Origin of the sequence: Celeribacter sp. (genome assembly GCF_048270365.1) — a bacterium.
Lineage (GTDB): Bacteria > Pseudomonadota > Alphaproteobacteria > Rhodobacterales > Rhodobacteraceae > Celeribacter.
The window spans coordinates 1-57,100 of sequence record NZ_JBLWTA010000005.1 but is presented as its reverse complement, the minus strand read 5'-3'; the positions used below and the strand labels follow the sequence as shown (position 1 = coordinate 57,100).

Annotated in this window: 53 protein-coding genes and 1 tRNA gene; 33 read left to right on the top strand and 21 right to left on the bottom strand. The window is 59.1% G+C overall.

Annotated elements, in window-relative coordinates; genetic code table 11:
- Window positions 1-271: 271 nt before the first annotated feature.
- Entirely contained in the window at window positions 272-988 is a 717-nt protein-coding gene (locus ACN0X0_RS08585) for a response regulator transcription factor (RefSeq protein WP_417278813.1), read from the top strand.
- 57 nt (window positions 989-1,045) lie between these two features.
- On the opposite strand, the gene ACN0X0_RS08580 is transcribed toward ACN0X0_RS08585, so the two are convergent.
- The 4 genes from ACN0X0_RS08580 to ACN0X0_RS08565 all read right to left on the bottom strand — a co-directional run bounded on the left by ACN0X0_RS08580 (window position 1,046) and on the right by ACN0X0_RS08565 (window position 6,443).
- Entirely contained in the window at window positions 1,046-2,272 is a 1,227-nt protein-coding gene (locus ACN0X0_RS08580) for an amidohydrolase family protein (RefSeq protein WP_417278812.1), read from the bottom strand.
- A 23-nt stretch (window positions 2,273-2,295) separates the two neighbouring features.
- Complete coding sequence (locus ACN0X0_RS08575) at window positions 2,296-3,309, bottom strand: ABC transporter permease (RefSeq protein WP_417278811.1); 1,014 nt, start codon at window positions 3,307-3,309, stop codon at window positions 2,296-2,298.
- Between the two features lie 27 nt (window positions 3,310-3,336).
- A complete protein-coding gene (locus ACN0X0_RS08570; RefSeq protein ID WP_417278810.1) occupies window positions 3,337-4,632 on the bottom strand; it encodes an NtaA/DmoA family FMN-dependent monooxygenase in 1,296 nt (431 codons plus the stop codon).
- Window positions 4,633-4,823: 191 nt separating this feature from the next.
- Window positions 4,824-6,443, bottom strand: coding sequence for an ABC transporter substrate-binding protein (locus ACN0X0_RS08565; protein WP_417278809.1), 1,620 nt, complete (start codon window positions 6,441-6,443; stop codon window positions 4,824-4,826).
- 569 nt (window positions 6,444-7,012) lie between these two features.
- Between ACN0X0_RS08565 and ACN0X0_RS08560 the strand changes: the two genes are divergently transcribed.
- From ACN0X0_RS08560 to ACN0X0_RS08535, 6 genes are all read left to right on the top strand, one after another.
- A complete protein-coding gene (locus tag ACN0X0_RS08560; protein WP_417278808.1) occupies window positions 7,013-7,831 on the top strand; it encodes an ABC transporter permease in 819 nt (272 codons plus the stop codon).
- Complete coding sequence (locus ACN0X0_RS08555) at window positions 7,828-8,634, top strand: ABC transporter ATP-binding protein (protein ID WP_417278807.1); 807 nt, start codon at window positions 7,828-7,830, stop codon at window positions 8,632-8,634. The genes ACN0X0_RS08560 and ACN0X0_RS08555 overlap by 4 nt, the downstream gene beginning before the upstream one ends.
- Window positions 8,631-9,623, top strand: coding sequence for an ABC transporter ATP-binding protein (locus ACN0X0_RS08550; protein ID WP_417278806.1), 993 nt, complete (start codon window positions 8,631-8,633; stop codon window positions 9,621-9,623). Before ACN0X0_RS08555 ends, ACN0X0_RS08550 begins: the two co-directional genes overlap by 4 nt.
- A gap of 95 nt (window positions 9,624-9,718) precedes the next feature.
- Window positions 9,719-10,246, top strand: a complete 528-nt coding sequence (locus ACN0X0_RS08545) for a flavin reductase family protein (protein WP_417278805.1) — start codon at window positions 9,719-9,721, stop codon at window positions 10,244-10,246.
- Window positions 10,243-11,328, top strand: a complete 1,086-nt coding sequence (locus ACN0X0_RS08540) for a 3,4-dihydroxy-2-butanone-4-phosphate synthase (RefSeq protein ID WP_417278804.1) — start codon at window positions 10,243-10,245, stop codon at window positions 11,326-11,328. Before ACN0X0_RS08545 ends, ACN0X0_RS08540 begins: the two co-directional genes overlap by 4 nt.
- The gene (locus ACN0X0_RS08535; protein ID WP_417278803.1) at window positions 11,325-12,770 is read left to right on the top strand and encodes an amidase; all 1,446 of its coding nucleotides are present in this window, start codon (window positions 11,325-11,327) and stop codon (window positions 12,768-12,770) included. The genes ACN0X0_RS08540 and ACN0X0_RS08535 overlap by 4 nt, the downstream gene beginning before the upstream one ends.
- Window positions 12,771-12,814: 44 nt before the next feature.
- Here the strand turns inward: ACN0X0_RS08535 and ACN0X0_RS08530 are convergent, their stop codons facing one another.
- Window positions 12,815-14,044: an MFS transporter gene (locus tag ACN0X0_RS08530; RefSeq protein WP_417278802.1), complete on the bottom strand. Its 1,230-nt coding sequence runs from the start codon at window positions 14,042-14,044 to the stop codon at window positions 12,815-12,817.
- A 403-nt stretch (window positions 14,045-14,447) separates the two neighbouring features.
- Here ACN0X0_RS08530 and ACN0X0_RS08525 point away from each other — a divergent pair, with 403 nt between their 5' ends.
- The 13 genes from ACN0X0_RS08525 to ACN0X0_RS08465 all read left to right on the top strand — a co-directional run bounded on the left by ACN0X0_RS08525 (window position 14,448) and on the right by ACN0X0_RS08465 (window position 26,724).
- Window positions 14,448-14,951: a flavin reductase family protein gene (locus ACN0X0_RS08525; protein ID WP_417278801.1), complete on the top strand. Its 504-nt coding sequence runs from the start codon at window positions 14,448-14,450 to the stop codon at window positions 14,949-14,951.
- A gap of 136 nt (window positions 14,952-15,087) precedes the next feature.
- Window positions 15,088-16,677 (top strand): gamma-glutamyltransferase family protein, encoded by a 1,590-nt coding sequence (locus ACN0X0_RS08520; RefSeq protein ID WP_417278800.1) that lies wholly within the window; start codon window positions 15,088-15,090, stop codon window positions 16,675-16,677.
- Between the two features lie 30 nt (window positions 16,678-16,707).
- Window positions 16,708-17,526, top strand: a complete 819-nt coding sequence (locus ACN0X0_RS08515; protein WP_417278976.1) for a sulfite exporter TauE/SafE family protein — start codon at window positions 16,708-16,710, stop codon at window positions 17,524-17,526.
- A gap of 256 nt (window positions 17,527-17,782) precedes the next feature.
- Window positions 17,783-18,649 carry an FAD binding domain-containing protein gene (locus ACN0X0_RS08510; RefSeq protein ID WP_417263337.1) on the top strand — a complete coding sequence of 289 codons (867 nt, stop codon included), beginning with the start codon at window positions 17,783-17,785 and terminating at the stop codon, window positions 18,647-18,649.
- Window positions 18,646-19,125 (top strand): (2Fe-2S)-binding protein, encoded by a 480-nt coding sequence (locus ACN0X0_RS08505; protein WP_417263331.1) that lies wholly within the window; start codon window positions 18,646-18,648, stop codon window positions 19,123-19,125. The genes ACN0X0_RS08510 and ACN0X0_RS08505 overlap by 4 nt, the downstream gene beginning before the upstream one ends.
- Entirely contained in the window at window positions 19,125-21,368 is a 2,244-nt protein-coding gene (locus tag ACN0X0_RS08500; RefSeq protein WP_417278799.1) for a xanthine dehydrogenase family protein molybdopterin-binding subunit, read from the top strand. The genes ACN0X0_RS08505 and ACN0X0_RS08500 overlap by 1 nt, the downstream gene beginning before the upstream one ends.
- The gene (locus tag ACN0X0_RS08495) at window positions 21,365-21,616 is read left to right on the top strand and encodes a MoaD/ThiS family protein (protein WP_417278798.1); all 252 of its coding nucleotides are present in this window, start codon (window positions 21,365-21,367) and stop codon (window positions 21,614-21,616) included. Before ACN0X0_RS08500 ends, ACN0X0_RS08495 begins: the two co-directional genes overlap by 4 nt.
- 167 nt (window positions 21,617-21,783) lie before the next feature.
- The gene (locus tag ACN0X0_RS08490) at window positions 21,784-22,068 is read left to right on the top strand and encodes a hypothetical protein (RefSeq protein ID WP_417278975.1); all 285 of its coding nucleotides are present in this window, start codon (window positions 21,784-21,786) and stop codon (window positions 22,066-22,068) included.
- A 343-nt stretch (window positions 22,069-22,411) separates the two neighbouring features.
- Window positions 22,412-23,599, top strand: coding sequence for an integrase arm-type DNA-binding domain-containing protein (locus ACN0X0_RS08485; RefSeq protein WP_417278797.1), 1,188 nt, complete (start codon window positions 22,412-22,414; stop codon window positions 23,597-23,599).
- Window positions 23,600-23,791: 192 nt separating this feature from the next.
- Window positions 23,792-24,604 (top strand): hypothetical protein, encoded by an 813-nt coding sequence (locus ACN0X0_RS08480; protein WP_417278796.1) that lies wholly within the window; start codon window positions 23,792-23,794, stop codon window positions 24,602-24,604.
- A 563-nt stretch (window positions 24,605-25,167) separates the two neighbouring features.
- Entirely contained in the window at window positions 25,168-25,389 is a 222-nt protein-coding gene (locus ACN0X0_RS08475) for a hypothetical protein (RefSeq protein WP_417278795.1), read from the top strand.
- A 190-nt stretch (window positions 25,390-25,579) separates the two neighbouring features.
- Window positions 25,580-26,509, top strand: coding sequence for a hypothetical protein (locus ACN0X0_RS08470; RefSeq protein WP_417278794.1), 930 nt, complete (start codon window positions 25,580-25,582; stop codon window positions 26,507-26,509).
- Window positions 26,506-26,724 (top strand): hypothetical protein, encoded by a 219-nt coding sequence (locus ACN0X0_RS08465; RefSeq protein WP_417278793.1) that lies wholly within the window; start codon window positions 26,506-26,508, stop codon window positions 26,722-26,724. The genes ACN0X0_RS08470 and ACN0X0_RS08465 overlap by 4 nt, the downstream gene beginning before the upstream one ends.
- Before the next feature lie 159 nt (window positions 26,725-26,883).
- On the opposite strand, the gene ACN0X0_RS08460 is transcribed toward ACN0X0_RS08465, so the two are convergent.
- Window positions 26,884-27,147, bottom strand: coding sequence for a DUF982 domain-containing protein (locus ACN0X0_RS08460; protein WP_417278792.1), 264 nt, complete (start codon window positions 27,145-27,147; stop codon window positions 26,884-26,886).
- A gap of 785 nt (window positions 27,148-27,932) precedes the next feature.
- Here ACN0X0_RS08460 and ACN0X0_RS08455 point away from each other — a divergent pair.
- The 5 genes from ACN0X0_RS08455 to ACN0X0_RS08435 all read left to right on the top strand — a co-directional run bounded on the left by ACN0X0_RS08455 (window position 27,933) and on the right by ACN0X0_RS08435 (window position 30,268).
- Window positions 27,933-28,121: a hypothetical protein gene (locus ACN0X0_RS08455; protein ID WP_417278791.1), complete on the top strand. Its 189-nt coding sequence runs from the start codon at window positions 27,933-27,935 to the stop codon at window positions 28,119-28,121.
- A gap of 55 nt (window positions 28,122-28,176) precedes the next feature.
- Window positions 28,177-28,998, top strand: a complete 822-nt coding sequence (locus ACN0X0_RS08450; protein ID WP_417278790.1) for a transglutaminase-like domain-containing protein — start codon at window positions 28,177-28,179, stop codon at window positions 28,996-28,998.
- Window positions 28,999-29,220: 222 nt separating this feature from the next.
- On the top strand, window positions 29,221-29,427 hold the full coding sequence (locus ACN0X0_RS08445) for a cold-shock protein (RefSeq protein WP_417278789.1): 207 nt from the start codon (window positions 29,221-29,223) through the stop codon (window positions 29,425-29,427).
- 55 nt (window positions 29,428-29,482) lie between these two features.
- A complete protein-coding gene (locus tag ACN0X0_RS08440; RefSeq protein ID WP_417278788.1) occupies window positions 29,483-29,701 on the top strand; it encodes a hypothetical protein in 219 nt (72 codons plus the stop codon).
- A 147-nt stretch (window positions 29,702-29,848) separates the two neighbouring features.
- Entirely contained in the window at window positions 29,849-30,268 is a 420-nt protein-coding gene (locus tag ACN0X0_RS08435; protein WP_417278787.1) for a hypothetical protein, read from the top strand.
- A gap of 54 nt (window positions 30,269-30,322) precedes the next feature.
- Here ACN0X0_RS08435 and ACN0X0_RS08430 read toward each other — a convergent pair.
- The 6 genes from ACN0X0_RS08430 to ACN0X0_RS08405 all read right to left on the bottom strand — a co-directional run bounded on the left by ACN0X0_RS08430 (window position 30,323) and on the right by ACN0X0_RS08405 (window position 38,025).
- A tRNA-Arg gene (locus ACN0X0_RS08430) sits at window positions 30,323-30,399 on the bottom strand.
- 613 nt (window positions 30,400-31,012) lie between these two features.
- Complete coding sequence (locus ACN0X0_RS08425; RefSeq protein WP_417278786.1) at window positions 31,013-35,245, bottom strand: hypothetical protein; 4,233 nt, start codon at window positions 35,243-35,245, stop codon at window positions 31,013-31,015.
- 39 nt (window positions 35,246-35,284) lie between these two features.
- Complete coding sequence (locus ACN0X0_RS08420) at window positions 35,285-35,764, bottom strand: type III secretion system chaperone (RefSeq protein ID WP_417278785.1); 480 nt, start codon at window positions 35,762-35,764, stop codon at window positions 35,285-35,287.
- Between the two features lie 190 nt (window positions 35,765-35,954).
- Window positions 35,955-36,587, bottom strand: a complete 633-nt coding sequence (locus tag ACN0X0_RS08415; RefSeq protein WP_417278784.1) for an alpha/beta family hydrolase — start codon at window positions 36,585-36,587, stop codon at window positions 35,955-35,957.
- A 16-nt stretch (window positions 36,588-36,603) separates the two neighbouring features.
- Window positions 36,604-37,539: an MYG1 family protein gene (locus tag ACN0X0_RS08410; protein WP_417278783.1), complete on the bottom strand. Its 936-nt coding sequence runs from the start codon at window positions 37,537-37,539 to the stop codon at window positions 36,604-36,606.
- 174 nt (window positions 37,540-37,713) lie between these two features.
- Entirely contained in the window at window positions 37,714-38,025 is a 312-nt protein-coding gene (locus ACN0X0_RS08405) for an ETC complex I subunit (protein WP_417278782.1), read from the bottom strand.
- A gap of 430 nt (window positions 38,026-38,455) precedes the next feature.
- On the opposite strand from ACN0X0_RS08405, the gene uvrB reads away from it, so the two are divergent.
- A complete protein-coding gene (gene uvrB / locus ACN0X0_RS08400) occupies window positions 38,456-40,636 on the top strand; it encodes an excinuclease ABC subunit UvrB (RefSeq protein ID WP_417278781.1) in 2,181 nt (726 codons plus the stop codon).
- Window positions 40,637-41,169: 533 nt separating this feature from the next.
- On the opposite strand, the gene ACN0X0_RS08395 is transcribed toward uvrB, so the two are convergent.
- The 3 genes from ACN0X0_RS08395 to ACN0X0_RS08385 form a co-directional block, all read right to left on the bottom strand.
- Window positions 41,170-42,297 (bottom strand): mechanosensitive ion channel family protein, encoded by a 1,128-nt coding sequence (locus ACN0X0_RS08395; RefSeq protein WP_417278780.1) that lies wholly within the window; start codon window positions 42,295-42,297, stop codon window positions 41,170-41,172.
- 84 nt (window positions 42,298-42,381) lie between these two features.
- Window positions 42,382-42,969: a rhodanese-like domain-containing protein gene (locus ACN0X0_RS08390; RefSeq protein WP_417278779.1), complete on the bottom strand. Its 588-nt coding sequence runs from the start codon at window positions 42,967-42,969 to the stop codon at window positions 42,382-42,384.
- Window positions 42,969-43,286, bottom strand: a complete 318-nt coding sequence (locus ACN0X0_RS08385; RefSeq protein ID WP_226552524.1) for an antibiotic biosynthesis monooxygenase family protein — start codon at window positions 43,284-43,286, stop codon at window positions 42,969-42,971. Before ACN0X0_RS08385 ends, ACN0X0_RS08390 begins: the two co-directional genes overlap by 1 nt.
- 437 nt (window positions 43,287-43,723) lie before the next feature.
- On the opposite strand from ACN0X0_RS08385, the gene ACN0X0_RS08380 reads away from it, so the two are divergent.
- The 3 genes from ACN0X0_RS08380 to ACN0X0_RS08370 all read left to right on the top strand — a co-directional run bounded on the left by ACN0X0_RS08380 (window position 43,724) and on the right by ACN0X0_RS08370 (window position 46,044).
- Complete coding sequence (locus ACN0X0_RS08380; protein ID WP_417278778.1) at window positions 43,724-44,416, top strand: response regulator transcription factor; 693 nt, start codon at window positions 43,724-43,726, stop codon at window positions 44,414-44,416.
- 100 nt (window positions 44,417-44,516) lie between these two features.
- Complete coding sequence (locus tag ACN0X0_RS08375; protein WP_417278777.1) at window positions 44,517-45,410, top strand: type IV pili methyl-accepting chemotaxis transducer N-terminal domain-containing protein; 894 nt, start codon at window positions 44,517-44,519, stop codon at window positions 45,408-45,410.
- A 133-nt stretch (window positions 45,411-45,543) separates the two neighbouring features.
- Window positions 45,544-46,044 (top strand): HugZ family protein, encoded by a 501-nt coding sequence (locus ACN0X0_RS08370; RefSeq protein ID WP_417278776.1) that lies wholly within the window; start codon window positions 45,544-45,546, stop codon window positions 46,042-46,044.
- A 55-nt stretch (window positions 46,045-46,099) separates the two neighbouring features.
- Here the strand turns inward: ACN0X0_RS08370 and ACN0X0_RS08365 are convergent, their stop codons facing one another.
- On the bottom strand, window positions 46,100-48,388 hold the full coding sequence (locus ACN0X0_RS08365) for a glycosyl hydrolase family 28-related protein (protein WP_417278775.1): 2,289 nt from the start codon (window positions 48,386-48,388) through the stop codon (window positions 46,100-46,102).
- A 265-nt stretch (window positions 48,389-48,653) separates the two neighbouring features.
- Between ACN0X0_RS08365 and ACN0X0_RS08360 the strand changes: the two genes are divergently transcribed.
- Window positions 48,654-49,538 carry a CHAD domain-containing protein gene (locus ACN0X0_RS08360; protein WP_417278774.1) on the top strand — a complete coding sequence of 295 codons (885 nt, stop codon included), beginning with the start codon at window positions 48,654-48,656 and terminating at the stop codon, window positions 49,536-49,538.
- A 48-nt stretch (window positions 49,539-49,586) separates the two neighbouring features.
- Here the strand turns inward: ACN0X0_RS08360 and ACN0X0_RS08355 are convergent, their stop codons facing one another.
- The gene (locus ACN0X0_RS08355; RefSeq protein ID WP_417278773.1) at window positions 49,587-51,230 is read right to left on the bottom strand and encodes a lysine--tRNA ligase; all 1,644 of its coding nucleotides are present in this window, start codon (window positions 51,228-51,230) and stop codon (window positions 49,587-49,589) included.
- Window positions 51,231-51,342: 112 nt separating this feature from the next.
- On the opposite strand from ACN0X0_RS08355, the gene ACN0X0_RS08350 reads away from it, so the two are divergent.
- Both ACN0X0_RS08350 and ACN0X0_RS08345 read left to right on the top strand, forming a co-directional pair.
- Entirely contained in the window at window positions 51,343-51,777 is a 435-nt protein-coding gene (locus ACN0X0_RS08350) for a tellurite resistance TerB family protein (RefSeq protein ID WP_417278772.1), read from the top strand.
- 48 nt (window positions 51,778-51,825) lie between these two features.
- Window positions 51,826-52,434, top strand: coding sequence for a DsbA family protein (locus ACN0X0_RS08345; RefSeq protein ID WP_417278771.1), 609 nt, complete (start codon window positions 51,826-51,828; stop codon window positions 52,432-52,434).
- Here ACN0X0_RS08345 and dacB read toward each other — a convergent pair whose 3' ends face one another.
- Both dacB and ACN0X0_RS08335 read right to left on the bottom strand, forming a co-directional pair.
- Window positions 52,435-53,961 (bottom strand): D-alanyl-D-alanine carboxypeptidase/D-alanyl-D-alanine-endopeptidase, encoded by a 1,527-nt coding sequence (dacB, locus tag ACN0X0_RS08340; protein WP_417278770.1) that lies wholly within the window; start codon window positions 53,959-53,961, stop codon window positions 52,435-52,437.
- Window positions 53,962-54,047: 86 nt separating this feature from the next.
- Window positions 54,048-54,653 (bottom strand): nicotinate-nucleotide adenylyltransferase, encoded by a 606-nt coding sequence (locus ACN0X0_RS08335; protein ID WP_417278769.1) that lies wholly within the window; start codon window positions 54,651-54,653, stop codon window positions 54,048-54,050.
- Window positions 54,654-54,759: 106 nt separating this feature from the next.
- On the opposite strand from ACN0X0_RS08335, the gene ACN0X0_RS08330 reads away from it, so the two are divergent.
- The gene (locus ACN0X0_RS08330; protein ID WP_417278768.1) at window positions 54,760-55,635 is read left to right on the top strand and encodes a GNAT family N-acetyltransferase; all 876 of its coding nucleotides are present in this window, start codon (window positions 54,760-54,762) and stop codon (window positions 55,633-55,635) included.
- 30 nt (window positions 55,636-55,665) lie between these two features.
- Here ACN0X0_RS08330 and ACN0X0_RS08325 read toward each other — a convergent pair whose 3' ends face one another.
- Window positions 55,666-56,781 (bottom strand): hypothetical protein, encoded by a 1,116-nt coding sequence (locus tag ACN0X0_RS08325; RefSeq protein ID WP_417278767.1) that lies wholly within the window; start codon window positions 56,779-56,781, stop codon window positions 55,666-55,668.
- Window positions 56,782-56,887: 106 nt separating this feature from the next.
- On the bottom strand, window positions 56,888-57,100 hold a 213-nt coding region (locus tag ACN0X0_RS08320; protein ID WP_417278766.1), incomplete at its 5' end, for an ATP-binding protein.

Genomic DNA, 57,100 nt, shown 5'->3' with positions numbered 1-57,100 from the left:
TGTCCCAATGACTCGTCATGCCCGTTTCGCCAGGCGCCTAGGTTTGATGCAATCTCCCCCATTCTGCGTCCGATTGGCAGGCCTCACTCGAATATCGACGGAAAATCGAAATATTTGGGTCTTAATATTTATACCGCCGCGCTCATTCTGGCAAATTGGAGTGAGGGAGGCGCAACACATAATTCCAGCGCCAATTCGGCAAAGACTGGGCCACAATAGACACCATCGAGTGGTGCATGCCCGAAATGCCCACACGCACACGAGATCGCACATGACGACAATGACCAACCAGGCATATGTAGATGACGGCCTTACCTCTGTTCTGGATTTTCTCAGCAAATCCCTGCGCGCCTCCGCAAGCGTCATTTACTGGATCGAATCCAGCAAGGGATCGCCCATCGCACATCAAGGCTACGAGAACGCCTATTTCGAGCAATATAACGAAGGCGCCGGACGAGACGACCCCATTGCGTTTCAGTCATTGGTGCGACGTGGCGGTCGGCTTGCCTATTTGAGCGAAACGATCAAACGGCCGGATCAAAGGCCCGTCGACGGTTTTATGAAATTCATGTCCAACTGCGGTTTCGCCGATGCGATGACCATTATCCTGCGTGAAGCGGGGCAACCGCTCATCGGCGTGGGGGTCATGAAAACCCACGAAGACCCCCCGATGAGCGAAGAGACCGAATGCGTCGCCGGAGCGATTCAAAGCTACCTTGAAGGCAGTTTGATCCATAACCCAAGCATCAAGCAGCACTACGTCGAACGCAAACTGCACACGAAGTTTGGCCTGTCGAAACGTGAGCGCGAAGTCGTTGGGCTGATTGCGGATGGCGCCTCAAACTACGACATCGCCGTTGTGCTCGGGATCAGTGAAGCAACTGTCAAAACCCATATTCAGCGGTCCTTCGACAAGCTGGGCGTGAGCAGCAGAACGGCCACGATGCGCCTGATGCTTCAACCTGACCAATGGATCACAGCACAATAAAAACCACAGTATAAATCACAATAAACACCACGGACCGCTTTGGCGGCCCTCAAGGCTTTATGGTTTGATCAGCCGCGCACGGGGGCGTTCGAACGTCTGCTTCCCCGCTTTCCAACCAGCCAGCACCGGCGCGATCTCGCGAACAGCCGATGCGGCATCGGGCCCGTCGATGAGAACAACATCCGCCACCCCGCCGATCTCGATCCCATAATCGGGCACGCGCATGAGGCGGGCCGCATCAGACGTCACCATCGCAAAGGCCGCCTCCAGATCGCTGTCCCTTGAAAGCTGTGCAACATTGGAGAACATGTTTGCCATCCGCGACAGCGACGCATCGCCGAAAGGTGTGAACGGATTGAGCACGTTGTTTGTCGCGACCGAGGTCACGACCCCCTGCTTTCTCAGAACATCTGCGGGCGCCATGCCTCTGGGCACCAATTTTGTCCTGTCCCGCCCCATCAGGAACAGATCGGTCGCGGGGAGAACGCTCAAAGCGACGCCGGCATCGGACATGTGCCTCGCGATGTTTTGCACGTCCTCCGGCACCATGGCAGAGAGCTTACTGACATGCCCGATGGAAACCCGCCCGCCATAGCCGTAGGTTTCGGTCGCACGCAAGACAGCGGGAATGGCCGACCCTGAGGGGTCCAGATCGAAATCCAAATGAAAATCGACATCCACATCGTGTTTTCGGGCCAACTCAAAGATCAACGAAATATGCTGACCGGGATCAGGGTCCGCGTAGGGGCATCCTCCAACAAGGGTTGCCCCCAAGTTCAAACTGGCATCGAGCATGGCGAAGGTGTCCATCTCTTGTGTCAGCCCCTCTTGAGCAAAGGCGCAAATCTCGAGATCGATGGCATGGCTGTAATCTGCGCGAAGCGCGGTGATGGCCTCAAGCGACCTGAAGCCTGCGCGCGGGTCGACCTCGACAAAGGTGCGCATACGGTTCGTGCCCTGCAAAATGGCCTTTTCCAAGACCCGCTTCGCCCGCGCGTAGACATCCTCCACCGTGAACTTTGCCTTGGCGGCCGCGGTTTGTTGAATGGCCTCGGTCAGCGTGCCCTCACAGATCGCGCATCTGTCGAGAATACAGGCTTTATCGAGATGCACATGGCTATCGACAAAACCCGGAAATGCCAGCGCCCCGCCCCCGTCCCAACGCGGAGCCTCCGCATTGAGAAATGGAGCGATGGCCGCAATGCGCCCGTTCTGGACCCCGAGATCGACAAGCTCTTCCCGACCGAGCAGACGCACATTTGAGAGGATCATATCCAGCGACATTGGCATCGTCCTTTCTGATCCGCTCAGGCCCGCACGCGGGGATCGATCAAAATATAAAGACAGTCCACGACGAGGAATGTCAGGATGTACAGGAGGGAGGCGTAGATGACGAACCCCTGAAGCGCCACGAAATCGGATTGCTGGATCGCCTGAAGTGCATATTGGCCGACACCGGGCCATCCGAAGATGGCTTCGATCAACACTGCACCTCCGAAGATAAAGCCGATGACACCGCCAAGCAGCGTGATGATGGGCATGAGCGCATTGCGCAGACAGTATTGGAACAGGACAATACGCTCGCCATGTCCCATGGCCCGGGCGGTCCGGACATAGTCGCTTTGCAACGCTTCGACCATGGCGGACCGGGTCACGCGGGCGATCGGAGCAAGCGTACAGAGACCCAGAGTGATCGTCGGCAAGACCAAGGCACGCAGCGCCTGCACCCACTTTTCCAGATCGCCATCAAGCAAGGTGTCAATCAACAGAAACCCCGTCACCACAGGCGGCGGATCGACCCAAAGCGGCAGCCGCCCCACAGGTCCAGGCAACCAATTGAGCTGGACGAAAAACACCATCAAAAGGATGAGCCCGATCCAGAATTGCGGAATGGCCATCCCGATCAGAGCGATGATCCGCATCAGAAAATCGGGCCACCGTTCACGGTTGACCGCCGCCATGACCCCCAGAGGGACACCACAGACGACCGCCACGATCAAACCAAGAATGCCAAGCTCCAAAGTCGCGGGAAGACGACTGGTCAAATCCGCCATCACCGGATTGCCGGTCGAAAAGGACGTCCCGAGATCGCCTTGCAGCAGGTCTCCCATGTAGCGGGCGAACTGCATCGACAAAGGCTCATCGAGCCCAAGATCGGCACGGAGCATCTCAAGGATCTCCGTGCTCGCTTCGGTCGGGGCATAAAGCTCGATCGGATCACCGTTGAACAGTCGCGTGGTGAAAAAGGTGATCGTGACCACCCCGAACGCGACCGGGATGATCCAGAAGATACGCTTTAGAAGAACGCGAAATAGAACCATTTGCATATCCTTACGCTAGGTCTGGGATCAGAATTCCATCAGGTTTTCGCGAAATTGCGTGCCGCTAAAGCCGGTGCGAACAAGACCGCGTTTTTGCAGTGCAGGCACCAGGCCATCGGTGATCTCGGCGATGTAGCGCCGGTTCAGATCGCCTGCGATCAAGAAGCCATCGCCACCGGCCTCTTCCATCATCTCCTGCATTTGCGCCGCCACCGTATCCGGCGAGCCCGCAACCTCATCGAGGGCAAAGTGGAAGCTGTTGGCGATCTCACGCAGCGTGTTGCCCATCGCCATGAACCGTTGGAACGTGCCTTGCTGGCCGTTTGTCGTCAGCTCGGACAAGGGTTCATCAAGGTCATAGACGGAAAAATCGATATCAAAGATGCTGCCCATGCCCGCAAGAATATCGGCGGGATCTTTCGCCGCACGACGCGCGGCCAGAATTTCCTGCGCCTGCGAGTCCGTCTCGGCCACAATCGGCAAGAACTGGTATACCACCTTGCAGCTGTCCGGGTCGCGTCCGTTGGCAATCGCACGCGCACGAATATCTTCGCGGAACTTCTTCATCTCCTCGACGGTGGACACGGCAGCCATCACCACATCCATGTGCTTGGAGGCAAAGGCGCGCCCTTGCGGCGACCCGCCGGCCTGGACCAGAACCGGATGCCCCTGCGCCGGACGTGCGGTGTTGAGCGGACCGCGCGACGAGAAGTATTTGCCCTCGAAATTGATCGGCCGCACCTTGGAGGGGTCGGCAAACATCTGGCCGGCTTCGTCGCCCACGACGGCATCGGCCTCCCAGGAGTCCCAAAGCTGTTTGACGACTTCGACAAATTCATCCGCCATTTCGTAGCGGGCGTGGTGCTCAATATGCTCCGTCAGGCCAAAGTTCTGAGCCGCGCGTTCTGCCGTCGAGGTGACAAAGTTACACCCGACGCGGCCTTCGGACATGAGGTCCAGTGTGGCCATGAGGCGGGCCAGAAGGAATGGCGGGTAAAACGACGTCGAGATCGTCGGAACGATGCCAACGTGTTTCGTCGCTTGCAGCATCAGCGGCACCAAGGGAAGAGGATCATTCTTGGGCGCCCGGCTCGCACGTTTCAGGTAGAAATCCATCGAGCTGCCGTAGTTGTCCGGCACGAAAGAGGAATCCTCCAGCAAGACAAAGTCGAAACAGGCGCGGTCGATGGCGCGTGCAAGGTCGATTTGCAGGCTGGGATCAGACCAGTTTTGGGCCGTTCTGCCCCCCCACTGATCGAGCCATCCATGGACACCGTAGCTGTTCCCAAGGAACCAGCCGAGATGAAATTGTGATTGTGCCATTTGTGAAGTGTACTCCTAGGTCGTTTCGGGCGTCTGCGAATGTGCCGCCCGGTCTTTGATGTCTTGTGTTGCGATCCGGCATGGGCGCGCGAGGAGGCGCAGCCGTTGCTTGACGGGAAAGGAACCCCATCGGGGAAATTGAGCGAAGAGCCAGCCAGGGGAAACCGGCTCTTCGCAGACGGCTCAGGCCGTCAGTCACGCAGTTTCAGATAGGTGTACCGCGCGTAGGGTTCTTGGCTGAAGGTGACGCCTTCGATACGTTTGGACGTCGCAACCGTGCGCCCCATCACCGCCAACGGCACTTGGTTCGCCGCTGCGTCGGCCAGTCGGTCCTGAATTTTGTGGTAGGCGTCGAGACGGGCCTCCGTATCCGCCGAGTGACGATAGGCGTAATGCCATTCGTCGATTTGCGGATCGTCAAAGCGCGACCAGTTCCAGCTGCCGCCACGGTCCGACCAGCTGGTCAGGCAGCAGTTGGTCTGCGTCACGGGGTCCGCCAGCCAGAAGGCACCGCCTTCAAAATACATGCCGCCCATGGTTTCGTTCTCGCGATAAATGCGATCGCGCACGGCGGATTTAATTTGCACTTCAGGGGTTCCCTTGAGATTGGCGGTCACGCCGATTTGGGCAAGCGAGCTCTTGATCAGAATGGCCACATCGTCGTTGTACGGCAGCGCGTTCGAGTACCAAAGATCAAAGGTCAGATCCTCGACGCCCGCCTCTTCGAGCAGCGAAGCCGCTTTGTCGAGATCGTAGTCGTAGCGGGCAAAGCTGTTGTTACAGGTGATGTCGAGCGGGTTGTAAACACAGGGCGACGCTGCCCCACGTCCACCGAGAGCAACGTCGATGATCTGCTGGATCGGCAGAGCATAAAGCATGGCTTGGCGCACGGTCTGGTTGGTAAAGGGCTCTTTGTCGACAGCCATGGACAACCGCAAGATGTCCGGGGTTTCGCCAAACAACACCGGGTAACCCGCATCTTCGAGCGCGGTATACTGACGGCCGGTCAGCCCTTCGCCTGCGTAGTCAACGACCCCGCCACGGACCAGAGAAACGATGTCGGCATCGCCGGTGACACGCAGGAGAATCTTGTTGAAGTTCGACTGAGGTCCCCAGGCCCGATCCGGCACGGCGGTCAGCTCGATCTCTTGGTTCGGCGTGTGCTTGGAAATGTAGTACGGGCCGGTCGATGCGACGTTCTTTTGCAACCAATCGCGCGACCATGGATCGTCCTCGGTGGCGTGGCTTTTGGCTTCGACAGAGTCGATGATCCCGAACTGAAGGAACTTCATCGATGTCAGGCGCACCGCAACCTCAGCCGGATTTCCTTCCGGGCCATCCATGTGGGTGATGCGCACGGTATAATCGTCAATCTTTTCGAACTGATCGGGCGTAAAAAGACCCGCGACCGAGGCTTGGTTCTTGCCATTGGTGGGCAAGGAGACCAGTCGGGTAAAACTGTAGATCACGTCATCCGCGGTCATCGGATTTCCGGTCGGATAGAACGTCACATCGTCACGCAGATGAAAGGTCACAACCGGACCATCCACATCCCAGGATTCCGCTAGATTGGGAATGACTTCAAAGGCATCGCCATTCAATGCGCCGTCGGGGCGCTCTTCGAATTTCACCTCGACCAGTTTGTCATAGAGGTTGAGCACCAGATCCTGGTCTTGCTCGGACCGCGTGTCCGCAGGGTCGATGCTGTTAAAGTCAGCAGCAATCGCGCGGACCAGAGGGCGGTCATCCTGCGCTTGGGCTGCCGTCAATGAAAACAGCATCGCAGCTGCTGTCAGCGCGCCCTGTATCATGGGTTTCGCCTTAAACCTTGACATCATTCTTTGATCCTATTCTCAGTTTCTCAGGGAAAAGTTGGCATTTCCTTAGGCACGATTGGATTGGCCGCTCATCGAGAAACGCGCTCGACCGACAATCGCGATAGTGAAGAGTTGCAAGCCAAGATCATTGAGCCTGCCGTTTAAAAAATGTCGGCAAGCGTCCAAAACTCTCAATCATACTTTCGGTGGATGACCGCCCGCCCCCTCAACGCAGCAAGGGGGATTCCCACGTTTCGAGCGGAAAACATTATTCTGCCGCATAAGTTTTAATCAGAACGAGGCAGTCAGGTCTTTTGGACCGCAGCTCTTGTCAACCTTTCGAATTACAAAGGCCCAAGTCGCTATTCCGACCCGCGAAATTGCTCCGCATAGTTTCAGCATCTCCGCCCGCCTCCCCAAGTTTTGGGTCCCTCAGAGTGGTCGCGGATTCTCGAGGTAAATGGAAAAAAGCGATGCCAACCACACAGACGGACATAAGCAGTCCCCCTCCCCTCTCAGTGCGCCGCCGACTGTTCGCAGTCATCCCCACGCGCACGGCCGCAATGCTTTCGCGTTTCTCACTCTCAATGTGGCTCGGCGCGGGGCTTTTGATCTTCTACGTGGGGATTGCCCTACTCTCATTGTTCTGGACGCCACATGATCCGGCCATGCCCGGCGTGGGACCAAGCTATGCGTCTCCCAGTTGGGCCTTTCCCCTTGGCACAGACCGTCTGGGCACCGATCTTTTGTCGCGCCTGATGGCGGGCACACGCTACGATCTTGGCATCTCGCTCGTCGCAGTGTTCCTGTCTTTCAGCATCGGCACCTTTCTCGGCACGATCTCGGGCTACTTCGGTGGCATGATCGACTCCGTCATCATGCGCATGGTCGAGATTTTTCAGGCCTTCCCCGCGCTCCTCTTTGCCATGTTGATCGTTCAGACCATCGGCGCCGGGGTGGTCAATGTCATTGCAGTTCTGGCCTTTGTCGGCATGCCCGATTACTTGCGGCTTGCGCGCGGAGAAGTGCGTGCGCGCCGCGATTGGCAATATGCGGAAGCCGCCCGACTGGTCGGCAACAACTCGTGGGGGATCGCGTTCAAGCACATCCTGCCCAACTGCCTTGGACCTCTTTTGGCTTTCACATCCATCAACGCCGCCTTCGCCGTTCTGGTGATCGCGAGCCTCGGTTTTCTCGGCATCGGGCTCAGCCCGGACACACCGGAATGGGGCAATATGATCGCCCGCGGCCAAGACGGCATCATGACCGGCCAGTGGTGGGTGTCCTTGTTTCCGGGCGTGGCCATCCTCGGCATGACGGGGGCCTTCTACCTGCTCGGCGACGCCCTCTCTGATCTCTTCGACCCCCGGAGGCGCACATGACCGATCCCATTCTCAAGATCAGCAGCTTCAGCGGCGGGTTTGCCAAAGAGACCGGCGACGTGACCCAGATTTTATACGATGTCAGCTACGCCTTGGAACGTGGCAAGCTCACGGCCGTTGTCGGCGAAACGGGCAGCGGCAAATCCGTCACCGCCCTTTCGGTGCTCGGACTGCACCCCCCGTCCTTCCGGCATATCTCCGGCAGCATCTGCTTTGACGGGATCGACCTGACGTCAGTCGACGCGCGCGAATTGCACAAATTGCGTGGCAGTCGGATCAGCATGGTTTTTCAAGACGCACGCGCCGCCTTGAACCCAGTCTTTACCATCGGACGTCAGCTTGCAGACACCTACAGACTCCATCACGGCGGAAGCCGCCGCGCGGCGATGGAACATGCCATCGAAGCCTTGCGCCGCGTCCATATCCCCGAACCCGAGAGACGCGCAAAGCAATATCCGCATGAGTTCTCCGGCGGCATGGCACAGCGCGCGATGATCGCCATGGCCGCTCTGATTTGCACGCCTGACCTGTTGATCCTCGACGAGCCGACCACAGGACTTGATGTTACCACACAGGCCGAAATCATGGATCTCGTGCTTGGTCTTGCGCGGGAGCGCGCCCTGACGGTCTGTCTGATCACCCATGACCTCGGCGTCGTGGCGGAGACATGTGATCATGTCGTGGTCATGAACCGGGGCCACGTCGTGGAGACAGGAAGCACCGAACAAATCTTCACCGCGCCGCAAAACGACTATACGCAGCGTCTCTTGGCGGCCAGCCAGCTTTCGGAGGCAGCCGAATGAAAACCTATCCCAAAAACTACCCCATCGTGCAGGTCCGCAACCTACAAAAGCACTTCCCGGTCGGGCGTGGTCAGAAATTGCATGCCATTGATGGCGTCGATTTCGATCTTCAGCCGGGGCGCACGGTGGCTCTGGTCGGAGAAAGCGGCTCGGGCAAATCCACCGTGGCGCGCTGTATCATGCGATTGATTGAGCCGAGTGCGGGTGATGTCATCTTGCACGGGAACTCCATTCTCCCTCTGACGCCGCTCCAGATGGTCGAAAAATACCGGCAACTTCAGATGGTCTTTCAGGACCCGAATGCGTCGCTCAACCCGCGCATGAAGGTCCGCAAAGTGCTTGAAGAACCGCTCAAGCTGCATTCGCATCTGAACGCGGCGCAACGCACGGCCCGCCTGAATGAGCTGATCGAAATGGTGGGCCTCACTGTGGCACATCTGGATCGCTACCCACATGAAATGAGCGGCGGTCAACGTCAGAGGGTCGGCATAGCCCGCGCGCTTGCGATCAACCCCGAAGTCGTCTTGCTGGACGAGCCGACGGCCTCGCTCGATGTCTCCGTCCGGGGTCAGATCCTTGCTTTGCTCAAAGAACTGCAGGTCAAACTGAACCTCGCCTTTCTCTTCATCAGCCACGATCTTCCTGTGGTGCGTCACGTCGCCGATGAGGTGGCCGTGATGTATCTTGGCCGGATCGTCGAACAGGGGCCGACCGAAGACATCTTTCGCAACCCCCGCCACCCCTATACGCGCGCCCTGATCTCTGCGGCGCCAATCGCGGAATGGGGCGTCACGCGCAAACGAGTGCGGCTGGACGGAGAAATCTCGACCCCCATTGACCCGCCTGCGGCCTGCCGCCTCTCCGGGCGATGCCCAATCGAACAGCCAAGCTGTTCGACACGCGACATGCCTCTGCAAGAGATCGGCGCGGATCATCGCGTCGCCTGCCCGTTCGCGGTGGACCATTTCCCTGAGCGCGCAACCGGATGAGACCCGCCGGATAAATCCCTGCGTCTCACCACTGCGCCTGTCCCCAAATAGCATTTAGAAAGCCCCCAAACATGCAGTCACTTCGACCTTTGCCTATGTCCGCTGAACAGGACCTTCCAGACGTCACAGCGGATCTTTTCCGCCAACTCTGGCGCGGTGTCGGCGCCACGGCCACGCTCGTCGCCACCGAGCATGAAGGCCAGCGCCACGCCATGATGGCCACCGCTGTCACCTCCGTGTCGCTTGACCCGCCCTCATTGCTGGTCTGTGTGAACCGCAGCGCCTCTGCCTTTCGCGCCCTCGAAGCAAGGGGGGCCTTTTCACTTGGCATTTTACCCGCAGCACAGCAGGACCTTGGCGCAACCATCGCGCATGCCCCAGCTCAGGAACGGTTCGACCATGGCGACTGGGCACGTCTCGATGCGCCGAAACAAGACTGTCACCAGCTTCCATGGCTGCGCGAGACGGCCACAACACTCTTTTGCAAAGTCGAAAATTCCCTCGACCACGGCACGCATTGTCTGTTGATCGCCAGAATTGACGCCGCAATCGGCGAGACCCCGACCGACCCGTTGCTGTATATGAACGGTCAATTCGGGCGCTTCACGGAGATGCACGGATGACCAGCACATTGCGCGAAAGCCCCGCAAATGCCCGCACCCCGCAATTTGCCCCGATCGAGGAGCTGATCAAAGACGTCGCTGCCGGGAAGATGGTCATTCAACTTGACGACCTGTCCGGACAGCCTCGTGCGCATCTCACGATCCCCGCGCGTTTCGCGGGCGAGCAGGCCGTCAATTTCATGGCCACCCATGGCAGAGGTCTGGTCTGCCTCGGCCTGAGCGCCGAGCGCATCAAGGCACTGGGGCTAAAGCCCTTGCCCCGTCGCAACAAACATCCGGGCACGCCTGAGTTCTATCAGTCGATTGAAGCAAAGGACGGCGTCTCCACCGGGATTTCCGCCAGCGACCGCGCGCAGACGATTTTGGCCGCCTATCATCCCGATAGCCCAGCCGATGCGGTGGTCACCCCCGGTCATGTCTTTCCGCTCTGCGCGCATTCCGGCGGCATCCTCGCCAGACAGGAGCGGTCCGAGGCTGCCATCGAACTTTGCCAGCTTGCCGATCTCGAACCGGCCGCAACGATTTGCGACATTCTGAACGAAGTCGGTGACTTGGCCGGACCGGACGACTTACAGATCATCGCCGCGCGGCACGGCCTTAAAATCGGACGCTATTCCGATCTTCTGACATTCTGCAAAGCGAGACACGGTTTCCAGATTGAAGCCCGACATTCCTTGCAGGATGCGGCGCTTGGCCCTTGCACGGTGTTGGACATTCGAGAAGAACCGAAGGGCGCGCGCCATCTCGTGCTGACCTGCGGCGACATCACGGCGCCTGAGCCTTTGGCCTGCCATGTCAGGCATTTCGATCCGGCAAACGATCTCTTCGGTCTCGCAATCGGGGCGCGTCCAAACGATATGCGCCATCTTTCTTTCGACAGGATCGCGCATGAGCAGCGCGGTGCGTTCGTCGTGCTGCATACCGAATCCCTCACCGGCCCCGAAAAGGACAATGACGAGAACGACGAGGAGACCGCGGCGCGCCTTTTGGCAAGTCTAGGTGTCCGTCACATCGCGTTCACATCCCCCTCTCGCTCCGAACCCCTCGGAGATCACGCAACGATGTCATGGGCCACCAAATGACGGGATCTGATGACATCAGCCGGATGTCCGGCACAGAGCAAGCCCAGCACATTCGAAACAAACAGCTGTCCCCCGTCGAAGTGACACGCGCCGTTCTGGACCGGATCGACGCGCTCGACCCGGAGCTCAACGCCTTTTGCACGCTCACCGCAGACATGGCGATGGATGCGGCGCACACAGCCGAAGCAGCCGTCATGGCGGGCGCGCCGCTTGGACCTCTGCATGGTGTGCCGGTCTCTCTCAAGGACTTGATTTGCACCAAAGGGGTGCGCACCATGCTGGGCTCCGAAGCCTATAAGGACTTCGTGCCCGACGAGGACGATATCGTCGTTGAGCGTTTGAAAGACGCCGGTGCGATCCTCTTGGGCAAGACCAACACGGCCGAATTGGGCTATGGTGCCGTTGGCCATAACAACATCTCGCTCACCACCCGCAATCCCTGGAACACGGACAAAACGCCGGGCGGCTCAAGCGCCGGCAGCGCTGCGGCGGTTGCAGCGGGGATGGGGTCTCTGACGCTGGGAAGCGATGGCGGCGGGTCTATCCGCAGCCCTGCGTCTTTCTGCGGATTGTTCGGAATGAAACCGTCCTTTGGACGCGTGCCGGCCTATCCCGGCTGCCGCGATCCGCGCTATCCGGGCCTCTCGTCATGGGAAAGCACCGAACATATCGGTCCACTCACCCGCACGGTTCAAGACAGCGCACTCATGCTCAAGGTCGTCTCCGGCCCCGACATGCGCGATTGCCATTCCCTGCCCGGCCCGGAGTTTGATTGGCTGGAGACCCTGCAGCAGGACCTGCGCGGCAAACGCATTGCCTACACCCCGGATTTTGGCGGCTGTCGTGTCGATACCGACGTCCGGCAATTGACGACAGAAGCGGCTCAAGTGTTCGCCACGGAGTTTGGTTGCGAGGTCGTCGAAGATGCCCCGGATCTGTCGGATATGCTCGATCTGCACTGGATGATCATTCTGCGCGACAGCGATCTCAGCGGCATGCGTGAATTGCACCGCAAGGGGCTGATCTACATGCCACATCTTCGCGCCGCCATGGAGCAACCCTATAGCGCCGAAGCGTTGACGGATGCCGCCAGACAGCGACAAGAGGTGGTCATGCGCATGTGGCGTTTTATGTCCAAATATGACCTATTTCTCTGTCCCACGGTCGCCTACCCCGCCTTCGACATCGACCAATACGGCCCTGACACGATCGAGGGCGCGCCGGTCGAAAGCCTGTTGGGGGGGCTGCCGTCGCTTTGGCCTGTCAACCACACCGGACAGCCGGCCGCCTCAGTGCCCTGCGGCATGACATCAACCGGATTGCCCGTCGGCCTTCAGATCATCGGACGGCACCTCGACGATCCTTTGGTCATGGCCGCCTCCGCCGCATTTGAAACGGCGCGTCCCTGGGCGCATCTCTGGCCCGAGATTGCTACGACCTGACAGGAAAGCGCGCGGTTTGCGCGCTTTCCACTTGGTCGGGGCTATCAAGTCTGCGCGACAACGCCAGTGGCGGCTCTGTTTGCCCGCAACCAGACAAGCGCCAGGAAGCAAAGCCCAAACGTCAAAACCGTCATGCTCGCCACAAAGGCATAAAACGCCCGCTCCAACCCGATACTCCCGACGATGAAACCCATCGCCATCGTCGGGGTCAGACCACAGAGATGACCGGCCACGTAGAACCATGCCGTATATTCGGTCCGCTTTTCCGGCAGAGCGGCTTGGTTCGCCAAACCCAGTGCGCCCACAAAAATCGCACCGTAGAATGCGCCCATGAGCGGCATGACGAGCAACAGCAACAGACCATTCGTGACTTGTAGGCCAAGCAACAAAACGACAAGGCCCCCAGTCATCCCAACACCACCCAAAATGATTGCCCCGATCGAATCCTTGCGGCCCAGAGCGATCTGTCCAACGCCGCTCGCGAGTTGGAAAATCACTGGCAACAATCCCGCCAGGCCCGCCGACCCCAAGCCAAAGAGTTGCACACCAATATGCGGCCCCAACCCCATCAGAACCGAGGCACAATACCAGCTGAGCCCCAGCCCCATGCAAGCCAGGGCAAAGAACCTGTTCTGAAAATTGCTTGAGATATGTCGCGCCATATGGCCATCGACGATGACATCCGGGACCTCGACGGGACGTATCTGATCGGGCCAAGGACACAGAAGAACACCGACAAGCGCCACACCGCACAGCGAAGCGATTGTGAGAAACGGAACGAGTGTCGGGGCGACATCCACTGCCAAAGCCAAAGACGTCAGCATCGGCCCGATGGCCGCTCCGATACTGAACGCCAGGGTCGACACCATCGCCGCCCGCGCCCGCAATTTCTCCGGCGCCAATTCATAGAGGCGCACGGAGGCAATCCCTGTGATCATACCCGCCCCTGCACCGTTCAGAATGCGCCCGGCGTAGAGCATGGCGACGTTCTCGGCGAGTGCAAAGCAAATGAGCCCCGAGGCCGTAATGAGCAGCCCGATCACAAGGACCCTTTCCTGACGTGGCAGAATGCGCGCCATGAAAGGGGTGATCAGCAGCGATGTCAAAATGCCAACCGCATAGACCACAAAAATGGCCATCGCCATAACATCGCTTAACCCGAAGACAGTCACGTAGGTGCCGTAAAGAGGGCTTGGTGCGGTGCTTCCCATCAGGGAGGTTCCGATTGCGAACACGCAGACTAACCGCGTCAGCCAAAAACGATCTCCCTTCATCTCATGACCACCGACTGCAGGCGCGCCATTGGGCAAACATATTGCGCTTGATAATACCTCATGAAGACTTCCTATAGTTGCGTCCCCGAAAGACTTCTGCTCCGTAGCCAAGACACAGGTCTGTCTTTGGCTCACGTCGAGGATGAGATCGGGGATCTACGGCAGGGATGACCTTGGAAATGCGTTCAAAGTGTCAGCACGCCGTCATGATGTGTTTTTTGATAACGGCATATTGCATCACTCTTCACAGGCCAGGCTATCAACCAAAAGGATGATTGAGAGAGCGGATGATCCAGCTGATCTTGCAGAAGAAATAGACAAATGGATTGCCCTTGCCACGCCCCGCAAACCGCCGCGTGACGAGAGGGTGAACAGGCCCCCTGAGAGGCTGGAAGAGACTGATATGAGCCATGAACTGACCGACAAGATCGAGGCCCGCGCCTTTTGGCAAATCATCGGCGAACGTCCCATCGGTGCGACGATCGTCACGACCCGAAACGAGGCGGGACAGCCAAACGGTTTTCTAGGTCTCTCTGCGGCCCATATCTCGGCCAGCCCGCCGAAAATGCTGGTCTCGATTGATCGCAAAACCTCTGCCCTCGCGGATATCGTTCAAACCGGCCGATTTGCACTCAACTTCCTGCCGGCCGAGGCCTCGGACCTCGCTGGCGCTTTCGGCAAAAGTGGCCCCAAACCTTTCGAGACGGACGATTGGGACACACTTTCAACCGGAGCGCCCGCGTTGAAAACAGCGCTTGGGGTGATGGACTGCGAACTGTCCCAAATCGTCGAAGAAGACGGCGTCGCGATTGTGATTGGCCGAGTGGTCAGTGCGCGCTCTGCCTCTGAAGGCGATGCCTTGGTGTTTTTTCGGGGCGCATTCGAGCGCCTGAAATCTCATGCGTGACGCTCCGCTCTCAAACGCCGAGCTCTCGAAAACAGCCTCCACATCCTAGGCGAGCCCTGTTCAAGCCTTTCGTTCGACCTGACCTGCGGCGCACCGCTGGCCTCGCCCTTCCCCGCATGACCCAAGGAGCTTAGATATGTTCGATTTCTTCTCTGCCCGCCGTCCCAGCACCCTCGCGCAAGAGGCCATGATCGCCACCTCGCACCCCCTGTCCACCGCCGCAGGTCTCGACATCCTGTCAGCCGGGGGAAATGCAGTCGATGCCGCCATCGCCGCCGTCGCGGTTCAATGTGTGGTCGAACCGCACATGACCGGCATCGGAGGGGATTGTTTCGCGATCTACGCCCCGAAGGGCGGCAAAATCAAGGCTTTAAACGGCTCAGGCCGTGCCCCTGCCGCCGCAACACTGGACGCCTTGAAGGCCGCCGGGCTCGGCCCCGAAATCCCCCAGACAAGCCCGCATGCCGTGACCATCCCCGGCTCTGTCTCGGCGTGGTGCCGCCTGCATGCCGACCATGGCTCGCTTCCTCTGGACCGGCTTTTTGCGCGTGCGATCCACTATGCGGAAAACGGCTATCCAGTGACGCCACGCGTCGCGATGGACTGGGCGGCCTGCACCGAACTGGTCAGTGGCGACCCCCATGCCGCAGCACTTTTCCTTCCCGACGGCGTGGCGCCCAAGGCGGGCCAACGTCATGCACAACCTCTGCTCGGCACCCGCCTGCGCGAGATCGCCGCCAAAGGGGTCGCAGGCTTTTACGAAGGCGAGACAGCCGCCAAAATGGTGGCGCATCTCAAGGCGCTTGGAGGGCTCCATAGCGAAGAGGACTTTCACAAAGGCGCACATCAAGCCCATTGGGTCGAGCCGATTTCGACACGCTATGCCGGGTACGATGTCCTCGAATGTCCGCCCAATGGTCAGGGGCTTGCTGCCCTTCTGATCCTGCGAATCCTGTCAAAGTTCGACATGGGCGAGACCCTGTCTGAGGCCGATCGCATCCACCTCCATGCCGAAGCGGCCAAACTCGCCTATCACCACCGCGACGCGCTGATCGGCGATCCTGCCGCCTGCCCCAACATTACAGAGACCTTGCTGTCGGATCAGGTCGTGGACAAGCTCGCAAGTCGGATCGATATGGCGCGCGCCGCGCCCCCCGCGCTTTGGGACGAGCCGCCGCACAAAGACACAGTTTACCTGTGCGTCGTGGATCGAGATGGCAATGCAATCAGCTTTATCAATTCCCTCTTTCACGGCTTCGGCTCCACCCGTCTCGATCCCGCGACAGGCGTTCTCTTTCAGTCACGCGGGGCAAGTTTCCGCCTCATCGAAGGCCATCCTAACGCGATCGGGCCGGGCAAGCTTCCGATGCACACCATCATTCCCGGTATGCTTTGCAAAGACGGCGCAGCGGTCATGCCCTTCGGCGTCATGGGTGGCCAGTATCAGGCGGCAGGTCACGCGGCGCTGTTGTCGGGCCTCCTCGATCGCGGCATGGAGCTTCAGGCGGCCATGGATGCGCCGCGCAGTTTTGCCGAGGGCGATATACTCCAGATTGAACCCGGCATTTCCGAAAGCGTTCGCAACGACTTGGCCGCCCGAGGTCACAAACTCGCGGTGCAAACAAGCCCGATCGGAGGCAGCCAAGCGATCCGCATCTGTGAAGACACGGGCTTTCTCATCGGCGGCAGCGACACGCGAAAAGACGGCATGGCGCTTGGGTTCTAACGCACGGATATGTATGACTCTATGACAGATATGGCCTTGCTTGACCTCGTTGCGCTCATCGCGGGCGTGATTGCCACCGCGATCCTCGCCGGGATCATGGCGGGCTTGCTTGGCGTTGGCGGCGGCATCGTCCTTGTTCCGGTCCTCTTCTGGATTTTGACCCTCATGGATTTTCCGCCGGACCTCACGATGCAAATGGCCGTCGCGACCTCTTTGGCGACAATCATCTTCACATCGATCTCATCGGCAAGGGCGCATCACAAACGCGGCAGTGTCGATCTCTCTCTGCTCAAACTCTGGGCCCCCGGCCTCATGCTCGGTGCACTCACGGGCGGGCTTGCGGCAAAATACATCGAGGCGTCAGGGCTAAAGCTTGTGTTCGGCACCATCGCTTTATTGGTGGCACTCAATATGGCGACGCCAAAAACACTCGTCCTGAGTTCACATCTCCCCCAAAACCGTCTCGTCAATGTGGTCATATCCTACATCATCGGCGGGTTTTCATCGCTCATGGGGATCGGCGGGGGGACACTCTCCGTGCCGACCTTAAGTGCCTTTTCCTTTGACATCAAACGCGCCATCGGAACGGCCTCCGCCTTTGGGGTTTTGATCGCCATCCCGGCCGTCATGGGGTTTATCCTCTCCGGCCTGGGCGTTCCTTCTCGTCCGCCTTTCTCTTTGGGATTTGTCAGCATTCCCGCAGCGCTTCTGATTTTGCCCTTCACGGTGTCCTTCGCGCCCGTCGGCACCGCACTCGCGCACAAACTCGACAGGAAATGGATCAAACTGACCTTTGCGGTTTTCCTCGCCGCCACGTCGATCAAGATGCTCTCAAGTGCTTTGGGCTAAGTTTCACAGTTGATTTTCACAAACCTCTCATCGAGAGGCCGCCGCGCAGGACCAGCGCGAAACGATACCTCCTTTCGCCCATGATTTCATGCATGAGACCCATGCCCGCTTTGGCAAAATCTGAGGTCAACTGACAATTTGGACTGGGGCTTGGCAGAAATGCTGTACCCCGATTGCATGCAGCGTGGTTTGACAAACGCTGGCTATTCCTCACACTGTTGACGTTGAGACAATTCAAATGACCGAGAGGACTCCTGTGGATTTTCACACCCCATCATCCTTTGAGGACGCCTCAAAACGCGCGGCAGAAGCGACAGGTTTGACCCGCTTTCTCGCGGGCGGAACAGACGTTCTCGTCCAGATGCGCTCAGGCACCGTGTTGCCGGATACCCTGATCGACCTGAAACACATTCCGGGCACGCAGGACATCACCCGCACGCCCGACGGCGGCTGGCGGATCGGCATTGCCGTCTCCGGCGCACGCCTCGGCGATCATGCGGAACTTGTGGCCGACTGGCCCGGTGTCGTCGAAGGCATGGAACTCGTCGGATCGACACAGGTTCAGGGCCGCGCAACGCTCGTCGGCAATCTGTGCAACGGGTCCCCCGCCGCAGATAGCGTGCCGGGTTTGGTTGCCGCTCAGGCCTCTGTGGAGATCACGGGTCTGACCGGAGTACGCACCGTTCCGGTCGAAGACATTCCGGCAGGACCGGGGAAAACAACGCTCTCGCCCGGTGATGTGATCTCCGGCATCCTCATTCCGCCGCGCGGGGCGCATGGGGGCGACGCCTATCAACGCTTCACGCCGCGCACGGAAATGGACATTGCCGTTGCGGGATGCGCGATCAGCCTGCGCGTGGACGGCGACACGATCACAGAGGCCCGCGTTGCGGTGGGAGCGGTGGCGCCGACCGTGCGGCTTGTGCCGGATGCGGCGGCTGCGCTGATTGGAAGCACGCTCGATGACACGGCAATTGACGCACTTGTCACCGCCGTGAGAGCCGCCTGTAATCCGATTGACGACAAACGCGGCACGGCGGAATTCAGAACCGACGTCGCGGGCGTGCTCGCCAAACGGGTCGCACACATCGCCTATGATCGCGCGAAAGGAGACGCCCAATGAGCAAGATCCATGTCACGACTGTCGTCAACGGCGACGAGGTCGAATTCCTCGCGGACCCGCGCGAAACGCTTCTCGATTGTCTGCGCGATCACCTCGGGCTCACGGGCTCGAAAGAAGGCTGCGGGACCGGCGATTGCGGCGCCTGTTCGGTCACGGTGGACGGGGTTCTGATCAGCTCCTGCCTGATGCTCGGCGTCGAGGCGCAGGGCAAGCGGATCGCCACCATCGAAGGGATGGCGAACGGCGAAGAGCTGCACCCGCTTCAGCGCCAATTCGTCGAACACGCCGCTCTGCAATGCGGGTTCTGCACGCCGGGTATTCTCGTCGCGGCCAAGGCGCTCTTGGAGAAAAATCCCGATCCGACGGAGACGGAGGTCCGGTATTGGCTCGCGGGCAATCTGTGCCGCTGCACCGGCTACGACAAAATTATTCGTGCCGTCATGGACGCCGCGTCTGAGATGAGAGGAGCCGCCTGATGCCCAAAGATGACATCAGAGAATTCCGTCTCGTCGGCACCCGCCCCAATCGCCCCGATGGTCTGGACAAAGTCACGGGCCGCGCGCGGTACGGCGCGGATATCACGGCGCCGGGGATGCTCTGGGGCGCGGTGCTCCGCAGCCCGCACGCCCATGCCAAAATTCTCAAGATTGACACCTCGAAGGCAGAGGCGCTCACCGGTGTCAAAGCCGTCGTGACCCGCGCGGATTTCCCGACGGGCCTCACAGGCGAGGAGTGGAACCTTCAGGAAAACACGATGGCGGGCGAGAAAGCGCTCTACGATGGTCACGCCATTGCCGCCGTCGCCGCGACCTCAAGCTTGATCGCACAGGAGGCCGTTCGGCTCATCGAGGTGGACTATGAGGTTCTGCCGCATGTGACGGATGTGGATGACGCCATCAAACCCGATGCGCCGGTCATTCGCGAAGGGGCCGCCGACGCCAGCGTGCCCGAAGGCATGCCGCCCAATGTCGTCAAATACTTCGAGTTTGGGCGAGGTGACACGGCGGCGGGCTTCAAAGACGCCGATCTTGTCATGGAACGGAGCTTTAAGACCGAAGCGACCCACCAAGGCTATATCGAACCCCATGCCTGCCTCGGCCAATTGGGGGCCGATGGCAAGGGCGAGATGTGGGTCTGCACGCAGGGTCAGTGGTTCATTCGCCAGATGTGCTCGGCCGTGTTGGGCCTCAACGCTGCGCAGCTTCGCGTGACCCCGTCCGAGATTGGCGGCGGATTTGGCGGCAAAACGACGATCTTCATGGAGCCGCTGTCCCTTGCGCTGTCGCAAAAGGCCGGCGGACGTCCCGTCAAAATCGTCATGAGCCGTTCCGAAGTGTTGCGTGCCACCGGGCCGACCGCGTCGGCCTCTATGGACGTGAAAATCGGTATGACCAAGGACGGAAAACTGACCGCCGCCCGTGCCGAATTTCGGATGCAGGGCGGGGCCTTCCCAGGCGCGCCTGTGGACATGGCGCTCTATTGCTGCCTTGCCCCTTATAAGATCGAGAATGTCGAACACATTGGCTACGACGTGCTCGCAAACCGCCCGAAATGCGCCGCCTACCGCGCACCGGGGTCGCCGATGGGCGCCTTCGCGGTCGAGAGCCTGATCGACGAGATGTGCCGCAAGCTCGATCTCGATCCGATGGAAGTGCGCCTCAAGAACGCCGTGCGCGAAGGGGATCAGGCCAGCTATGGTCCGACCTTTGGCTCCATCGGTCTCGTCGAGGTTCTGGAAGCGACCGCGAAGCACCCGAACCTTTCGGTGCCGCTCGGTCCCAATCAGGGACGCGGCGTGGCCTCTGGCTATTGGTTCAACCACAACGGCGAGACCTCCGTGTCCATGGCGATCTCCGAGGATGGCACCGCTCAGGTGTCCGTCGGAACGCCGGACATCGGCGGCAGCCGTGCTTCGATTGCCCTTATGGTCGCGGAAACGCTTGGCATCGCCTATGAAGATGTGCGCGTGAACGTGGTGGAAACCGGCGCGCTTGGCGTCAACGAACCCACCCACGGAAGCCGCGCCACCTTTGCTACCGGCAAGGCCGCCACCATCGCCGCCCGCGCCGCGATCAAGGAAATGTGCCGACGCGCCGCGAACGAATGGGGCATTGATGAAGAGGCTGTCGAATGGGGCGACGGCGCCGCGCAACCTGCGGGTCCGAACGCGGGCGACTACCCTCCGATGAGCATCAAGGACATCGCGAAAAACATGGGGGCGACGGGCGGACCGATCTCTGGCCACCATGAATCCGTGCCCGATGGGGTTGGGGCCAGCTTTGGCTGTCACGTTGTGGACGTCGAGGTCGACCCTGAAACCGGCCTCACCAAAATTCTGCGCTACCTCGTGGTGCAGGATGCGGGACGGGCGATCCACCCGTCCTATGTGGAGGGCCAGTATCAGGGCGGTGCCGTTCAGGGCATCGGTTGGGCGCTCAATGAGGAATATGTCTACGGCAAGGATGGTCGTCTTCAGAACCCCATCTTCCTCGACTACCGCATGCCCGTGGCCTCTGACCTGCCGATGATCGACACGATGATCGTGGAGGTTCCCAATCCGGGGCACCCCTTCGGCGTGCGCGGCGTGGGGGAAACGGGGATCACGCCACCGCTGCCCGCGATTGCAAATGCGATTCAGGGCGCGACCGGCGTTCGGATGTCACATCTGCCGATGACCCCGACCAAAGTCCTCGCCGCTCTGAAGGCGTCGCAAGAATGAGTGAACTCACCGTTCATCTGTGGGCCGGCCTGCGCCGCTTTACAGGGGGGCTTGAGGTCGTCACAGTAGAGGCCAGCAGCATCGGCAAGATGCTCGATGCGCTGGTGGAGGCCTACCCCGGTCTCGGTCCGATTTTCGAGGCCGGTATTTCGGTCGCCGTTGATGGAGAAATCATCAACGGCGGGCGGCACCGCCCCCTCGCACCATCGAACGAGATTTACCTCATGCAGCGGGTAAAGGGCGGATAGGCCTTTCCACAACAGGTTCTCCGAGGACAAAACCATGTCAGTCATTGGCATGAGGCCACCACCGTTGCGACACCTGCCGAAAGCGCTGGCCTTGAGGTGATTGAAACTGACATGGCGGCGCCAGGGGAACGGGAGAGGTCAGCCATTTTTGTATCTGTTTGGCCGATATGCCGTTGATCCGTCCCGAGCCTCTCTTGGCGCTCCTCACCGCATCAGGCCAGCACCCAGACCACATCATCGTAACCGAGGCCACCGACTACATCGGCGTTCCGACGATCCTGCCCCGACAGGCAATCGACCTTCTTCCGCAACGTGGCGAAGGAGGCGCGCGTCGCATCATGGCTGGCGCACTGGGAGTGCAGACGCCTTTGGAGGACCTCTCTGACATAGACACGATGTCCGATCTTGAGCGGCTCCAAGCGCATCAGAATGCTCAGGATTCATTGCTATGAAGGAAACCCGGTTCGGGCAAAGTTTGGCAGGGCAACCACTCGCCACAAAATGGCAGGACGACCATCCTTTGTATGTCGCGACGGTCTGACTACCCCTCAAAGAGTTCTTGCGACAGTTGATTTTATTGGCGATCCCTTGAGGACTCGAACCCCAAACCTGCTGATTAGAAGCTCGGCTCAGGCGGTTTCTCCCAACTACGCTACACTGACAAAAATATAGTGAAAACAAAAACTTAAATTGACTGTCTTTGCACTCATGTCGCAGAGATAACGCCATGTTTCGGCGCATTTTGCTTCCTTATAGCTTCCCGATTTCGCGCCGATGGTTTGAGGAGACAACAATATGAAACTGACAAAGCGCGCGATTGAAGGGTTGGAGACGAGACCGCAAAGCTATTTCGAATGGGATAGCGAGGTGCGTGGTTTCGGGGTTCGTGTCTATCCAACAGGCAAGAAAACCTATGTCATTCAGTACCGCGTCGGAAAGCGTTCCCGGCGGATGACGCTTGGGCAGCACGGACCGCTGACCACGGATGAGGCCCGCAAACTTGCCATGCGTCACCTCGGGCATATCGCTCAAGGTGCCGATCCCGCCGAGGACAAACGGCGTGTGCGTCATGCCCCGACCATGGCGGCGCTCTGTGACCGTTTCCTAGAGGAATATGCCGAGCAGCATTGCAAACCCTCCACCGTGCGCAGCTATCGCACGATCATTCGCAATCATGTTCAGCCGCGCCTCGGGTCCTATCTGATCGAAGACGTGAAGCGCGCCGATGTGGCTGCCCTGCATTTCGATATGCGGAACACACCCTATCACGCGAACCGGACGCTGATGGTCCTGTCCAAGATGTTCAATACGGCAGAAGATTGGGGCCTGCGCGACGAAGGCAGCAACCCGACACGCCGGATCAAGAAATATCGCGAGGAGGAAAAGAAGCGCTACCTTTCCGAAGAGGAACAATACCGTTTGGGCGTCGCCTTCGAAGAGGTCTTGGAGGAAGGCAGCGAGACCATTCATGTGGTCTCGGCCTTCATGCTTCTGATGCTGACGCGCTGTCGTCGCAATGAGATCGCGGAACTCAAATGGGATTATGTGTATTACACCCATATGGGCCTGCCCGACAGTAAGACGGGGCGACGACGCATCCCGCTGCCGCGAGAAGCCTACGACATTCTGATGCAACTGCCGCGCCGTGATGGAAACCCCTATGTGATCTTAGGTGTGACCGAGGACGGGCATATCACCGATTTGGCGCGTCCATGGCGGCGCATTCGGGAACGGGCCGGTTTGAATGACGTGCGTATCCACGATCTGCGTCACACCTATGCGTCCGTCGCGATGAAAGACGGGATCGACCCGTTCACACTGAAAGAGATTTTAGGCCACAAAAACCTGACGACAACTTTGCGCTATGCGCACCTTGCCGATGACGCGGTTCAAAAAGCCGCCGGGTCTGTAGCGGCGCGACTTGCCCGTGCAGTACGTAATAGGGACAGGCATGACGGCGCTGCGTTGCGTGTCGTTCGGTAGGTGGCGTAGCGGCTTCCCAATGCAGCCAATTACCTAGGTAATTAAGAAACCCGTTTCTACGTAACGTATCTCTACGATATGGCGGATAGGTTCGTAACGTATCGGTTCAATATGCCCATTCCCTTAATTAAAGAGCCATCTCAACCATGAGAGGCATAGGCAAGCCGTTCTTTCCTAATTAAAGAAACGACCATGCTACGTTTTGATCTCTCCGCTTATTACAGCCTCCTTGAAGTGTTCGACCGAACGGGACGCCTCATGTTCCCCCAAGATTGGACGGGGGAAGAAGCATGGTCCCGTGACACCGAGAACCCAAACGAGATCAAAGAGCAGCGCAAAGAGCTGTTTGCGAAAATCACCTCTTTGCAGAACGACATGGCACCGCCGCACGCATTAATGGCCATGGATTTATCTGACAGCGAGTTTCAAGAAACGAGCGATAACCTCGGGGCAATGAATACGCGCATGAAAGAGGCCAAGGCCGAACTCGCGCAGCTACCAAAGGTTTCCGATACATGGCTAAAGGATCACGCCGGTTTCTCGCGCCGGGTAGCGGTCGAAAAGGAGCTGGCGCAGGCCTTCAACGCCGGTGATTTGCAGCTTATCGTCGGCACGTCGCGAATTGTCCCGTGGAAAAGCTGGTGCCAACGCAGCGATTTTCGGGTCTATTACCCGCTCTCGATGATCCGCATTCCGAAAGGCGAAAGCGCCCTGCGGCGCGGTCCCGCCTTTGTCTCTAGGGAAATGTTCGCAATCTGGTCCAACCGTTTCGCCCGGCCAGAACCCGACAACGAGGAACATAGGCTCACCACAGAGGCCCAGCTGACGGAATGGCTTAGAGACCTGATTGCCAAACAGCCGGTGAAACCCAAAACAACAGAGGCGCTACGCCAACAAGACCTAGAGATGTTCCCGTCCCTTTCCGTACGCGGTTTCAATGCCGTGTGGAAAGTGACCGCCCCTGAGGCTTGGCGGAAAAAGGGCCGCAAGAAGGAACTGGAATAAAACACCCGCTTTGCGCGCCGTTTCATTTCATTTTTTTAGCGGAATAATTTCCCGCAAGGCATTGAAATATAAATATTAGAAATAAAACAAAGCCCCGTCGCATTTTAAAAAGAAATGCGGCGTCTATTTCGGGCTTTTTCGCCTGTCTACGTTGCCCTCATCAAGTCCAACAAACCGAGGCAACGAAATGCAACAAGCTACAAACACAACTTGATCCTGACTACTACGACCGCCTGATCGACGAGAAGGACGCGGCCAGCTACCTGTGCTATTCCGTGCGCGCCTTGCAGAACTGGCGCGTGCGCGGGGGCGGGCCTTTGTTCATCAAGGTCTCGGGCCGATCCGTGCGCTACACGCGCTGCGATCTGCAAGACTGGATCAGCGCCAAGCGCGTCGCCAACACGACCTGCGCACCTTCCTAATTCAATAGAGTTTTGCCCGTTCGGAGTTGGCAGCAACGAGCGGGATTTTGGGGCCGGATGGCTCTAGGGGCGCGGGGCACGGCATCGCCACCTCGCGCCCTTTCTATGTCCGCTGCCGCGACATTGAAAAAGGAAATCACCATGTCAAACCAACCTGCATACAGGTTCAAAATCGGCCTGATCACCGCCACCATCTGGAACAATGACGGGTTCTATTCCGTCGATCTGACACGCGCCTACAAGACCCAAGAGGGCGATTGGCGCAACACCGCGAGCTTCGGTCACAATGACCTGCTGAACCTCTCCAAATGCGCGGAACGGGCTGAAAGCTTGATCGCAAAGCAGCTTGCGGCCAACACCTGATTGGAGCGCCGGGCGTCCAGCCCGGCCCCAAAACAATCGCTGCCCCGCCGGAGGCACCATTAAAGGGCGCGCCAGCGCCCGCACTTCCCTGAACATTCCCAACCAAGGCGCGCGGCATCGGCCGAATGAGGGGGGTGATTGTAGCACCCCCCTCTGGAAATACCGCCCGCCAAAGAGAAAGACCAAAACAATGAACATCCTTCACCGTGGCTTTGACCGTCTGGAATTGTCGATTGAGGCCAATATTCCGCCCGAGCTGTTCGAATATCTCGACCCGATCCGCGAAGAGGCCGAGGACGCCCGAGAGAGCCGCGCTGTGAGCTATGGCGGGGCGGAGTTTGACCTGTTGCCGCACGGCGTACAAGGCTATCGCTTTGTGCTGCAAGGCGGGCCTCTGAATGTCACATGGTTCTTTAAGAAACCCAACGCCCGTGACCCTTGGGGCATCCGCATTGTTGTCGGTTCGCTCATGCTCGCCACCCAAGGGCTGGGTTTTGTCAGGGCATATATCGCCAAGACGCTGGAACGACTGGGCGTGCGTTATGGCCCGCGACAGGTCAGCATTGGACGCACCGACTTTTGCGTCGATATTCTGGCGCCTGAGTTTGAGCTGACGCCGGAGAACTTTGTGATCCACAGCCACACGAACCGCGCGGATCATTTGACGCCCGAGGACCATACACGGAGCAATGGGAAATCCGGTCGCTTCACTTCCGTTACCGTGGGCAAGATGCCCGGGCGACAAGTGACCATCTATGACAAGCGTCTGGAAGTCACTGACAAGCGCAAGCCGATCTGGTGGGACTTGTGGAACGCCAACCACAATTCCGAGGGATTGCCGCCTCTGGACCCGAAAGACCGCTCTGAGAGCCAAATCTGGCGCGTGGAGGTACGTGCGGGCAAGCGGATCATGAAAGACCGCTGGGGCATCACCACATGGGAGGATTTCGACGCCAAATTCGGCGACGTGATCGCGGAAGCCTTTGAGAAAATCCGCTATTGCGAACCGGACACGAACCGCGCCCGCTGGCCGAACCATGAGATTTGGGGTTTGGCAAAGGTAGACGCCGAGACGGACTTAACTGAACTGCGCAGCCACGTAGACGCCAGAGCGCCGTGAAGGAGGTTCACAAGGCCGATCAGATCAAAATGATCCTCGCCCTCACCTTGGGCAATTGCACCACTCTGGCGGCCCTTGAGGGCGTCGAGAGTGACGATCTACAGGGCTATATGGTGGATATGGGCGAGCGGCTACGGATTGAGATACAGGCCGACCCAGAGCGTGCCGCGAACAAGCTCAGCAAGGCAAAGGAAAGGTATCGGTTTGTGGGGTGATCTCGCAAAATCAAATCACACATCTGGCGGGCAAATATTGCCCGCCTTGGGCGAGAACTCCCCAAACTGGTGCAATCGGCCCAAAACAGACCTTCACGCATAGAGCCGCGAATGTCCGGCGGCAGCCGAAAGCAGACATCTGATGGATAACGATGTTGGCTATGCGACTGTCTGCGTTGCCAACACGGGTACGAAACCCGCAGTTTTTGCAGCCATCATAAACGCTTTGCGCGCTTCGCCCACGGGTGCCATGCAGTCCATGGCCGCGTCAATTGTCGTCAGTGCACGTTGCCGCGCATCGTCGGATACCGGCCATTTGCGGCTAAGCCAGTAGCGGGCTTTCTCGATGGTGCCGAATTTCTGTACATCGCCTTCGGGCGATGTGACGAGAGACAGGGGCGTGCCCCAATAAATTTCTATCAAGATCTTCTTCTTTCTTGTCAGCTAACCGCAGATCCACCGATAAAGCGGCGCGGTTTTGGACAGGTCGTGGCACGCGGCCTACGGCATCTGCCCTTGAGAATGGCTTGGTTCACGGGAACTCAAGTGGTTGACCATCCGGGGTCGTGGCGCAGGTGAATGTGATCACCAGACACCTGCAATACACACGCCAAAACGTGCTGCGGACCCTATCTTCTGGTCAGGTGAATACTTCAGCGACGGTCAATCCAATCGCTTGCCCTGTCTGGTGCAATTTGTCTGGCGCAATTTGTCTGGCGCAATTTGCACATCAACAGGAAAACGTCTGCGGGCCTGTCGAACCATATGTCAACATATGAGCCACGGGCCAAACGTCTCAGACAGAGATAGAGGCTCCGTCGCCGAAATGCGAGGTGTTTTCCTCAGAAAAACGCGAACCCCGGCTTAGTTGCGGAAAACGCACAGTATTATTCTTTGGCACTCACGGATTGCCCGGCGGCGTCAGACCGTCGACGGCGGTCTCTACGGGGAAGTTGTTCCGTTTGCGCGTCATTCCACTGGTAATATCGCGCGCGATCCCCCATATCTATAAAGGTTACAAGGAAATTCTCACAGGCGGGCGACGACCCGCGCCATCACTGCGGTGCGCAATATGCCCCCCAGTTTCTCCTCGTATCCTGACGACCAACCAAACGAACAGGTTCCAAGCTGCCCCTTTAGAGGAGAGCCTTCGCGCGTGCGCGATCGCCGCCTCGTAGCGCCGCTTGCCCCCGAAAAGGATACCCACGATGACCAAGCAGATACCTCACAGCGAAGACACCAATACGAAAAAGCCGACGATCGCGCGCAAAGGCCCGACCAAGACCGCGACGCAGGACGCGGCTCCGAAACCGCGCCGTTCGATTTTTGACGACTCCTACGCCCCTGTTGGCGCGGAGTTGCGCAAGGCGTGGTCGCGCCATAGCACCAAATCATGAACTCAAAGAGACCGTCATTCGACGCGCCGTTCGCCATGTGCTTAGGAGCCATTTTATGACCGCTCCCGATCTTCGCATCAAACTCGGCTGTCGATTTCAGTTCGACCTGCCGCAACCGACCCCGATGATCGCGCTTTTGAACGTGCATTTCTCACGGGTCAGCGATTTGGAATATCCGGACCACCTCACCACAACGCCCCGCGTACCGATGAGCGGCTATCGCGACGGGTTCGGCAATTGGTGCACACGGATGATCGCGCCACAAGGACGTTTCACCGTCGAGACGCAAACGATCATCCGGGATACAGGCCTGCTCGACGCGCGCCCCGAAATCGGCGCACAGGCCCCGGTTGAGGCCCTGCCTGACGAGGTGCTCGTCTATCTTTTGGGCAGCCGGTATTGCGACACCGACACCCTATCCGACACGGCTTGGCAGTTGTTTCAAAACACGCCCCCCGGATTAGCTCGGGTGCAGGCGATCTGCGATTTCGTGCATGGACATATCCGTTTCGATTACCTTGCTGCGGATGCCACCCGCAGCGCCGCGCAGGCCTATCGCGACGCGCAGGGCGTCTGTCGCGATTACGCGCATCTGGCGATCACCTTTTGCCGTTGTATGAACATTCCCGCGCGGTATTGCACCGGCTATCTGGGCGACATCGGCATGGAGCCGCCCTATCCGCCGGGTGACTTCGCAGCCTGGATGGAGGTATGGCTTGACGGGCGCTGGTGGGTGTTCGATCCGCGCAACAACATGCTGCGCATCGGCCGGGTTCTGGTCGCACAGGGCCGCGATGCTGCGGACGTGCCGCTGACCCATTCCTTCGGCGAGAACGTCCTGACGGGGTTCGACGTGTGGAGCGATCAAATCAGCTGATGTGCCGCTCAAAGACAGGTCCGCAAGACGGGTCGCACTGCGCGGAAAAATCTTTTATTTCTTTTCCTTTGCTATTCGGAGCCCCGTCCTGTACCCCATAGGAGCAACGTTTTTTCCATCTGCATCCTGTCTCCCTTATCGGTTCCAGTCTGCCATTTCGATCAGACTGTGCCGGGCAACCGCATTCACGTGGGCTGCAAAAATAATCCAGGAGACATCACAATGGCCAATGGCACTGTGAAATGGTTTAACCAATCTAAAGGCTTCGGCTTCATCGCACCGGAAACCGGTGGACGCGATATTTTCGTCCATATCTCCGCGATGGAACGCGGCGGCATCGCCCAGTTGGATGACGGTCAATCCGTCACCTTCGACGTCGAATCCGGACGCGACGGCCGCGAGTCCGCGACCAATCTGGCACTCGCCTGATCTGACCGGTTCGGACCCGGCGATCATCGCCGGGTCCTATGACCAGGGAGGCCTTATGCCCCGTAAAGAAAAAGTCACCTCTCTGTTTCGCGAAACGGCCACCAAGCCGGCCACTCCGCATGATCGCACCGCTGCGGCGGCCCGCGAGATCATTGAAACAGAAGCTGCGCGACGCGCAGAATTGACGGCCAACCTCAAAGCGGCCCGTCTGGCGCGCGATGCGCATCAGGCTGCGCCCGACGCAGCCCCTGTCTCTGACGAGACCAACAGCTGAGCCACTTTCATGGACTCACACTGACCCACCGGGGAGAGCCCTGGATCAAGATGGAGCGCCAAACATGACACCCAAACAGACGCCTCAGGGCGCACACTCCCCCGTATCGACGTCCTTTGTCGAAAAGACGAAAGTCGCTGACCTCGGATGGCAGAATTTCTTTCGGCATTTGGCGGCGGAAAAGACATCCGAAACACGGCAGGCTTTGCCGCGAAACGTTCAGGAATAACACCATTTTTCCATAGCTTATGGAAGATGGTGTTCCCGGCGGCCCGACTGAGAGCGATCAGGCGCCTCTTGCGCCGATCAGCATTCGTCGATGCGCCTCTGGGAGGTGAAATGGCAGAGCATAGTCTCTGCCGTTTTGCTTTTATGTGCCACCTTTCATGGAATACCGGGCTTACACGATTTCCGTTTTTTCTTCGTTGTGCATCTGGTCATTCGTTTGCCGCGCAGCGAATTTCAGCAATCCGCCCAAAGTACCGCGAAGCGGCTCGGCAGTTGCTTCTAAACAACACCCTCAAAAGCCCTCCCCGTGCTTCCTTATTGCTTCCCGATTTGAAATGAGAACAAAAGAGAACACCATAAAACCCAATATCAAATTGATTTTATTTATAAAATTGGCGATCCCTTGAGGACTCGAACCCCAAACCTGCTGATTAGAAGTCAGCTGCTCTATCCAGTTGAGCTAAGGGACCGCGCTTTGACCACATCAGACCTGGGTCACGGTCGAAAAAGCGCCGGTGAACCGGCGCTTAGACATCACGAAACGGCACCCGTGAAAATCAGCGTAAAGTTATCTCGAGAGAGTTCTTAAAGGCAAGCGCAAACAATAGGTTATTTTTACCTCCTTTTGACCCGGAGCAAAGATCTCGCAAAAATCGGGGCAAGATCCCGCGAAACATATGAAAAGGCAACAAAAAAGCCCGCCGGGGCGGACCTGGTACGTCAGTTTTTATGTGGCCTATGCGACGTCTTTCACCTCAACAAAAGACCGGACCTCAACATATATAGCGCCGATGCCGGAAGTGTCTCCGCGTCGAACTGCAAGAAACCTGATCTGGCGCACAGGGCATTGAACAGAACATTGAATAGGGCCATCGCGTGCGACACCCGCCCAAGGGCTGCATGCATCCTACAGATCGTGGCAAACACGCAGAGACGCGGAACGGGCCATCTTCCAAGACATCAACGGCTTCGACAATCCGCGCCTTAGATTTTACGACACCACTGTCGTGCAAATTGACGACCTCACCCTTTGTAAGCTCTCCGGCAATTATAGCTTCATATTCCCGCAGGGCTCTTCCCCCCTCAGAGCCCGACCGACATCACCACCCGCTCGACACCGGCCTTCGAGACCATGTTGAGCTCAATCAGCGGCGCCCGCCCGCGATTGGCCGACGCCTTGGCAGAGGTCTTGTCGATCAGCGAGATTTTGGCCGGCGCGTAGTTTTCGCGGTCATCCAGGATCGCCTGTGCCTCGGCGACCAGCATCCGCGCGCCACGCTTGTCGCCGGTGCTGCGCGCCAGCTCCGCCTCGAGAAAGAGCTCGTTGGCCAGCGCCAGCTTGTCGGACTTGATGTTATAGGCCACTTCCACCCGCGAGCTCGACAGGCCCAGCCCGCCGATCTCGTCGATCATGCCACGCACCTGTGCCAGTTTTTCCGGCGTGTCGCGCAGCCGCTCGAGCGTGCCGTCGGAGAAGCTGGCGATGATGTGGTGCATGGTGGGGGTGTTGGCGCCATCGGTGATTTCCTTAAGCTCCACCTTGGTCAGCACCTCGCGTTTGTCCTCGCCGATCACGTCGAATTCGAGCTTCTTTTTCTGCACCGAGGTCACGCTCATGTCGGCGCTGATGCCGGCGATATCGGTGGCCATGGTGGCATCGCCCCCCGTCCAGCTGCCCTCCACCGTGTCACCGCTTCCCTTGTCGAACCGCTCGTCCATATCGCGCTGCAGGCCCGTGTCGTTGATCAACGCGCTGGTGCCCATGCCGAGCGCGGTGAAGGTCTGGGCATAGAGCGAAGCCTTGGCGCTGATCCCGATCTCGGTCTGCACCTCGGTCTTCACCACCGACTTGTCGAGCCCGTGGAAGACCTCTTTCTTGCCGCCCATGCCGACGCGCGCGGTGATCCCGGCGCTGATGCCGAAGCCGTGCTTGTTCTTGGCGCCGGACTTGTAATCAGGGTCATCCTCGCCATCGTCAAACATATCGCCGTCATTGCCGCCGGGCTGCCAGCCCATCGCCGCCTTAGCGCTGATCGCCGATTTCAGTCCCACGCTGCCCTTCTGCCGGTGGAAGCTGCTGACATCGCTCGCCGTCTCAAAGATCTCGGCGCTCGGGCGTTGGCGTTCGGTGAGGCGCAGGAGCGTGTCGAGCGCGGCCTGTCGGCCCGCCTCGCCCTTCGGAAAGCTCAACTGGAAGCCGCGCGCCAGCTCACCGCCCGCATCGGCCGAAAGCTGGGCCGCGAGCTTCACCTCGGCCTTGCCCCCGCCCAGCTCGGCCTCGGCCAGTTTCACCGCCGCCTGCAAATCGGCGCCCAGCTTGGCGGTACCGCCCGCCATGCCCAGCAGCTTGATCTCGCCCGAGCTGCCAGTCTCGATCACCATCGACTTGAAGAGCGAGCCCGCGAGCCGCCCGCGCAGGGTGATCGTGGCGGTGGGCTCGAGCGGGATGCGACCGGTGTTGAGCTTGATCTCTGTGCCACTCATCAAGTCGAATTTGCTGCCATTGGGCATCGCCTCAACCAGCGCCGCCAGTTCCTGCCGCATCTGCGAACCGATCCGACGCTTGTTCGCCAGGAACATCAGCCCATCCATCGCGAGCCGCCCGAAGCGGCTGCCCTTGGCCGGCGCGCGCTCCACAAGCCCGGTGTCGAGCAGCTGGTCGAACGTGCCACGATCAGCCTGCCGCTGCCAGTCGGCCAGCGTGCGACCGGTGAGCGGCGCCTCGATGGCACGATCGATCTCGGTGGCAAAGGCCTCCGTATCTAGCCCCCAGTCCTGCAACTGCGCAACGATCTCCTCGCGCTTGTCAGCCATGGCGTATTCCGGGTTGAAGCCGAACTCCACATCGGTCGGGGCGGCGTCGAAGGGCACCTGCGAAAGCACGGCGGAATGGATGATCCGGTCGACCGCAGCCAGCAGGTTCGGCGCCATGTCGCGCCGCTCGGCAAGGAGCTCGGCGCGGGCCAGACCCAGCTCGGTCTGCATCGCGCGCAGCCCGGCCATCCGCTCCGGGCCGGTCTCCCGCAGGAAGACGATGGCGCGGGCCTGGTCCTTCAGCCCCCTGACCGCATCGAGCCCCGGCACCCGCCCGCCGCCAAGGGCCATTCTGCCGCTCCAGCTGCGCTTGAGCAGGGTCGCGTCGAACCCCTTGAGTTGGCGCAGAGCCGCGTCACGCTCGCGCTCGATCATCGCCTTCACCGCCCCTTCCGGGTGGTTGGCGGCGGTGGCGTCGAGGTCGATCACCTTCAGGATGAGCTGCGCGCTCTTCAACCCCTCAGGATGTCGGCTGTCGATCCGGCCATGGGTCGCGGCGTAGTCGGCCAGAACCTCTTGGTGCAGCAATATCTCGTCCTCGAGCGCGGTCAGCTCCTGCGCCACCTGCAGGCTCACCTCGGCATTCACCGCCAGATCCGCCTGCAGGGCGTCGAGCCGCTGCCCGGTCTCGCTCGGAGCGCCCGTCTCGGTGGCAAAGAGCGCCTCATGCACCGCTCCGCCGATCCCCGCGAAGACCTGCGCCAGCGCGGTACCGCCATCGGCCGAAAGGTCATCGCCCAGCGCCGCGCCGAAGCTCTCCATCGCGTCGGTGGCGATCTCCTTTTGCAGGAGCGTGCCCATTGTCCGGGTCTGGCTGCGCAGATCGGCGCGCAGATTGTCCTGAATGTCGCGGTTCTCGATCACCGCCTTGAGGCCGCGCATCCGGTCCATGGTCTCGTTGACCTGCCCGACCCCAGTGAACCCGGCCTTGCCGAGCCGCTCCATGTTCTGCTGGAAGGTCGCCCCCACCTCGCCCAACGCATAGCCCATCGAAGTGATGTCCTTCTCCGACAGCCCGGTGATCTGCAGGATCGCGGCGGCGTCGAACCGCTCGTCGGGGGCGATGCCGAATTGGTTGTAGCCCAGCGTCGCCTCTTCCGCGGTGGCCAGCCGCTCCATGGTGAGCGCCAGCTTGGCGACCTGGAAGGCAGCCTGCCTGTTGGTTCCGGCCAGCCCCTGCAGCATCTCGTCGACCACCGCATCGGGGGCCTGCCCCGGCGCGCCATCCTCGCCGGTCATATGCGTGCCGCGCGCTTTGAGCAGCACCGAGGCCTCGGCCAGCCGCGCCAGGTCGGGGCCGAGCGCGCGGGCCGTGCGGGTGGCCTGCGCCTCGTAGGCATCGCGCAGCGCCGCCCCCTCGCGGCCCCGCGTCACGGCGGCATCGAGCCCGTCGCGCAGCCGCTCTGGCAGCCGCGCGCGGATCGCCTCGTGGCCCAGCCCGCGCAGCCCCTCAGCCCCCAGCGCCGCCACGTCCTGCGCCAGCCCCGGCTCGGCCTGCGGATCGAGCGTGGCCAGAAAATGCCGCGCCGCCCCATCGGCATAGTGCTCGGCCCGGAGTGCCGAAAGCACCTTCGCCGCGCCCTCGCTCTCGGTGTTCAAAAGCGGTGTCGGCCCCACCGTGACGAGACCATGGGCCAGGCCGCGGGTGAGCTGTTCGAGCATCTGCATTTTCTCGACCGGGCCATGCGCCGTGCCCCGCATGAGCGGGGTGTCAGCCATCGCCTTGAGAAACGCGCCGGTGACCTCCGCCGCGATTTCCGGCCGGTCGGCAAACCCCGCGCGCATGTCAACCAAGATGCGGGACAGCCCCGCATGGGCGTCGCGCAGCTGGTCGGAGGGATGCGCCTCGGCATGGATCGCCACCAGAAAGGCCTGCACCTCGTCACCCAGCTCGCACCCGTCGGCGCGGACCTGCGCAAGGTCCGGCAGAGCCACGTCAAGCGCCAGCCCCACGAGCTGCATCCGCAGGGCATCCACTTCGGGCCGGGCGAGATTGAAACGCGCGGCCTGCTCGACCTCGGCCAGTGCGGCGCCGATCTCGGCCATCAAAGCCTTGCGCTCGGTCAGCTGTTCGGCCCGGGTGCCGGTTTCGGTGGTCGCGGCCCCGATGAAGGCCTCCGCACGGGTGGCGAGCCCGGCCACTTCGCCCGGCATCTCCGCCAGCCGCGCCTGTGCAGCCGGGCTCATCGGCGGCGGGCCGGGCGGCGGCGCGGGCTGGGCCAGCAGATTTTGCGGCGCATTGAGCTGAGGTGGCACAGCCTGGTTTGGGGCCTGATTGGGAGCCGGGTTGGGCGCAGGTTGAGGCGCGCGGTTGCGGGCGGCGGCCAACAGGGTCGCGGTCTTCACTCGGGGCGGCTCGGGCAGTTTCTGCGGCGGCGGGCTGGTCTTCCGTTTGGCGCTCGAAACCAGCGTGGTGGCTTTGGTGCGCCCTGCCCTGTCGGCTTGGAACCTTGCAAAATTGAGCCCCGGAAGCCCGACGCTCCCCTTCACGTTGGTACCCATGGCGAGCCCTCCTCGTTGATGCGTCTGGCGCGGTGTGGGTCAGCCCCGGATCAGGAGCGCGCCCATCTCGTCGGCCAGCGGGGCCGGGGTCGGGGCCACATCCGCCCGCAAGGCCCGGCGCGCGGCCTCGACCCCGGCCACGAAAGCGCCGAGAAACCGGTCGAGCTCCTCCGGACGCGCCACCCGTTCGCCGGTCTCGTAGCAGAGCTGAAGCGCGGCGCGGGCCGGATCATAGGCGATGAAGGCGCCGGTGGGGCTGAGTGCGAAGAAGTTCATCTTGAGCGCCCGCAGGATCACACGGCTCTCGGCCTCGTGCGCCCGGCAGATCTCGGCCCAGGCCAGCACCGTGCGCGCCTGCGCATCGGCCTGCAGCGTCACGTCGACTGGCTCGCCCCCATCTGCCTCGAAGCCGATCGTCACAAGCCCGTCGGCATCGAGCGCGAAGGAGGCCACATTCTCGGCGAAAACCACCTCGAGCGCGGTGTTGACCTGGCCTCGAAACTGCGTGTCGTGCTTCATGGACACCCCCGGCAAGCTGTAATGACGATCTTTCGATAGGCAAAATGCGGAGGCTGCGTAACACTTTCATGTCAGCCCGCACGCCTTGGGCGCGCTGCGGTGCGGCCTGTATCATAGATCACAGAAGGAGAGCCCAGGGCCCGGCTGCGCCCCGCTCAGGTGAGCGAGAGCAGCATATGGACGACGCCAATCAGCAGCAGGACTTTGTCCAAACCTTGGTTGCCTCTGCGATCTCAAGGAGGTGGTCCTCAAGCGTTTTGCCAGTCACCCGTTTACGGGGCTTCAGGTCGTGATCGCCGTCTTCCAGCCAGTACAGCGTCACAGCATTGGACAGATCGTAATCCTGCACCTCCTCGCGCGCGCCGAAAGGATCGCGGGTGCCTTGGCAGATGAGAATTGGACAGGTGATCTCGGCAAGGTTCTCACCACGCCGATGGCCGGGCTTCTTTGGTGGATGGAACGGGAAGCCGAGGCACAGCATGCCTTTGATCCGCCCCGCGTCATACAGGTCCTGTGCGATCAGGCTGGCCACACGGCCGCCCATGCTTTTCCCGCCGATGATCAGCGGTCCATCGCAGCCAAGCGCATCAATGGCGGCCAGAAATTCTGGCGCGTAGGTGTCGGCCTTGGCTGGTGGCCGCTTAGAGCCGCCAGAGCGACGGGCTGACATGTAGCTGAACTCGAAGCGGGCGACGCGGAAGCCTTGGGCTTCCAGCCCTTCGGCAAACGCATTCATCCAAAGGGTGTCCATCGCTGCGCCAGCACCATGGGCCAGCAGGATCGTGGTGCGCCCCGTTTCGTCCCCGTTCAGCAGGAAGTCCATCGTGCCTCCGCCGAGATCAGACTATGGTGCCTGTGCGCTCAGCCTCTTCGACGGCCAGTGCGGCCATCTTCAGGGCGGCGTCACGGCTACTGGCAACCGCGATGAACCGTCCGTTGTGACAGAACTTTGCGCCCTTGACGCCGCTGGCGTCTTCCAAGGCCGCGTCGGTCAAGCCTGCCCATGCGGCAGGCAAATCGGCGCGTTGTTCAAAACTGTCACCGCTGATGCGAATCCCGCCGATCGACCAGTCATCGTCGCGGGGGTTCACCACAAACAGAAGGTGGTCCGCGCCAGTCGCCTCAATGGCCGAACGGAAGGGCATGCCCATAGGCAATTCCAGAATGCGCGAGGGGCCAGCATCCGAGATCGCCTTGGTGACAATCGCCTCGGCACGACGCTTGGCGGCTTTCTTGGCGATCGACGCCTCGACAAACGCCCGCGCAATCGGCAATGCCTCCGCGAAGGCTTTATCGTCCGCGTCAGAGCTGCGGTTGTCGAAGACGGGCTTTAGGCTTTCCAACAGGACCGAGAGGGTCAAAGGCGTCAGCGGACCTGCGACCGAAGGGTTCATCGCGCCGTTGTCCATCAGATCGATGGGCAGGACAAAGCTCTGCTCAAAGCTGGCGTGGATGTCATCCAGATCGGCCTCGGGGACCTCCAGAGCGCGTAGGTACTCATGACCGTAATGTTTCCAGATCAGACCGAAGGAACTGTAGGGCTGTTCGTCCTCACGCACAGGATTGGGGCGCTGGTGGTGATCAAAGATGCCCGCCTCAGCGTCATATTCGCGGCCCACATCATAGATGATCTTGCCCTCACCGGGGGTGATCCATGCGGCGTCACGGGTGCGCACCACCTCGGCCTGCGGGAACAGGCGGGTCAGAAGGACCGAGGAGAGAAGTTCATCCGCGTGAAAACCGCCATTGTGGGTGACGAGATGGGTAATGGTCATGATGGGCACTCTGGCAGGTCTGAACATACAATGGGCGACCGGTTGGGTCGCCCTGGGGAAGTCGTTTTTGGGAATTTCGGCGGCGATGCCACGCGCGCACAACATGTTGTGCGCCGCGCTCACCGATAGCTCAATCTGGAATTCCGCGGGATCCTTGTCCCGATTTACACCGGATCAATGGGTCCAGGGCATCCGTCTGTTGGTTGCGAAGTTTTCGCCATAGCCGCCTGGGCGGATGTTGTGGGCACGGGTCTTCGGCTCTTGCACGACATAATCGATGCCATGCTCTTCGGCGTAGGCTATGGCCTGTTCCTTGCTGTCGAAAGTCATCTTGACCTGAGTCTGAGTGTCTTTGGACGAGGTCCAGCCCATCAGCGGATCAATGTCACGGCTGGTGGCCGGCGCGAAATCGAGCAGCCAGTGTTTGGTCTTGCCTTGCCCGGATTGCATCGCGTTGCGGGCGGGCTGATAGATACGAGCGCGCATCAGGGGACTCCTTTGTTCCTTGCCAGCGTTATCCCCGTTTCTGTCGGGTGTTTCAAGCCTTTCAAAACCACGCAGGTCCCGCTTTGCGCAATAAAAAACCCGCCTGTCAGGGCGGGAGAGAAAGAAGTGACTGCCCGACCGGGGTGTGGGAGCGAGGGGTGGGGTGGGGTGTTACACGCCCGGCCGGGACAGTCTGTTCTGCTGCTTGCACAATCAGCTTAGTCGCGAAGGCTTTCGTTAAGCAAGGCAAAATATCGCTTAGGTTGCAAAATAAATCATAAAATTCTCCCTATGGTAGTAACTCTTTGTTTACCTTTCACGTCACACCGCCTTGAAGCCCAAGAGTCTGGACCCGAGACTTGAAACGTGAACAAAAAGAGATCATTTGTTAACGACCTGCCCTCTTCCCCGCCGCCTCCAAGGAGCCACCATGGACCCGCTGATGATGACCGATCCGCCGAAGGATCTGAAAAATCGCCCCAAGCTTGAAGGCGGTAAGCGTTTTGTCATGCACAGCCATTTCGAACCCTCTGGCGACCAGCCGACCGCCATCGCGGAGCTCTCCGCCGCCATCGAGGCGGGCGAGCACAATCAGGTGCTCTTGGGCGCCACCGGGACGGGCAAGACCTTTACCATGGCGAAGGTGATCGAGCAGACCCAGCGCCCGGCAATCATCCTTGCGCCAAACAAGACGCTGGCGGCGCAGCTTTATGGCGAGTTCAAAGGCTTTTTCCCGGAAAACGCCGTCGAATATTTCGTGTCCTACTACGACTATTATCAACCCGAAGCCTACGTCGCGCGGTCGGACACGTTTATCGAGAAAGAAAGCCAGATCAACGAACAGATCGACCGGATGCGCCACGCCGCCACCCGGTCTCTTTTGGAGCGCGATGATGTGATCATCGTGGCCTCCGTGTCGTGCATCTACGGCCTCGGTTCGCCCGAATTGTACATGGCGATGACCATCGACCTGATGCAGGGGCAGGAGTATGACCAGCGCCAATTGATGAGCGATCTCGTCGAGCTGCAATACCGGCGCAATGACACCGCCTTTGATCGTGGATCGTTCCGGGTGCGTGGCGACAGTCTGGAGATTTGGCCCGCCCACATGGAGGACCGCGCGTGGAAGCTGTCTTTCTTCGGCGAGGAGCTTGAGAGCATCACCGAATTCGACCCGCTCACGGGAAAGAAAACCGACACGCTGGAACAGGTGCGGGTCTATGCGAATTCGCACTATGTGACGCCGAAACCGACGATCAAACAGGCGATTAACGGCATCAAGGCCGAGTTGAAACAACAGCTTATCCGCTTCACCGATGAGGGTAAATTGTTGGAGGCGCAGCGGCTGGAACAGCGCACGAATTTTGATCTCGAGATGCTGGAGGCCTCTGGCTTTTGCAACGGGATCGAGAACTATTCGCGCTATCTGACGGGCCGCGCGCCGGGCGAGCCGCCACCCACATTGTTCGAATTCATCCCCGACACTGCGATTGTGTTTGCGGATGAAAGCCACGTCTCCGTGCCCCAAATCGGCGGCATGTATCGGGGCGACTTTCGGCGCAAATCCACGCTGGCGGAGCATGGATTCCGCTTGCCGTCCTGTATGGACAACCGGCCTTTGAAATTCGAGGAATGGGACGCGATGCGGCCGCAGTCCGTGTTTGTGTCGGCCACGCCGAAGGACTGGGAATTGGAGCAATCCGGCGGCGTTTTCGTCGAACAGATCATTCGTCCAACGGGCCTTTTGGACCCGGTGGTGGAAATCCGTCCGGTGGACACGCAGGTCGACGATCTCTTGGACGAGGCCAAGAAGATGACCGCGCTGGGACGGCGGATTTTGGTGACCACGCTCACCAAACGCATGGCCGAAGATCTGACCGAATACCTCCACGAACAGGGCGTGCGGGTGCGTTACATGCACTCCGATATTGATACGATTGAACGGATTGAAATCCTGCGCGACCTGCGGCTTGGGGCCTTTGACGTGCTCGTCGGGATCAACCTCTTGCGCGAAGGTTTGGACATCCCGGAATGTGGTCTCGTCGCCATTCTGGACGCCGACAAAGAGGGCTTCCTGCGCTCGGAAACCTCGCTGATCCAGACCATCGGCCGCGCCGCGCGGAACGCCAAGGGCCGTGTCATTTTGTACGCCGACAAGATCACCGGTTCGATGCAACGCGCCATGGACGAGACCGACCGCCGCCGCGCGCGTCAGATGGCCTATAACGAGGAACACGGCATTACGCCGCAAACCGTCAAGAAGAACGTCGACGACATTCTGGCCGGTCTCTACCAGGGCGATGTGGACATGAACCGCGTGACCGCGACCATCGACAAACCGATGGCGGGGCAGAACCTGCAAGCCGTGCTGGACGGCCTCAAAACCGACATGCGCGTGGCCGCCGAGAACTTGGAGTTCGAAGAAGCCGCGCGGCTCCGCGACGAGATCAAACGTCTGGAAACCGTCGATCTGGTGCTGCACGACGATCCGCTGGCACGGCAGTCGGCGGTGGACGATGCAGTGGCGGATGCGAAGGCGAAGAGTGGACGGTCGACGGCGGGAAGACCGGGCCAAAGAGGTGGGAAGGCTGGACGGGGGAAGAAGAAGTGATCAGACGATCATTCCTCCCCTAATCCGACACATCCGGCAATGGCTCAACCCTTCGGGGCCATATTGATCGTAGAGATATTCTTTTTCGGGCCGTGACAGCACGCACCCACAAACGTCTGCATGCGTTATCTCTAATGCTCGTCCCCGATGCATTTCATATGAATCCGGGCCCAGCTTAAAAATATATCTCTGTGTATTAGTACGGCGTTTCCGTTGTTCCGCCATCGCAGAAACTTCGAATGCGATCACGAATTCCTCAATTCCAGGAAGATAAAGTTGCTTAGAAAATTTTCGCAATAGGCATATCCCTTCGCCAAAATGAGTATTCAGACGGGAGCACAAAAAAACAAATCAAGACGTGCATCCAAATTTAAATTTGACTTTCATTTCACTTTATGAATTCCGTTAAAATTCAAAATAGCACGATTCGGATCACCCGCGCAAAGTGAGGCAATTTTCACTCTCTCACTTAAGGTTTGAATGTGTTCGGACATGCCACGGCATGTCCGATTGGCCTAGCGCGACAGTTCAGTTCACTCCGCCGCCAACCCCTTGCCCAAAGGCCCCTGCCCGCTTGGCGTCTCGCCCTTGATCTCGAAACTCGCCCGTGTCCGGGGCAGCGCGTAGGGATGCGCGCCTTGCAGCCACGTCAGCAATTTCTCCCGCACTTCACAGCGCAATTCCCACAGTCTCGGCGAGGTCCGCGCCGACATTAGCCCGCGCAGTTCCACCACGTCTGACGCGCTGTCCACGACTTGCAGGTTCACCACCTGCCCGTCCCAATAGTCGCTGTCTTGCACGAATTCCTTCACCTTCGCGCGGATGTCATCAATCGGCGCGGTGTAGTCGACGCGCCACATGACGGCGCCGATGACGTTGGTGCTGTCGCGGGTCCAGTTCTCGAACGGGTGTTCGATGAAATAGGTCAGCGGCACGACCAGACGGCGCCAGTCCCAGATGCGGATGACGACATAGGTGGCCGTGATCTCTTCGATCCAGCCCCATTCACCCTCGACGATCACCACATCGTTGATGCGGATCGGTTGGGTGAGCGCAATCTGGATGCCTGCGAAGACGTTCGACAACACGGGCCGCGCGGCGATACCCAGCACAAGACCGGCGACACCGGCGGAGGCGAACAGCCCGGTGCCGATCTCGCGCACGCCGGGGAAGGTCAAAAGGATGCCGCCAGCCGTGAACATGAAGATCACGAAGAACATCACTTGGCGCAGCACACGGAGTTGGGTGAGTGTCTTGCGCGCGGTGAGGTTTTCTTCGTCATCCGTGTGATAGCGATTCATCGCGCGGGTGGTGAAATGGTTGGCGACGATGTAGCTGGCCCAGCCGAGCGTCAGGATCAGGATGATGCCCATGACGTGGCGGATGGAGACAAGCCATGAGGCCGGCAGAGAGACCAGAGGTAGCACCACCATGAGCGACAGGAAGACGGCCATGAGGCGCATCGGGATGATCGCCTGGCGCATGGTGACGCGGGCGATATGAGAGCGGTCTGAGAACAGGCGGCGGATCACCGCGCGGAGACTCCAGTTGATCAGGAGGCCCACGAGAATGGCCCCCACGACGATGGCGACATCGACGAAAAAGTAATCGAGGCGGACGAAAAAGGTGCGGGTTTCGGAGAGAAGCTCTTCGAAGGTCAAGAGGGAGGTCCCTATGCTGCGGCTGCGAGATACTCTATTTTACTTAGGTCTCTGAGCGCAGGGTCAAGCCCCCCTCCCGTTTTGTCACTCGCCTGTAACCGTCAGCCCAAGCATGCGCCAGACCTGCATGCCGCCCCGGTAGTAGTGGATTTTCTCCGCCGGATAGCCCGCTTCGATCATGCGACGGGCGGCGGTGGGGGATTGGCCGCACCACGGGCCGTTGCAATAGAGCGCGACGGTTTTGACCTGATCTCCCTCGCAGATGAAGCCCTCGAAATCCGGCTCACAGCCCAACTCGCCGAGACGGTCGGCGGCCTCGGTATAGGGCATATGCACTGCACCGGGGATGGCGCCGCCATCGAAATCGGGTTTGACGCGGCTGTCCAAAACCATGGCCTCCGGGTCCTGCAACATCACGATGAGTTCCAGCTCGCCAATGGTGGTCACGCCCTCGGCCGGGGTCATCGGCTGGATGCAGAAATTCGGACAGGGGCGCGAGGTCTGGGCCCACTCCCCCGAAACCATATTGTCATTGTCCTGAATGCGGGAAATCTCCACCGGCCCCGAGGGCGTCGCCACCGTCGCGGACATCATATCGGGGGTGATCCCCACCGGATCGGCCCCGGCGGCGCCTGCCAGCACGATCAAAGCTGTCGTTAAAATCTTATGCATCAATAAATGCCCTCCACTTCATACATGACGGGTTCGAACGACTTGCACATGCCATTGATCTCCCGATTGCGTTTGCGCATCTCATCCGAACGCAGCATCGCCTGGTAATCCTCGCGTTTCTGCCATTGCGAATAATTGGCGATCCGGGTTTGCGCGTCGTTGATATGAAGCGCCGCCGAAATGAACCCCGGTTGTTTCGAGATCACCTCATCGAAGGCGGATTGAAGCGCCTCCATGAGGTCCTGGGCCACGCCGGGCGTGGTCTCAAAGGTCGTCAGAACGGTTTGACAGGTTTTGTCCTTGGAAATGGTCGGCATCGTCTCCTCCCTCAGATGCGTCTGGCCGTAATGGGCCTGATCCGAGCATAGCACGATTAAAGTGCATTTTAGCCAGAAGGGATTTTGCGACTCAGTTGGGAGGGGCTATGTCTTTCGCATTCCGCGAAACGTTCTGGCCCGCATTAACCAGTGTTTTTCGGCTATTCTCCCAGCTTCTTCCCTGATCCTGCCCAAGCCTTGCCGCAATTGCGACGAGCGCCCTGATTCATTTCATTTTTTCTATGTTTTCAGCATATTAACCATAATAAATCCTTGCCAGATCTAGGGGGCATTTAGCTAAAATTCTACCAACATCTCAACAGGCCCGGAAAATCGGCGCCGCTCCATGTCCAGAACGGACCCATTCCCATCCCTGAAAAAGCCTCGCCATCGACCCTGTCACGCGAGGCAGGAATGAGCCAAGAAAGGACAATGACATGCGTGTGCTGCTTGCCGAAACCAACTGGAATGCCATGACCGCCGCCGCCGGTCTCTGCGACGCCGGGTTCCTCGTGACCCGGGTGAATGACGGACGCGAACTGATGGATTTTGCCGATTTCGGCGAACAAAGCGCGGTCGTTCTGGACCTCGACATGCCGGACATCAATGGCTTTCAGCTGATCGAACAACTGCGGCGCAAAGACCCGCTGAAACCGATCTACGCCTTGACCGAACAAACCGACTGGGCCTGTCGCAAAAAGGCCTATGACTGCGGGGCCGATGATGTGATTTCCGGGCCGGTGCACCCTGCCGCACTTGCCGCACAGATCAAGGCCGCGGTGCGCCGGACCGGTGGATATTCCAGTGCCGCATTGCAGGTTGGCCCGCTCTGTCTGGACACCGAACAGATGATCGCCACGCTGCATGGCAGGGCCCTGCACCTCACGCGCAAGGAATATGAAATCCTCGAAATGCTGGTGCTGAACCGCGAACGTCTTGTGACGCGTGAGACCTTTATGAACCACCTTTATGCTTGGGACAATGAGCCTGACGCACGGATCATCAATGTCTATCTGAGCCGCATCCGTCAGCAGATCGAACTCTGCGGCGGGGAGGCCGAGATGGTCGAAACGGTTTGGGGCCTAGGCTATCGGATCACATCGGATGCCGCCCAAAAGCGGGTTGCCTGAGAAAATCGCGCAGAACGAGGGCGCTTTAAGACCCCGTAAATCCTCATCGGATATGGATCAAAGACATCACGTCGAACTGCTCCTCATCTGGAAAGGCTCCATGTTTCGTATTTTGCTTCTCTGTCTGCTCGTCTCTGCGGGGATCTCCCTTGCGGTCCCTGCCCCGCTCTCAGCCGCTGAAACACAGAGTGCCGAAGACCAGTTAAAGGTCCGGATCGATGTGGCCGGTCGCCAGCGCATGTTGAGTCAACGCATGGTCCGCACGGCTTGCACTGCACAGTTGGGCGTCAACCGGGATCAAAACATTACAGTGTTGCTGACCTCCAAATTCCTATTCGACAGCACGTTGAAATCCCTTCGCAAAGGGGGTGGGCCAGAGGATTTCACACCAGAGACCGATGAAGTGACATTGGCCCTGATTTCCGAAATCGAAGAGGTTTGGGATGTTTTCAAGGATCAGGTCACCGATGCGAAGAAAGGCAAACTGGAAGGCTATTCGGATTTTTCCGAGATGTCTGAACTCTCATTGCGCCTGCTGAAAACATCGAATGCTTTGGTACAGAACCTTGAAGACCGCTACGCTGCCGTAGCTGGACAGGATCACCCTGAGCTTGGACGTATGATCAACATCGCAGGACGGCAGCGCATGTTGATCCAAAAGGCGGGTAAGGAGGCCTGCCTTGCTCAGATGGCCGACACCCGTGATGAAATGGTCCCGCAGCTGGAGCATTTACAAAAGACAATCGCGCTCTTCGAGCAGTCTGCCTTTGGCCTGACCTTCTCTTCGCCAGAACTTGGCCTGCCGGTCCCGCCCTCTGCAGAAATTGAGAATGAAAACTTCAATCACTGGCAGGAATGGAGCAACATCGTTCCACTTTTCGAGAGCATGGAGGATGATAAGCTGAGCGAACTCGAGCTTCATGACCTATCCAGCGGTGTCGAATTCTTTCTCAGTGCACTCAACACGACAGTTCAGAAATATGCGCAGCTTTAGAGCTACGTGCCTCTGCCCTAGCCACTGACATAGCTGATCTTTTTATCGTCTCCACTCAGAGAAAGCTCCAGAGCAGACAAATTCCTACAGTTTTACTATGGTATAATCCATACTGACACTCTACTGTCTGCGCATGACAGAAGACAGCCCCTCCCCGATCCGACCGACGGATGATGACGCCCGTGATATGGCTCAGACCCTCATCCGTCAGGCGCGCATCGCCTCACTGGCGGTGCTGAACCCCGAAAGCGGTGCACCTCATGTAACGCGTGTGGCGTTCGGGCTGGGCATGGAGGGACAATGGCTCACATTGGTCTCAGATCTCTCGTTTCACACCAAGGCCCTGAGATCCACGCCGCAGATCGGGCTCTTGCTGGGCGAGGCTCCGACAAAAGGTGACCCGCTGGCCTTCCCCCGTTTGTCCGCGCAAGCCGCGCCTGAATTTGTGGCGCGTGAGAGCAAAGACCACGCATTCCATCGTGAAGCCTGGCTGACGCATCACCCCAAATCCGCCCTCTACGTGGATTTCGCAGACTTCTCATTTGTCGAATTCACCCCCATCAGCGCAGACCTGAACGGCGGTTTCGGCAAAGCCTACAACTTGACAGCCCAGGACATGCGTCTGAGCACATGAAGAACCGGGCCGCATATGCAGCCCGGTTGTCCAAGTCTTTTCTCATGCCTCCGACTTAAATCGGACGATCCATCCGTGCGATCAGATTCACGGTGCCCTTGACCGCCTGCTCAAAGGTCAAAAGGATCTGATCGTTGTTCGACCCATAATTGACCGTCACATAAGGCGTTTCAAAAACAGTGCTGCCGCTGGCATTGGTCATCGCGTTGCGGAAGACGATGCTTTCCACCACACGCGCCCATCCGCCAAAGGGCAGATAGCCGGACGGATCAAGCACCCAAGAGGTCGACGCCGTGTTCTGGCTGAACTCCAAAGACACCGGATTGATGGTATTCTGGCTCACACCATTGAAGCTGTTGCCCTCGAACGTCACATTCCGCGACGAGTTGAAGGCAAGATCGGCATAGGTCGTATCGACCCGCTCCACACGTTCGATGAACCCGTTCAATGCTTTGAAGGTGTTGTTCTGAACCGCAAGCCCCTGAATGAAATGCCCCGGCCCATAGGGCGTGATCACGATCCAGGAAAACGAACTTGCGACATCATTCACGGTGAAAATATTGCCCGTAATGGTCAGCCCGCCAAAGGAATACTCCGACGAGAAATCCGGCGCGACATCGTGTTCGTTCGTCATTTCGATAAACGAGTTATCGATATAGTTGCCGGTCACTACGGATTTCACGTTGGGGTAGGTAAAGACCAAACCCGCCATGCGAGGGCTGTCGGTGAAGTCATCGCCCTGAAACCAGTGGTTGCCCACGAACATATGCCCATTGCCAAAGACGATCCCCGTATGCCCGAACCGCTGAAAACGGTTGTCCCGGATTTTGCAGTCGTTCGAGTTGATGTTGAAGGCAATCGACTGACGATCCTCGGCCCGGAGCGGTTGCTCATTCGACACGAAGGTACAGCGATCGATGTGCAAATCCTGACACCCGCCACCGATCGAGGTCACACCGCGATTGAGCGGAGATTTGATGTGACAATCGCGCAAGTGGAAATTGTTCCCGCCCGGAGACAACATCACCCCCGACGCCCGGCCATTGCACAGCAGTTCCACATCAAACAACTCAAATTGCGAGAGCTTCGAGAGACCCGAGAAATCGAACACGTATTTAAAGCGCGTGAACGTGTAGGTCTGGGTCGTGTTCGGCCCGAAGAGCGGGTGGTTCAGCGTCAGCGTCTGGTTGCCGATATTGACAGATTCGACATAAACCTCGCGCCCGACACCCGTCCCCGTGACCAGACTGCCGACCTGAATATTCGCGATATTGGCGACATTGCTCAGAGTACGCGCATTGGCCGTGCTATACGTCGCTTGCGACGTGACCGCTTCGGTGTCCCAATCGGTCGAGCTTTGCACATTGATCTGACCGTTGCGGATCACACGGCGCACTTCAAGCGAGCTGGCGCCCGTGATCTCAGCGACATCCAGCGGCGCATAAAGCTCGATCCGGCGCCCGCGCATGTCGAGGCTGTCGTGATCCGTGTAGTAGAACATCGCCTGAATGGCACGTTTGAAACCTTCTTCCTCATCACCGAATGCGTCGATATAGGCATTGAGGTGAAAGCTGTGACGCAGGATCAGACGCGCAGAGGTCGGCATGGTCACGGTGCCGTCGAACACCGCCTCTTCCGTAAAGGCCACGGTCCCCGCCAGGTGATAAACCCCAGCCGGCACAAGGATTTTTCGTCCGGCTGCGGCCGTATTGGCCGCGTTGAACGCGTCCGTGTTGTCCGTGGTGCCATCGCCCACAGCACCGTAATCGCGCACGTCGATCATGCCGGAGCTGTCGCTCAGGAACCATTCGGACACATCCTCGATCACGATATCGTCGATCCGCACGGTCCCGCCATTGGCGCCCGTCAGATCGAGACCGAAATGGCCATAAACCGGCGCAAGACCCCAAGGCAGATCCACGCCACCACGGGCGCCCGACCCCACAATGGCCGTGACCTCAACCACGTCGCCATAGCTGGTCAGCGCCTCAGACGCGCCAGTCTCGGTCAGACCCGAGACATGAGAAAGCGAAGCGTTCCCCGCCCAACCCGCGACCCGCACAGAGGGAAGATTGCCCGAAATGGCTTTCACGCGTACCTTGATCTGGAGATACATCCCGGGCTGCAAAGGCGTCTCGCCCATGTAGCGCAGCTTGGTCAGCGTGTCATTTTTGACCACCTCAAGACAGCCGCCAAAATCCGCATCCGCTGGCACAAATGCCGCGTTGCCGGCACCATCATAGGTTGCCGACCCCGGTGTCCCATCTTCGCTGGACCAAACATCCAGCCCGTCTTCGAACGCCGGTGGCATCAGCACCAGCCCGTCAGTAATGGCCTTGTTCATCCGAACCCCTTTCAATCCTTCAATTCCATGCGCACCGATCTGCATGACGGATCCCGGCCCTGGACGACGCCGTCCGGGCAAACTCGTACGAGAAACTCATCATGGAAACTCGGGACGCATGAGCCCCGAGATGGGCAAAGGTCTACAGCAGCAATTTAACCCGTCGCTTAAGCCTCCGAACGCCACCCTCGACCCGCACGCAACAGCGGCATAGCTTGTCATTGGCCTGTCACGCGCCATGGCCTAGAGTTGGGCAGAGGTCCCCATGAGCTATTCGATCCAAGCCGACGATCACGACATGACCCAAGCCCTGCGCCGCATTGCGAGGGACCGTTTGGCGCGCGCGATCAAGGCCTGTGACACAGACACGCCTACGGCCCGCATGATCGCCGTGCATGATATTCGCAAACGGCTTAAAGAGATGCGCGGCCTCATGCGCCTCGTCGGCCCGGATTTCGAAGGGTACAAACAGGTGGATCGGCGCCTGCGCGACATAGGTCGGCAATTGTCAGAGCTGCGCGACATCAAAGTGCGTTGCGATACGCTGACCCACCTGTCCGATTATGTCGCGCCCCCGGACAATCACCTCAGGCTCTATCTCGACCACTTGGCCCAAACCCGCGACGCGGCCTATGACACTGCCGGTGACCTTCTAAGCACCGTGGCTCAGCACTTGGCGGAGCTGCGCAAATCCAGCGTGGATTGGCAGCTGCGTCACAGAGGGCGCAAAGCGATTTTCCCCGGCCTGTCCGCCACCTACGCGACTGCGCGAGACACTATGGAACGCGCCCGCGAAACCCGAGCGCCCGAGGATTTCCACAACTGGCGCAAGCATGTGAAATATCATTTCTACCATACCCGCCTGCTGGGTCCGATCTGGCCAGACGCGATGGCGGCACAGGTCAAAGCCGCCGAAAGTCTGGGCGAGCTTTTGGGGAAACATCATGATCTCGTGGTTTTGGGCGATGAGGCGCGATCTACCGGTCTCAACGAAACCGCAATCAAGGCTCTCGACACTGGATTAAAATCGCAAATCGCCGCCTTTGAAACACAGGCTTTTCTCGATGGCGCACGGCTTTTGGCGGACACACCAGAGGCGCTGACGCATCGCTGGTCCATCTGGTATCGGCTGTGGCGTCACGCCAAATAAAAAGGGCCACCCGAGAGCAGCCCTTTGAAAACATGGTTGAAATACGGCTTACGAGAGCTCGCCGCTCAGACCTTTTTCGATCAGACCGATGGTCTCATTCACACCGTAGAGCGCCGCGAAGGACCCGAAACGCGGGCCTTGGGATTGCCCCAAAAGCACCTCGTAGAGCGCCTTGAACCAGTCGCGCAGGTTCTCGAACCCGTGGTTCTTGCCGACCGCGAAGACGATGCTTTGCAGGAAATCACCATCGGTGAAATCCGCCTCTGGCAGCGGTTCGTCGTTGCCCATATCTGCGTTTTTCTTGGCGATTGCGGCCAGAGCCACCTCTTCAGAGCCAAAGGCCGCCTTGAGGTCCTCCATCGCCGCGCGTTCCTGGTCGGTCGGCGCACGGAAGGTTTTTTCGGGCTTCACGAAGTCATTGTAATAGCGCACCGCATAGCCCGCCGCCGCGTCGAGCTGCGGGTTGGCCTCCGGCGAGGCTTCCGGCGCATAGCGCTGGATAAAGCCCCAAAGCTGGTCCTTTTCTTCCGCACCCGCCACGGAGGCGAGGTTCAAAAGCATCGAGAAAGGCACCACCATGTCAGACACCGGCACATCGGCGCCGTGGATGTGGAACACCGGGTTCGCCGCCTGTTTCGCCGCGTCCTGCGTCGGATAGGCGCGCAGCTGTTGGTGATACTCATCCATCGCCCGCGGGATCACATCGAAATGCATCCGCTTCGCCGTTTTCGGCTTTTGATACATGAAATAGGCCAAAGATTCCGTCGAAGCGTAGGTCAGCCATTCATCAATCGACAGGCCATTGCCCGAAGATTTCGAAATTTTCTGACCATTGGCGTCCAAGAACAGCTCATAAGTAAAGTGCTCCGGCTTCTGCCCGCCCAGGATTTCACAAATCCGGTCGTAGATCGGCGTGTTGGTCGAGTGGTCCTTGCCATACATCTCGAAATCCACACCCAGCGCCGCCCAGCGCGCGCCAAAGTCCGGTTTCCACTGCAATTTCACATTGCCGCCGGTGACAGGCAGGGTCCACTCTTTCCCGTCCTCATCGTCAAAGGTGATCGTGTAATCGTCCTTGTTCACCTCTTTCATCGGCACGTAGAGCACGCGACCGGTTTCCGGGTGGATCGGCAGGAAGATGGAATAGGTCGCTGCACGCTCTTCGCGCAAGGACTTCAGCATCACCTTCATCACATCGTCGTATTTCTCGACGGCGCGCTTCAGAACTTCGTCGAACTGACCGGATTTGTAGAACTCGGTCGCCGAATAAAACTCATACTCAAACCCGAAGGTGTCGAGGAAGCGCCGCAGCATGGCGTTGTTGTGATGGCCAAAGCTCTCGAACTCTTCGAACGGGTCGTAGACAGAGGTCAACGGCTTTTGAATGTCTTCTTTCAGACGCTCTTGGTTCGGCACGTTCGACGGGATTTTACGCATCCCGTCCATGTCGTCGGAGAAACAAATGAGACGCGTCGGCACATCCGAGATCACCTCGAACGCGCGGCGGATCATCGTCGTGCGCAGCACCTCGCCAAAGGTCCCGATATGCGGCAGACCCGACGGACCGTAGCCGGTCTCAAAGAGCACATAGCCCTTCTTGTCCTTGGATGCCTCATACCGTTTGAGTACAGTCCGGGCCTCTTCAAAGGGCCAGGCTTTCGAGCTCATACCGGCATCACGCAGGTCCGTCATTTTAAGCAATCCTTTTGTCGCACGGGTCTCTCCCGCAAGGCGCAACTCCTATTGAACACCCCGGCTTGCGTCAATATTGTTTGACCGCACATGCCCCTTCGGAGCCAATAAAATGAACGATATTCCCCATTCCCTCACGCCTCAGGACTGTCTCGTTGCCGTGATGATCGCCCAGTCCATGTCCGATGAGAACATCCGCACGGCAGAACTTGTCACCATCGAGAATATCGTCAACCATTTGCCTATTTTTGGCGAATACGACACCGACCGGATCAAAATGGTCTCCTCGACCGTCTTCGATCTCTTCTCCGAAGAGGACGGTCTGGACGCGCTTTTTGGCCTCATTCGCGACAACCTGCCGGAGTATCTGCACGAAACGGCCTATGCGCTGGCCTGTGACGTCGCCGCCGCTGATGGCCATACCTATGAGGCTGAGCTGCGTCTGCTCGAAGAGATTCGCTACGAATTGAATATCGACCGCCTGCATGCCGCCGCGATTGAACGCGGCGCACGGGCGCGCTACATGCTGATCCACGATACGATTTGATCATCGTTCTTTAATGCGGGCGCCAAGCCCGCACATCGGGAGGCCCGCATGCCCCGCTTCACCTATCTCTACGACACCTATTGTGGCTGGTGTTACGCTGGCGCGCCCGTGATCTCCGCCTTGGTCGAGGCGGATGCAGAGGTGACGATGCATCACCGCCTCTTGTTTGCGCCGGATCATGCCCAAAGGATGGGGATGGGCCTCGGCGCGATGATCGAACAACATGACGCCCGCGCGGAGCAGCTTTCTGGCCAACCGTTCAGCGAACTTTACCGCGAAAACATCCTTCGTGCGCCCGAAGAAAAACTCGACTCGAGCCTGACCGCTGCGGCCGCCGCCCTCGTCCATGACCAAGGCGCCAAGGTCGAAATGGCGCTGGCCCGCCGCCTCCAAAAGGCGCGTTGGGAAGAGGGTCGTTCGGCACAGGATGCCGATTACATCACAGAGATTTTGCGCGAAGACTTCGGCGTCGATGCGCCCCTGTCTGAAGGCCAAGAGCCCGCGCTCAATATGGCACGTGAAACGGAAACCCTGATGCACCAATACGGCCTGTCCGGTGTGCCAATACTGATCATGGAGCGCGATGACACGCTCTACAACGTTGCTCTGTCGGACTATTACCGCCAGCCGGATGAGATCGTCACGCTGTTGTCCTGACTAGCCGGGAAAAGCATCAGCGGGCGCCAATGCGCCCCAGCGTTCAATCAGCGCCTGCTGCAACTTCTTCGCCCGTCCGTTGAACGTGCGCGCCCCTTGCGGAATTTCCGCGCCTTGCGCCTGTGCCGCCTCGCGCCGCGGCACATCCGCGACGAAGATCGCAAACGCCATGCGCTTGCCCCCGGGCGCGTCCACATACCCCGCCAGAGTGGACACGAAATTCAGCGTTCCGGTCTTGGCGACAACTGACAGAGGGTGATTTTTGATCACCCCGCCTTGGCCATCTTTCATGGGAAAAGATTTGAGCAAAGGCGCCAAACGCGCTTCGACACCCGGCGCCACCAGCATATGCGCCAGATCAACCGTGGTCACTTCTGAGGCCCCGCCTAGGCCCGAATGATCCACAAAAGATATATGCCGCATGTTCAACGCCCCACGCGCCCAGTCGCTCATCGCGCTGGCTGAGGCCTGCAAACTGCCCACCGTGAGACCGCGCGCACGGCTGGCTGTGAGGCCAAGAACCTCTGCTGTCAGGTTGGTCGAATATTTCAACATATCGCGCACGACGACGCTCATAGGCGCGCTCTCGATCCGCGCGATCTCTTCACCGGACGCCGCCAATCTCTGCCCCTGCGGCAGGCGCAGCCCCTGCGCGCTTGCAACCGCCTGAAACACTTCGCCCGCATAAAGCCCCGGCAGGCGCACCGGCAACCACCGCGCCCCGCCATTGCCCAGCGCGCTTTGCGCCACGGTCCATTCGTCCCGCCCCTGCCCGGCGACATGATCGAACACCGGCAGGTTGCGCGCCGCCACGCTGATCCGCGCGATCCGCACATCTGGCGCGAAACGTTCAGCGCGGGCGTCCATCTTGAGACTGTAGCCCTCGCCCTGTTTTTTCCATTCGAAATGCACGCGATTGTAATTCAGGTTCAGCCCCGAAACCGTCGGATTGTAGCCCGCGTATTCCGTCTGTCCCGCGTCGATCTCTTCGATCCGGGGCAAGGCCGTGTCGTCGATCAAGAACCGTCCACTGACACCTTTGATGCCCTGTTCCACAAGCTGTCCGGCCAACACCGCCAAACCATCCGTGTCCAAGGTCGGATCACCCCCGCCCGCGAGGATCAGATCGCCCTGCACGATGCCGTCCACAACCGGCCCGCTGCGCAGCACCCGCGTGGCAAAGCGATAGTCCGCCCCCAGATGCTCCAGCGCGTATAGCGCCGTCACCGTCTTGGCAACGGAGGCCGGGGGGAGCCGCAAAAGCGGCACATGAGATTCATGGATCGCGCCACTCAAGCTGTCGGCCACCACATAGCTGACCTCCCCCGACAGACCCGAGGCCTCGATCAGCGCCTCTCCTGTCGGGATCGACTGAAGGTAAAGGTCAGCCGGGCGCGGTTTCGGCAGCGGCGAGGCGATCAGGTCCTGCGCCAAAGCGCCCCGCGCCATCCCTGCCTGAGCGACACCGCCCAGCAGAAGCCCAAGCATGCCGCGTCGATTGATCCGTGAATTTTCAGTCTGCATCATGGCCGTGAGTTAATCCTGCGTTTGCGCTCTGAGCAAGACGGGAAAACCTGCCTTTTGCTCCCCCTGCGCCACCGGGGTACATGCGGTCAGTCCCGCAGCCAACCGCCGTTTGCCCGGATTTCCGTCGAGGAGGCATCCGACATCGGCACGTTGATGAAACACCAGCACGGCGTGCCGCAGCGCCCCAAAAGCCGCGAGGCGCGGGCCGAGAGCTTCGCATGGGCAAAGCTTTGCGCCGCCACGGAATTGCGCGCCGCACCGCGCGTTCCGGGCCGCGCGATCACACCGACAGGCGTGGTTTTCATAATCTCTCGCCAATCCTGCCAGAGATGAAACTGCGCCAGGTTGTCCGCTCCCATCAGCCACACGAAGGTCACACCGGGATAGAGTGCCTTGATCTTCTCAAGCGTCGCCGCCGTGTAGCGCGTCCCCGTGCGGGCCTCGATGTCCGTGACTTCGACCTTGGGATGATCCATGATCTCGCGGGCGTGGGTCAGGCGCCTTTCCATACTTGCAGGCCCCTTTTCTTTCAAAGGGTTCCCCGGGCTGACCAGCCACCAGACACGATCAAGGTTGAACCGTTTCAACGCCATTTTGGTGATATGCACATGTCCCTCATGCGCGGGATCGAACGATCCCCCGAGCAGGCCGATCACTTGACCAGAGCGGGCATATGGCAGGTTACAACGCATGACGACTTGCATGGCGGGAAGGCGCGAGACTGTCAATCTCTCCCTTGACGCCAAAACTTACCTGACTAAAGTCAGATAAAATAACAGACCTCAGTCAGGTATCTTCATGCCCCTCAATCCCGTCTCCCGCATCCGCCGTTTCAACCGCGCTGTCACGACCGAAACCGGCGCTTTGGATCAGAGCTTTCTTGGGCGTGGTCGACCGCTTGGGGCCGCTCGGGTTTTAAACGCCATCGGACCTGCGGGGCGCGCTGTCTCCGACATCCGTGCCTTTCTCGATCTCGACACCGGGCTCTTGTCGCGCTTGTTGCGCAGCCTTGAGGACGAGGGCCTGATTGACGTCGCCGAAGATCGCAAAGACAAACGCCGCCGCTTTGCCGTTCTGACCCCTGAGGGGCACCGCGAATACGAGGCCTATGAGGCGCTGTCGAACAACCGCGCGCAGGCGCTTTTGGATCGTCACCCGCACCCGGAACAGCTCTTGGCCGCCATGGACCTGATTGCCTCCGCTCTGGGGCGCGACCGGATCGAGATTGTCGAACGCGACCCACACAGCGCCCCCGCCATACATTGCCTCGAAAGCTACTACGCCGAACTGGCCGCGCGCTTTGCCATGGGCTTCGACCCCGCCAAAGCTGCCCGCCTCGACAGCGACGACATGCGCCCACCGCGTGGCGTGTTCCTCGTTGCCTTGTCCGACGGGTTGCCGTCCGGCTGCGTTGGATTAAAAGGCACCGATAAAGGCTACGCCGAAATCAAACGCCTCTGGGTGGCGCCTTCTGCAAGGGGGCTGGGATTGGCGAAACGCTTGATGTCAGAGGCCGAGACACACGCGCGAAAGATGGGCGTTACTACGCTTCGACTGGACACCAACTCAGCTCTCCCGGAAGCGGCAGGGTTGTATCAGCGGTTAGGATGGAGTGAGATCGACCGGTTCAACGACGATCCCTACCCGGATTTGTTTTTTGAGAAGCGGGTGTAAGGCTGGACCAAATTCTCTTTTAACAAATACTTACTCGAAGTCCTCGCAAAACTTTTTGATCAATTTATCAACGCTATCTGCGTAAGCCTCAATATCAGCATGTAAAGCCAAAATGATTTTGCCTTGCGTCGCAAACGCGGGAACCATTGCGATTTCATGAGCAAAAGTTTCACTCATATTAGCCAATTGTTCTTTCATTTTTAGAACGCTTTCTCGCATCCCTCTTGCAGTAACGAATATGTTTTCATCTGGTACCTCTTCGACCAAGTCACTATCACGCCTAATCAAAAGAACTCTCTGAATTAGCAGCATTGAGGCTTCAAATTCACTTCTCATTGTAGGGATTAAAGCGAACAGATGAAGCCTATAGCGCCTTAAAGCTTCCGAGAGTCTGTCTCTCGCTTTTTCCAGTTCTTTTGCTTTGCCATTTTGGTTGGCACGGTTCACCGCTCGCATAACTGCGTTCATTTCCTTTGAAAGCTTGACCACTTCAGAGGAAATATCATTCATAGCAGCAGTATGCTTTTGCAAATGCTTCGCTGCTTGCCACCCCAAAACTTCAATGGATACAATCGGAGTATCGGCAAGCAACTTCGTATAATTTGGCAGAAGAACCGCAGATTGATCTGGCGCTGTCCCAACTTCTCCGCTTGCATCCTTTTCTTGCGCTATCTGGATTATCGTTTGCGTTAACTGCCGGTGTAAATCCAGCATCAAGCCGGCTTGATCATCATATTGCCAGTAGTAAACGCCCAGCTCTCCCAGCTCTTTCCTGAATGCGGCAACCTTGGCCAATTGCTCAGGATCAACATCTCTCAAAGATGACACAGCATTAGAGAAATAGAACATGATATCCGGGGAGCCGTTCACCTGACGGCTTTCAAAGGCAATCCTAAATTCTTCTTCTGTCCCCGACCCCCAATTCGGCGTTGCGGTTCCAAAATATGTCCCCATCATTCCGACAAAAATATCTATGTCTTTCGGAAACTGCTTATTGATCACAGCTTGGGAATATTCCCCAACGGAAGGCCGAGTATGCGTTTCCCATGTAATAAGCTCCGCATGGAACCTTTCTCGCACACCACTATCCAGATTGTCAAGGGCGGCGCAAAATTGGTCCATTAGGGCGGCGTAAAAGTAGGCCACTTTGGATTGAGCCGTTTGTTTGATTTTAGAGGCGCCCGGGGACCTGCGGCTCCTCACATAGCAAGCGGGTTCCCGGGCGCATTGCCCCGTGAGGGGCAATTCCTGATCAGTTGTTCTGGGTTGTTTTTCGGCTCTGTGCGAGGCGGTAGCTTTCACCGTTCATCTCGAGAATGGAGACATGATGGGTGAGCCGATCAAGAAGTGCGCCGGTGAGACGTTCTGATCCGAGCGTTTCAGTCCATTCCTCGAAGGGGAGGTTGCTGGTGATCAATGTCGAGGCGCGTTCGTATCTCTGCGAGATCAGTTCGAAGAGGAGTTC

Bases quoted from the DNA above. Each gene is read 5' to 3' on its own strand.
- ACN0X0_RS08585 (WP_417278813.1), top strand. From the start codon at position 272: ATGACGACAATGACCAACCAGGCATATGTAGATGACGGCCTTACCTCT.
- ACN0X0_RS08580 (WP_417278812.1), bottom strand. From the start codon at position 2,272: ATGTCGCTGGATATGATCCTCTCAAATGTGCGTCTGCTCGGTCGGGAA.
- ACN0X0_RS08575 (WP_417278811.1), bottom strand. From the start codon at position 3,309: ATGGTTCTATTTCGCGTTCTTCTAAAGCGTATCTTCTGGATCATCCCG.
- ACN0X0_RS08570 (WP_417278810.1), bottom strand. From the start codon at position 4,632: ATGGCACAATCACAATTTCATCTCGGCTGGTTCCTTGGGAACAGCTAC.
- ACN0X0_RS08565 (WP_417278809.1), bottom strand. From the start codon at position 6,443: ATGATACAGGGCGCGCTGACAGCAGCTGCGATGCTGTTTTCATTGACG.
- ACN0X0_RS08560 (WP_417278808.1), top strand. From the start codon at position 7,013: ATGCTTTCGCGTTTCTCACTCTCAATGTGGCTCGGCGCGGGGCTTTTG.
- ACN0X0_RS08555 (WP_417278807.1), top strand. From the start codon at position 7,828: ATGACCGATCCCATTCTCAAGATCAGCAGCTTCAGCGGCGGGTTTGCC.
- ACN0X0_RS08550 (WP_417278806.1), top strand. From the start codon at position 8,631: ATGAAAACCTATCCCAAAAACTACCCCATCGTGCAGGTCCGCAACCTA.
- ACN0X0_RS08545 (WP_417278805.1), top strand. From the start codon at position 9,719: ATGTCCGCTGAACAGGACCTTCCAGACGTCACAGCGGATCTTTTCCGC.
- ACN0X0_RS08540 (WP_417278804.1), top strand. From the start codon at position 10,243: ATGACCAGCACATTGCGCGAAAGCCCCGCAAATGCCCGCACCCCGCAA.
- ACN0X0_RS08535 (WP_417278803.1), top strand. From the start codon at position 11,325: ATGACGGGATCTGATGACATCAGCCGGATGTCCGGCACAGAGCAAGCC.
- ACN0X0_RS08530 (WP_417278802.1), bottom strand. From the start codon at position 14,044: ATGAAGGGAGATCGTTTTTGGCTGACGCGGTTAGTCTGCGTGTTCGCA.
- ACN0X0_RS08525 (WP_417278801.1), top strand. From the start codon at position 14,448: ATGAGCCATGAACTGACCGACAAGATCGAGGCCCGCGCCTTTTGGCAA.
- ACN0X0_RS08520 (WP_417278800.1), top strand. From the start codon at position 15,088: ATGTTCGATTTCTTCTCTGCCCGCCGTCCCAGCACCCTCGCGCAAGAG.
- ACN0X0_RS08515 (WP_417278976.1), top strand. From the start codon at position 16,708: ATGGCCTTGCTTGACCTCGTTGCGCTCATCGCGGGCGTGATTGCCACC.
- ACN0X0_RS08505 (WP_417263331.1), top strand. From the start codon at position 18,646: ATGAGCAAGATCCATGTCACGACTGTCGTCAACGGCGACGAGGTCGAA.
- ACN0X0_RS08500 (WP_417278799.1), top strand. From the start codon at position 19,125: ATGCCCAAAGATGACATCAGAGAATTCCGTCTCGTCGGCACCCGCCCC.
- ACN0X0_RS08495 (WP_417278798.1), top strand. From the start codon at position 21,365: ATGAGTGAACTCACCGTTCATCTGTGGGCCGGCCTGCGCCGCTTTACA.
- ACN0X0_RS08490 (WP_417278975.1), top strand. From the start codon at position 21,784: ATGCCGTTGATCCGTCCCGAGCCTCTCTTGGCGCTCCTCACCGCATCA.
- ACN0X0_RS08485 (WP_417278797.1), top strand. From the start codon at position 22,412: ATGAAACTGACAAAGCGCGCGATTGAAGGGTTGGAGACGAGACCGCAA.
- ACN0X0_RS08480 (WP_417278796.1), top strand. From the start codon at position 23,792: ATGCTACGTTTTGATCTCTCCGCTTATTACAGCCTCCTTGAAGTGTTC.
- ACN0X0_RS08475 (WP_417278795.1), top strand. From the start codon at position 25,168: ATGTCAAACCAACCTGCATACAGGTTCAAAATCGGCCTGATCACCGCC.
- ACN0X0_RS08470 (WP_417278794.1), top strand. From the start codon at position 25,580: ATGAACATCCTTCACCGTGGCTTTGACCGTCTGGAATTGTCGATTGAG.
- ACN0X0_RS08455 (WP_417278791.1), top strand. From the start codon at position 27,933: ATGACCAAGCAGATACCTCACAGCGAAGACACCAATACGAAAAAGCCG.
- ACN0X0_RS08450 (WP_417278790.1), top strand. From the start codon at position 28,177: ATGACCGCTCCCGATCTTCGCATCAAACTCGGCTGTCGATTTCAGTTC.
- ACN0X0_RS08445 (WP_417278789.1), top strand. From the start codon at position 29,221: ATGGCCAATGGCACTGTGAAATGGTTTAACCAATCTAAAGGCTTCGGC.
- ACN0X0_RS08440 (WP_417278788.1), top strand. From the start codon at position 29,483: ATGCCCCGTAAAGAAAAAGTCACCTCTCTGTTTCGCGAAACGGCCACC.
- ACN0X0_RS08435 (WP_417278787.1), top strand. From the start codon at position 29,849: ATGGCAGAATTTCTTTCGGCATTTGGCGGCGGAAAAGACATCCGAAAC.
- ACN0X0_RS08425 (WP_417278786.1), bottom strand. From the start codon at position 35,245: ATGGGTACCAACGTGAAGGGGAGCGTCGGGCTTCCGGGGCTCAATTTT.
- ACN0X0_RS08420 (WP_417278785.1), bottom strand. From the start codon at position 35,764: ATGAAGCACGACACGCAGTTTCGAGGCCAGGTCAACACCGCGCTCGAG.
- ACN0X0_RS08415 (WP_417278784.1), bottom strand. From the start codon at position 36,587: ATGGACTTCCTGCTGAACGGGGACGAAACGGGGCGCACCACGATCCTG.
- ACN0X0_RS08410 (WP_417278783.1), bottom strand. From the start codon at position 37,539: ATGACCATTACCCATCTCGTCACCCACAATGGCGGTTTTCACGCGGAT.
- ACN0X0_RS08405 (WP_417278782.1), bottom strand. From the start codon at position 38,025: ATGCGCGCTCGTATCTATCAGCCCGCCCGCAACGCGATGCAATCCGGG.
- uvrB (WP_417278781.1), top strand. From the start codon at position 38,456: ATGGACCCGCTGATGATGACCGATCCGCCGAAGGATCTGAAAAATCGC.
- ACN0X0_RS08390 (WP_417278779.1), bottom strand. From the start codon at position 42,969: ATGCATAAGATTTTAACGACAGCTTTGATCGTGCTGGCAGGCGCCGCC.
- ACN0X0_RS08385 (WP_226552524.1), bottom strand. From the start codon at position 43,286: ATGCCGACCATTTCCAAGGACAAAACCTGTCAAACCGTTCTGACGACC.
- ACN0X0_RS08380 (WP_417278778.1), top strand. From the start codon at position 43,724: ATGCGTGTGCTGCTTGCCGAAACCAACTGGAATGCCATGACCGCCGCC.
- ACN0X0_RS08375 (WP_417278777.1), top strand. From the start codon at position 44,517: ATGTTTCGTATTTTGCTTCTCTGTCTGCTCGTCTCTGCGGGGATCTCC.
- ACN0X0_RS08370 (WP_417278776.1), top strand. From the start codon at position 45,544: ATGACAGAAGACAGCCCCTCCCCGATCCGACCGACGGATGATGACGCC.
- ACN0X0_RS08365 (WP_417278775.1), bottom strand. From the start codon at position 48,388: ATGAACAAGGCCATTACTGACGGGCTGGTGCTGATGCCACCGGCGTTC.
- ACN0X0_RS08360 (WP_417278774.1), top strand. From the start codon at position 48,654: ATGAGCTATTCGATCCAAGCCGACGATCACGACATGACCCAAGCCCTG.
- ACN0X0_RS08355 (WP_417278773.1), bottom strand. From the start codon at position 51,230: ATGACGGACCTGCGTGATGCCGGTATGAGCTCGAAAGCCTGGCCCTTT.
- ACN0X0_RS08350 (WP_417278772.1), top strand. From the start codon at position 51,343: ATGAACGATATTCCCCATTCCCTCACGCCTCAGGACTGTCTCGTTGCC.
- ACN0X0_RS08345 (WP_417278771.1), top strand. From the start codon at position 51,826: ATGCCCCGCTTCACCTATCTCTACGACACCTATTGTGGCTGGTGTTAC.
- dacB (WP_417278770.1), bottom strand. From the start codon at position 53,961: ATGATGCAGACTGAAAATTCACGGATCAATCGACGCGGCATGCTTGGG.
- ACN0X0_RS08335 (WP_417278769.1), bottom strand. From the start codon at position 54,653: ATGCGTTGTAACCTGCCATATGCCCGCTCTGGTCAAGTGATCGGCCTG.
- ACN0X0_RS08330 (WP_417278768.1), top strand. From the start codon at position 54,760: ATGCCCCTCAATCCCGTCTCCCGCATCCGCCGTTTCAACCGCGCTGTC.